Here is a 57,362-nt window from a genome sequence, read left to right on the forward strand (position 1 = left end):
GGGCGGCGAACTCCTTGCCGTCCTCCGAGGAGCCCGCCTGCACCAGCAGCGGATATCCCTGGGGTGTGCGGGGCACGTTGAGGGGGCCCTGCACGCCGAAGTACTCCCCGCGGTGGTTGATCGCCCGCACCTTGTCGGTGTCGGCGTAGATGCCGCGCTCCCGGTCGAGCAGGATCGCCCCGTCCTCCCAGCTGTCCCACAGCTTGGTGGCGACCTCGACGAACTCCCGCGCCCGCTCGTAGCGCAGCCGGTGTTCCAGATGCTCGTCCTGCCCGAAGTTGCGGGCCTCGTCCACCGTTCCGGAGGTGACGATGTTCCAGCCTGCCCGGCCACCGCTGATGTGGTCCAGGGAGGCGAACTTGCGGGCGGTGTGGAAGGGCTCGTTGAAGGTCGTGGAGACGGTGGCGATCAGGCCGACGTGCTCCGTGACGGCCGCCAGGGCGGACAGCAGGGTCAGCGGTTCGAAGCCGCCGAGCGCGTTGTGCCGGACCTTGCCCCACAGCGCGAGGCCGTCGGCGAGGAAGACCGAGTCGAGCAGACCGCGCTCGGCGGTCTGCGCGAGCTGCTGGAAGTAGCGCAGATCGGTGGCGCGTTCCGGCTGGGTGCGGGGGTGCCGCCAGGCGGCGTCGTGGTGGCCGGCGTTCATCAGGAAGGCGTTGAGGTGCAGTTGACGGGGTGCGGTCGCGGGCATGGGGTACCTCGGTCGGTGGGAGTGGGCCGATGGGTGCACAGCGGACGTCGGGCGCGTGAGCCGTCGCGGTCCCTGAGCCGGATCGCTCGTACGACGGGACCGGGAGGCGGCGGGACGGGCCGACGGCCGGGTCAGCCGCCCGCGGGCACCCGCCAGGACGTGAGCCGTCGCTCGACGGCGACCAGGACCTGGTTGAAGGCCACGCCTATGGCGGCGATCGTGAGGATCCCGGCGTACATCTGCGGGATCGCGAAGTTGTACTGCGAGGCGTTGATCAGATAGCCGAGGCCCGCCTTGGCGCCCACCATCTCGGCGGCGACCAGGACCAGGATGGACGCCGCTCCGGCCAGCCGGATGCCGGTGAAGACCACCGGTACCGAGGAGGGCAGGATGACCTTCTGGAACAGGCGTGGTGCGGACAGGTCCATCGACTTCGCCAGCTTCAGCAGGGTCGGGTCGACGGTGCGCACCGCGCTGATCGTGTTGAGCAGGATCGGCCAGGTGCACGCGTACACCACGATGGAGATCTTCGAGGTTTCGCCGATGCCCAGCAACAGCACGAACACCGGCAGCAGGGCGAGAGCCGCGGTGTTGCGGAAGACCTCCAGCAGCGGCCCGAGAAGGTCGGCGACGGGCCGGTACCAGCCGATCAGCAGGCCGAGCGGAACCGCGACGGCCACGGCGATGCCGAATCCGCTGAAGGAGCGGACCAGGCTGGCGCGTGCGTTGTCGGCGAGCCGGCCGTCGGCTGCCAGCCCCCACCAGGCGCGGGCGACCTCGCTGAACGGCGGCAGGAAGGTCCGGTCGACCAGGCCGAGCCGGGGCGCGGTCTCCCACAGGACCAGCAGGGCCACGATCGCCACGGACTTGGTCGCCCCCCTCACCAGCAGGGACGGCAGTCGCGACGCCGCCCGGCGCACCCGGGAGGGGCCGCGGTGCACGTCCGGTGCCTCGGGTGCCCGTGAGGGGGTGGGCGCAGCAGGGGAAGGGGCCGGGACGGGCGCGGTGGTGCTCGCGGTGTCCGGCACTGTGGTGGTGCCGGTGGTCGTGCCGGTCGTGGGGCTCATACGGCAGCCTCCTCCTTCTCCAACTGCTGGGCCCTGGCCACCTCGTCGTGCAGCAGCGACCAGATCTCGTGCCGGTAGCGGGCGAACTCGGGACTGGAGCGGAGGTCGTCCGTCGCCGTGCGGGCGCCGAAGGCGACCGGCACGATCTGCTTGATACGGCCGGGCCTCGATGTCATGACGGCGACGCGCTGTCCCAGGTAGACGGCCTCGTCGATGCCGTGCGTGATGAAGACGACGGTCTTGCCGGTGCGCTGCCAGATGCGCAGCAGTTCGTCCTGGAGCGACTCCCGGGTCTGTGCGTCCAGCGCGGCGAACGGCTCGTCCATCAGGAGCACATCGGGGTCGTAGGCGAGACTGCGGGCGATCGCCACCCGCTGCCGCATCCCGCCCGACAGCTCGTGCGGATGGCGGCTCTCGAACCCGGTCAGGCCCACCAGATCGAGGAACTCCCGGGCTCGGGAGGCGCGTTGGCGCCGCGGGACACCGGTGGCCTCCAGACCGAACTCGACGTTGCCCAGCGCCGTTCGCCACGGCAGCAGCGCGTACTGCTGGAAGACGATGCCGCGGTCCAGGCCCGGCCCGGTGACCGGTTTCCCGTCCAGCAGGATCTGTCCGCCGGTGGGCTGGGCGAGGCCGCCGAGGAGGTCGAGCAGGGTCGACTTCCCGCAGCCGCTGGGGCCGACCAGGACGATGAACTCGCCGGCCGCCACCTCCAGGTCGATGCCGTCGAGGGCGGTGAACCGGGAGCCCCGCCCGGCCGGATGCGGCCCCCGGTCCCTGACGGCGAACTCCTTGCGCACCTGCCGCAGCTCAATCTTCGGCGCGATGGTTTCCGGCATGGGTCAGCTCCCGCTCGTCGAGGAGGAAGAAGCCGTGCTGTACTCGTTGGTGTAGAGATCGGCCGCCTTGACCTGCCCCTTCTTGATGTCTCCGCGCTGGGCCAGCCAGTCGATCCACAGCTGGAACTCCTTGTCGGTGATCCGGCCCGCCGTCTCGGCGACGCCGAAGGAGCGCCAGTACTTCAGCGGCGCGGTGTCCTCCTCACGGCCGCGCTTCTTCACGATGTCGGTCATCCGGGCGACGACTTCGCCGCGCGGAGTGGTGCGGGCCCACTCGATGGCCTTTCCGACCCCGGTGACGAAGGCCCGGGCCGTGTCGGGGTTCTGCTTCAGGAAGCGGTCGGTCATCACATAGGTGCCGGCGCTGAACGCGCCGAGCAGCTGGTAGTCGGTGAACAGCGGCCGGATGCCGCCGGCTGCCAGGGCCTTGTCGCGCAGGATGCCGCCGAGCACGGCCACGTCTATCTGCTTCTGGCGCAGTGTCTGCTCGGTGTTGACCGGAGGCACCACCAGAGGCTCGACCTTGTCGATCTCCGCCCGGGACAGACCGCCGCGCTGGAGATAGATGTCGAGCATCGCCTCGGCATGGGCGCCGAGGGTGTTCATGCCGACCTTCTTGCCGATCAGGTCCCTGGCCGACCGGATCGGGCTGTCCTCGGACACGTAGAAGCCGTTGTAGGCGTACTTGTCGGAGCCGTAGTAGCTGATGACCGCCTTCACGGGGGCCCCGTTCGCCGCGAGTTTCACGACCGCGCCGTTGAAGGCCCCGCCGAAGTCGACCTGGCCCGTGGCAGCGGACTGGATGTCCTGCGGCCCGCTGATCGTGTTGCCGATCCACTTCAGCTTCACCTCGCCCAGGTAGCCGAGGTCCTCGGCCAGCTCCGGCAGGATGACCTGGCCCGCCCAGCCCTGGTAGCGCAGCGTCGTGGTTCCTCCCTTGCCGGAGGAGGCTCCGCTCGCGTTCGTGCCACAGCTCACGGCCACCGCAGAAAGGCCGAGCAGAGAGAGAAACTGGCGTCGAGTCGATGCCGTCGTGCCCATGGATGGGTCCTGTTCGAGTTCGATGGAGCGACTGGAGTGCGTACGGCGATTGCCGAATACGGTGAACAGAGCGCACAAGCCCAGCAGAAATGGCTGTGGGGGGCCCGGGAATTGCGCGGACACGGCCTGACGGAGAGGCCGATTCGTGAAAGGAAGCGCGGGTGAGCTGCGTCTGTCAGCGGGTACAGGGACCGGCAGGACAGAGGGCGGAGAGGTTCTCGAACGTGCTCACAGCCAAGAGACTTGCAGTGGAATTCGGCCAAGTCAACGGCGCCTGCGCGTCGGTCTCACATTCTCAACGTTCGACATGTGGGTGAAGTACTGCGTTCACAATCTCCGGCTTTCCGTCCGGTATTCGGGCCGTGGTTGACGAGACGCGAGACGTCCTGCTCAAGTAATTGCAACCCCTGGGAGGCAGCCGATGAGTGAGGTCATGGTGGACGTCCACGGCGTCCACAAGAGCTTCGGCCCGCTGGACGTGCTCCGCGGCGTCGACCTGAAGGTCCGCACCGGCGAGGTCACCGTGATCCTCGGCCCGTCCGGCTCCGGAAAGTCCACCCTGCTGCGCACCATCAACCACCTGGAGAAGGTCGACCGCGGCTGGATCAGCATCGACGGCGAACTCATCGGCTACCGCCGCGCGGGTGACAAGCTGCACGAGCTGAGGGAGAGGGACGTACTGAAACAGCGCACCCACATCGGGTTCGTGTTCCAGAACTTCAACCTCTTCCCGCATCTGACCGTGCTGGAGAACCTCGTCGAGGCCCCCGTCTCCGTGCTGCGCCGGCCCCGCGGAGAGGCGGCGGACACGGCCCGTCGGCTGCTGGCGCGGGTCGGCCTCGCCGACAAGGCCGACGCCTACCCGCGGCAGCTCTCCGGCGGCCAGCAGCAGCGCGTGGCCATCGCCCGCGCGCTCGCCCTCGAACCGAAGGTGCTGCTCTTCGACGAGCCCACCTCGGCGCTCGACCCGGAACTGGTCGGCGAGGTCCTCGACGTCGTCAAGGACCTCGCCCGTACCGGAACCACGATGATCGTCGTCACCCACGAGATCGGCTTCGCCCGCGAGGTCGCCGACACCGTGGTGTTCATGGACGGCGGAGTCGTCGTGGAGCAGGGGCCGCCCGCGGCCGTCCTGGACGCCCCGCGCCAGGACCGCACCCGCGCCTTCCTCTCCAAGGTCCTCTGACCGCCCCTCACTCCGTCGTCCGACGGCGGCACCACCGAACCGGCGGCCGCGTCGGCACCAGGACGACCGTCGTCACAGTGCCCGCGCCGCATAGGCCCTGACGTCCGCGTCCGAGTCCGCCGTCGCCGTGGCCAGGGCCGCTCGGGCCTCCTCGGCGGCGCGGTGCCGGGTCAGGGCCAGTACGGCGGCCTTGCGGACGTCGGCGTTGGGGTCGGCCACGGCCTTGGCGAGCGCGGGGACGGCCACGCCGGGGTCCGCGGCGGACAGCGCGGTGGCGGCGCCGGCCCGCACCTGCCAGGCGGGGTCGGACAGCGCGGACTCGGCCTGTACGGCGAGCGGCGCCGGGCAGCCGGCCGTGCCCAGGGCCTCGTAGGCCGCGCCGCGCACCAGGGCGTCGGGATCTCCGGCCAGCCCGGCGAGGGCCGCGTGGACCACGTCCGGGTCCCGGCCCGGAGCCACGCCGGCCAGGGCCTTGGCGATCGTGACGCGGACCTCGCGGGACGGCTCGGTGGCCGCCTCGCGGGCGACCTCCGCGACGGCGTCGACCGACACCAGCGCCCGTACGGCCGCGGTACGGACGGCGATGTCGGAGTCGGACAGGAAGGCCGCGAACAGGTCCGCGTCCCCGGCGCGCAGGCCGCGCAGGATGTCGAGGGCGGCCGCACGGACGACAGGATCGGCCTCGGAGAGGGCCGCGACGAGACCGTCCCGCAGCACCGGTTCCGGGGTCAGCGTCTCGGCCAGTTCCCGCAGTGAGGCGGCCGCGGCGGCGCGGACGCCGGCGTCGGGGTCGGCGAGCGCCGCGGCCAGTGCCGCTCCGGTGCCCGGCGGTGTGGTCTCCGTCAGGACGGCGATGGCCGTTCGGCGGACGGCGGGCTCGGGGTCGGCCAAGTAAGGCCTGAGGACGGCGAGTTCCGGTTGGTCCTCGGTGAGGGCGAGGAGTTCCAGGAGACGCGGCGTGGCCGGTGCCTCCGCCTCCGTACCGGGGCGGGCAGCCGTGGCCGCGGGGGCGGGGGCCGGCCGCGTGGTCGTCGGGGCCGCCTGCGGGGGTCCCGCCGTCGCCACCTGCTCCGGGTGGACTTCGCCGAGGTGCCGTGAGGGGCCGCCGACCGGGGTGAAGCCGGGTACCGGCACCGGATACGGCGCCACGGGGCGTGCCGTGAACTCCATCGCGCCCGACGGTGACTTGCGCAGGTCGAGGTGGTGGAACCAGGACGCGTCGTCACGGTGGGGGTGGTCGAGACGGTCGTGGTAGAGGCCCCAGCGGGATTCCGTGCGGGCCAGGGAAGCGCGGGCGGCCATTTCCGCGCAGTCCCGGATGAACGTCACCTCCGCGCACCGCATCAGCTCGTGCGGGGTGCGCGCCCCCATCGCGGCGATGTCGGCGCGCATCCGCTCGAACGCCTCCAGGGCGAGGGACAGCCGGGCGCCGGACTTGGGCGGCGCCACGTAGTCGTTCACGAAACGGCGCAGCTTGTACTCGACCTGGGGCTGCGGCGGGCCGTCGGGGTTGCGCAGCGGGCGGTAGATCAGCTCGTGCGCGTCGCGCAGTTGCCCGGCGGGGAGTTCCCCTTCATAGGGCGTGTACTGGGCGGCGTCCGCGCCCGCCAGGTCGCCGAAGACGAACGCGCCGATCATGTAGTTGTGCGGTACGCACGCCAGGTCGCCGGCGGCGTACAGGCGGGGAACGGTCGTACGGGCGTGGTCGTCGACGCGGACGCCGGAGGCGGAGTGGCCGCCGCACAGGCCGATCTCGGAGATGTGCATCTCGACGTCGTGGGTGCGGTAGTCGTGGCCGCGGCCGGCGTGGAAGCTGCCGCGGGTGGGCCGCTCGGTGGAGTGCAGGATCGACTCCAGGGCCGTGATCGACTCCTCGGGGAGGTGGCTCAGCTTCAGGTACACCGGGCCGCGGTCCGACGCCACCTCCGCGGCGAACTCCGCCATCATCTGGCCCGACCAGTAGTCGGAGTCGACGAAGCGTTCCCCGTGCCGGTTGACCTGGTAGCCGCCGAACGGGTTGGCGACGTAGGCGCAGGCCGGGCCGTTGTAGTCCTTGATCAGCGGGTTGATCTGGAAGCACTCGATGCCGGTCAGTTCCGCGCCCGCGTGGTACGCCATCGCATAGCCGTCACCCGCGTTGGTCGGGTTCTCGTACGTGCCGTACAGGTAGCCGGACGCGGGCAGGCCGAGCCGGCCGCACGCGCCGGTCGCCAGGATCACGGCGCCCGCGCGCACCACCACGAACGCGCCCGTGCGGGTGTGGAAGCCGGCCGCCCCCACCGCCCGGCCCTCGGCGGTGAGCACGCGCACCGGCATCACCCGGTTCTCGATCCGGATCCGTTCGCGCATCTCCCGCCGCCGCAGCTGCCGGTACAGGACCTTCTTGACGTCCTTGCCCTCCGGCATCGGCAGCACGTACGAGCCGGAGCGGTGGACCTGGCGCACCGCGTACTCGCCGTGCTCGTCCTTCTCGAACTTGACGCCGTACGACTCCAGCCGCTGCACCATGGCGAAGCCGCGGGTGGCGGTCTGGCGGACGGTGGTCTGGTCGACGATGCCGTCGTTGGCGCGGGTGATCTCGGCGACGTAGTCGTCGGGTTCGGCGCGGCCCGGGACGACCGCGTTGTTGACGCCGTCCATGCCCATCGCGAGTGCGCCGGAGTGACGTACGTGCGCCTTCTCCAGCAGCAGGACGTCCGCACCGTGCTCGGCGGCGGTCAGCGCCGCCATGGTGCCGGCCGTGCCGCCCCCGATGACGAGGACGTCGCAGGTCAGCTCCTCGGCGTCGGTGAGTGCCGGGATCTCCAGAGGGGTGTCCACCAGGGTGCCTTTCAAGAACCGAGTGACGTGAGGATGTCGCGCCGCAGCGCGGTGCGCGCCGGATCGTCGTGCGCGCCGCGCTCGCGCGGACGCGGTACGTCCCGTACGGCGACGAGGCGGCCCGCCCCGAGCACGGCCACGCGGTCGCCGAGGAACAGGGCCTCGTCGACGTCGTGGGTGACGAAGACGACCGTCGCGCCCGTCCCGCGCAACACCTCCACCAGCAGGTCCTGCATGCCGGCGCGGGTCTGGGCGTCGAGGCCGCCGAAGGGCTCGTCCATCAGGAGGGCGCGCGGGCGTCCGGCGAGGGCGCGAGCCAGCTGGGTGCGCTGGCGCTGACCGCCAGAGACGCGGTGCGGCAGCTGCCGGGCCCGGTCGGCGAGTCCCACCCGTGCCAGCCAGATCTCGGCCTGTTCCCTGCGTCGCGTCCGGGGCAGGCCCTGGATGGCGAGGGGCAGTTCGACGTTGGCGCGCAGGGTGCGCCAGGGCAGGAGGGCGTCCTCCTGGAAGATCAGCGCCCGGTCCGCGCCCGGGGCGGTCACCGGCCGGCCGTCCTGTTCCACCGCCCCGTCCAGCGGGGGCAACAGCCCGGCCCAGGTGCGCAGCAGCGTCGACTTCCCGCAGCCGGAGGGGCCGACGACGGTGAGGATCTCGCCCGCGGCGACGTCCAGGTCGACGTCGGCCACGGCGGGGGCGTCCGGCCGGCCGAGCACGGCGCCGCGCAGGGTGAGGCGGGCACCGCGCGGGGCCGCCGGACCGCCCCTCGCCCCGGCCGGTCGGGTCTCAGACGAGGTGCTCATCGCGTGCCTCCTCGGCCGGCGCGGGTTCGGTGGGGGACGTGGCGGTCAGGGCCCGGGCCGGCCGGGGCCGGGGCCGGGTGCCGGGGACGTACGACGTGCGCGGCAGCCAGCGGGTGAGGCGGCGGCCGAGCAGTTCGACGGCGGTGGAGGTGAGCCAGCCCAGCAGGCCGATGGTGACCATGCCGACGAACACGCCCGGGTAGTTGACGATCGTGTAGTCCTGCCAGGTGCGGTACCCCACGCCGTACTGGCCGGAGATCATCTCGGCGGAGATCACACAGATCCAGGACACGCCGATGCCTACGGAGAGGCCGCCGAAGATGCCGGGCAGTGCGCCGGGCAGGACGACGGAGCGGAGGATCCGCCACCGGCTGCCGCCCATGGTGCGTACCGCCTCCTCCCATACCGGGGTCAGGGCGCGCACCGCGTGCCGGGTGGAGACCAGCACCGGGAAGTAGGCGGCGGTGAAGGTGATGAAGACGATGCCCTGCTCGTTGGAGGGGAAGGCGAGGATGGCGACCGGGACCAGGGCGATGGCGGGGATGGGCCGCACCACCTCCAGGACCGGGCCGAGCAGGTCCTCGGCGAGCCGCGAGCGTGCCACGAGCACGCCGGTGGCCACGCCCAGGACGGCGGCGAGGAGGAAGCCGGTCAGGATCCGGGTGAGGCTGTGGGTGAGGTCGGTCCAGTAGTCGGCGCCGGACAGCCGGTCGGCGAAGGTCCGGGCGACATCGGTCACCGTCGGGAACTGCGAGAAGCGCACCCACACGTCCACATGGAGCGCGGTCAGCAGCTGCCACAGGCCGAGAGCGGCGGCCAGCGAGCCGGCCCGCAGCACGAGCCGGCCCGTCCGCCGGGGGTACCCGCTCATGAGGCCCGCCCCAGGGCGTCCGCGTAGGTGATCACCCGGGCCCCGCTGTGACCGGCCACATAGGCCTGTGCGGTGGCCGGGGCCACGAAGGGCAGCAGCTGCGCGCCGTCCGCCACCCAGCCGGCCTTGTCGGCGAACCAGAGGGTGCCGGTCGTGGCGTCGGGGACATAGGCCGCGCGGATGCCGTCCCTGTGCCGGGCGACATAGGCGAGCAGCCGGGCGGGGGACGTGAAACTCCGGGTCTTCGTGGCCCCCTTGGGCCAGACCTCGCTCCCGGCGGCGGGCGGGGCCGCGGCGAGCCGCCCCGCGTAACCGGCGCCGAGGGCCTTCCTGACGTACCGGTCGTCGACGAAGGCCTTCACGTCGATGTCGCCGGTCAGCTTGGCCGCCTTCAGCACCGACACGTCCTGCTCGAGCGCGGAGACGAGCTGCGGCTTGACGGCGGGGTCGAACGTGGCGATGCCGTGGGCGCCGTTGTAGAGGTAGACGACCTCGGCGGGCAGGCCGGTGGCCTTCGCGACCTTCTCGGCGGCGTCCACCGGACGGGCGTCGAGGTAGTCGGTCGCTTCGGCCTGGGCCTTCAGGAACGCCTCCAGCACGGCGGGGTGCTGCCGGGCGAAGTCCTCGCGGGCGGTGACGCCGTGGAAGGTGGGCAGGTCCAGCTGGGCGCCGTCGTACAGGGCCTTCGCCTTGCCCTGGTAGGCGAGCAGGCCGGGCCAGGCCACGAACTGCGACAGCGCGTCCACGCTGCCCGCAGAGAGGGCCGACGCGCCCACCGCGGGCTGCTGGTTCAGCTTCTCGATCCCCGTGTCCGGGGCGATGCCGGCCCGTTGCAGGGCCCGCACCAGGGTGCCGTCGGCGGCCGAGCCGACGCTCGTGGAAACCTTCCTGCCCTTCAGGTCCTTCAGGGAGGTGAGGGTGGAATTCGGTGCGACGACGACCGTGTTCAGGCCGCCCTTGAGGTTGTAGCCGGTGACCGAGACCAGGTGGGTGGGCCGGCCCAGCTGCTTGCCGCGGGCCGCGTTGATGAGCAGCGGAAAGTCCCCCATCGAGCCGATGTCGATCTTCCCGGCGGTCATCTGGGCCGTGATGGGCGCGCCGGTGGCGTAGTCCTGCCAGTCGACCTTGTACGTCCTTCCGTCATGAAGGGCGTTGAGCTGCTTCTCGAAGTAGCCGAGGGAGCGCAGGAGGGTGCCGGCGGTGACGGTGTTGATGGTCTTGGACTGGTATCCGACGGTGACGGTGACCGTGGAGCCGCCACCCGCCTCGGCACTGCCGCCGCAGCCGGACAGGGGGAGCAGCAGAGCGGATGCGGCGAGTGCGACTGCCGTGCGTTTCATGGGAGTTGGGGCCTCTCAACGGAGCAGGTAGGGCATGTTGACCGTGACGGCTCCGGTGGGACAGCGGGCCGCGCACGGGCCGCAGTACCAGCACTCGTCGACGTGCATGTACGCCTTGCCGCTGCTGACGTCGATGGCGAGGGAGTCCAGCGGGCACATGTCCACGCAGAGCGTGCAGCCGTCGATGCACTTCGACTCGTCGATGGTCACGGGCACGTCGGCCCGCTGGGGCGCCAAGGGCATGGCTGTCTCCAGTGGATGTCGAGCTGTTCGGGGATGACGTCAGACGGAGCGGTGCAGCAGGCCGCTCATCGTGATGCGGTCGCCGCGGAAGCGGATGAACTCGAGGTCGACGGGCCGGCCGTCGGCGAGATGCGTGAGGCGTTCCAGCATCAGGACGGCCGAGCCGTGCGGGGCCTCGAGCACGGCGGCGGAGTGGGCGTCGGCGTTGACGGCCTCCAGGGTGATCTCGGCATGGCCGAGCGGCAGCCCGCAGACCGCCTCCAGCAGGCGGAAGACGTCGGTGTTCTCCAGGTCCGCGGTCAGCAGCGCGGTGCCGATGTCCAGCGGGATGTAGGTGAGGTCGAGGGAGAGCGGGAGGCCGTTGAGGCGGCGCAGGCGCTCGATGTAGAGGACGTCGGTGCCCGCGGGCAGGCGGAGTCGGTCGGCGACGGGGGCGGGGGCCGGGACGGGGCCCATGGTGCGGACCTCGTTGGTGACCCGGCCGTGTTCGCGGAGGGTCTCCGCGAGGCCCATCAGGCGGTCGAGACCATGCGGGTATTTGCGGGCCACGACCAGGGTGCCGACACCGGGCTGGCGCTCGACGAGGCCCTCGGTGCGCAGCAGGTCGAGGGCCTGGCGGACGGTGTTGCGCGAGGCGCCGTACTCGGTGGCGAGGGTCGACTCGTGGGGGAGCGCACCGTCCGGAAAGGCGTCGCTGAGGAGCTGGCGCCGGAGCAGGTCGGCGAGTTGCCTGGCCCGGTCGGCGCGCAGCCTGCGCCGGCTGCGGTGGGCGGCGACCGTGGTCGCGGCGCCTTGGCCGGCGTGGTCTCGGATGCGGTCGGTGGGCGGCATGGCCCGAACCATAGCCATCCGCTGGGAATGGTGGTGTTGCTGGATTGTTGCGCCACCTGACGGACTGCGGGAACCGTCGCTGGCCTGGGCTTTCAGCGGGACGGTGGGAGCATCCGCCGTCCGGCCTCCCATCATGTGAGACATCGGGCGGGCGGGATGTTCGCCGAACCGGCCGCGCCCGCCTGGCACGGCATCCGAATCGCTCCGTATGCCGGACTGTGTGCTACGGCAACATGACGACTTTATGGCGTCGCCAGGCAAAACCTGGTGCCGCGCCACACCGCGGACCAAGCTGACGTGTACATCTCCACGTCCTCTTCACAGCCCCAGAAAGCCTCACCGCGCATGTATTCGACCTGTCTCCTCGGTGCTCCGGAAGCACACATCTCGTGTGGGGCGAGGAGGTGCCGCGCGTGGCCCGCTATGTGATGCGCAAGGCGGTCGGCTGGCTCCTGATGATCGTGGTCGCGACGAACGCCACCTACTTCCTGGCCAGTTGGTTCCTCGACCCGCGGTCGAACTTCAAGGAACTGCGGCCCGTCCGCAGCGAGGCACAGATCGACCGCGCCCTCGCGCCGTACAACCTGGACCCCAGGGTCCCGCTGGCGCACCGCTGGTGGGACTGGCTGACCTCGGTCGTCCTGCGCTTCGACTGGGGAAAGTCCCCCACCGGCGTCTCCGTCAACGGCGAAGTGGGCTACCGGGCGCTCATCAGCGCGGAGTTGGTCGTCATCGCGACCGTGCTGTCCGTCGTGCTCGGCGTCGCGCTCGGTGTCTACACCGCCGCACGGCAGTACGGCTGGGCCGACCGGATCTCGCAGGCCGTGTCCATCGTGGTGTTCAACGTCCCCACCTCCGTCGCCGCCCTCGTCGTGGTCTTCGTCGCCATCTGGCTGAACCAGCACGCCGGGCTGCACTTCCTCTATGTCGCGGGGGAGAACTCGCCGGGCGTCGAAGGACTGCTCCCCACGATCGGTGACCGCCTGCTGCACCTGATCCTGCCGACGCTGACGCTCACGCTGATCGGCTACGTCGGCTATCACCTGACGCAGCGTTCGCTCCTGCTCGACACCCTCCACGCCGACTTCGTGCGGACCGCCCAGGCCACCGGCCTCACCCGCGCCCAGGCCATCCGCAGGCACGCGTTGCGGGCCGCGCTCATCCCGACGGCCGCGTCCGTGGCGTTCAGTGTCCCGGCCATCTTCACCGGTGCCGTCATCACGGAGACGGTCTTCGGCTGGAACGGCATGGGCCGCTACTTCATCCAGACCATCAGCAAGAACGACGTACACGGCGCGGTCGCGACGGCCGCCTTCGCCGCGGCTCTGACCGCGATCGGCGCGATCCTCGCGGACATCGCCACGGTCTTCCTCGACCCGAGAGTGCGGGTGAGCTGACGTGAGCACCGATGCCCCTTCCCGTCCGGTCGCGGAGCACATCGCCACCACCGCGCGGAAGCGTTCGAACCTCGGCCTCGGCCGGCTCTATCTGCGCCGCTTCCTGCGCAACCGCCTCGCCGTCGTCGGAGTGGCGATCTTCGCGCTGCTGGTGCTGTTCGCAGCCTTCGGCGGCCGGTTCACCTCCTACGCCTACACCGACACCGACTTCGCCGCCCTCACCCAGCCTCCGAGCAGCCTCCACTGGTTCGGCACCAACCAGGGAGGCAACGACATCTACGCCTGTGCCGTGCACGGGCTCCAGCGCTCCCTGACGATCGCCGTGACCGTGTCGGTCCTGACCATTGTCCTTGCCGCGATCATCGGCTCCGGCGCCGCGTACTTCGGGGGCCGGGTCGAGCGAGTGACCCTCGCCGTCATCCACTTCCTGCTGATCGTGCCCTCGTTCCTCATCCTCGCACTGGTCTCCCACCGGCTGGCCGGCGACTGGCGGGTCCTCATCGTCGTGCTGACCGTGTTCGGCTGGATGTCCACGGCCCGGGTGATCTGGTCCGTCTCGACCTCACTGCGCGAACGGGACTATGTGAAGGCGGCCGAGTTCATGGGGGTCGGTCCGCTGCGGATCATCTTCCGGCACATCATCCCCAACCTCGGCTCCCTGCTGATCGTCAACCTGACGCTCGGGGTCGTGGCGACCGTGCTCAGCGAAACCGCCCTCTCCTTCCTCGGGTTCGGCGTCCAGACCCCGGACGTCTCCCTCGGCACGATGCTCGCGGACGGCGCGACCACCGTCACGAGCGCCCCCTGGCTCTTCGCCTTCCCCGCCGGTCTGGTCGTCCTGCTCACCGTGTCGATGACCTTCATCGGCGACGGCTTGCGCGACGCCCTCGACCCCACCTCGGTGACCGGCTCGGCAGGAGGCCGACGATGACCCTCGCCACCCCGCTGCCCGCCCCGGCAGCACCGGCCGACGCGACTCCCGTCCTCTCCGTGCGGGATCTGCGGATCTCCTTCCCCTCCGAGGCGGGCACCGTCGAGGCGGTGCGCGGCGTGAGCTTCGACCTGCTGCCCGGCCGGACCCTCTGTATCGTCGGCGAATCCGGCTCGGGCAAGTCGGCCACCGCGATGGGCGTCATGGGCCTGCTGCCGCCCACCGCCGACCTGCGCGGCCAGGTGCTGCTCGGCGGACAGAACCTCATCGGCCTCGACGACCGGGCACTGTCCAAGATCCGCGGCAACTCCATCGGCATGGTCTTCCAGGACCCCTTGTCCGCCCTCACGCCGATCTTCTCGGTGGGCAGGCTGCTCTCCGACGCCCTGCGCGTCCATCAGGACCTGACCAGGCGGGCGGCCTGGGAACAGGCCGTGCAGCTGCTCGATCTCGTCGGCATCCCCGACCCGCGCAACCGGGCCGCCGCCTTCCCGCACGAGTTCTCCGGAGGCATGCGCCAACGCGTGGTCATCGCCATGGCCATCGCCAACCGGCCGTCCGTGCTCGTCGCCGACGAACCCACCACCGCACTCGACGTCACCGTGCAGGCCCAGATCCTCGACGTGCTGCGGCTGGCACAGCGGGAGACGGGCGCCGGTCTCGTCCTGATCACGCACGACCTCGGGGTCGTCGCAGGCCACGCGGACGACGTCGCCGTCATGTACGCCGGCCGGTTCGTGGAACACGCGGGCGTCGAGGAACTCTTCCGCCGGCCGGCCATGCCGTACACCGCCCGGCTGCTGGCCGCCGTGCCGACCGTCGACGGCGGCTCCCGCCGCCCCCTGGTGCCCATCGGCGGAGAGCCCCCCGCCCTGGTCGACCTCCCGGCCGGCTGCCCCTTCGCCCCCCGCTGTGCCGTCGCCCTCGACGCCTGCCGCTCCGACGAACCGGAGCTGCGCCATGTCACCAGGCACGGAGACGTGGCCTGCCTCCGCGCCACCGAGATCGCCGACGGATCCCTGGACCCGGCGGGCGATGTCGCGCCCGTCGACCCGCCCGCACCCCCGCGTGGTGCCGGGGCCGGCGAGGTGGTGCTACGTGTCGAGGACCTCGTCAAGACCTTCCCCGTCACCAAGGGCGCCCTCCTCAAGCGCCGGGTCGGCACGCTGCACGCCGTCAATAAGGTCAGCTTCGAACTGCGCGCCGGGGAGACGCTCGGCCTGGTCGGGGAGTCCGGCAGCGGCAAGACCACCACCCTGATGGAGATCCTCCGGCTCAGACGGCCCGAAGGCGGCCGGATCGAGGTCGCCGGCATCGACGTCGGCACCGACGCAACCGGGACGCGCCGACGGGAGCTGCGGCAGGACGTACAGATCGTCATGCAGGACCCCCTGGGGGCCCTGGACCCCCGGATGCCCGTCTTCCACTCGCTGGCCGAACCCCTGCGAGCGATCGGGCGCGACCGCGAGGCGATACGCGCACGGGTCCACGAACTGCTGGCCCTGGTGGGGCTGGACGACTCGGTGGGCGACCGCTTCCCGGCCGCACTCTCCGGAGGCCAACGCCAACGCGTCGGCATCGCCCGCGCCCTCGCGACGGAGCCGAAGCTGCTCGCGCTCGACGAGCCGCTCTCCGCCCTGGACGTCTCCGTGCAGGCCGGAGTGATCAACCTGCTGGCGCGGCTCAAGCGCGAACTCGGCCTCGCCTACCTCGTGGTCGCCCACGATCTGGCCGTGATCCGGTACATCTCCGATCGCATCTCGGTGATGTACCTGGGGCACATCGTCGAGAGCGGAGACACCGAGACGATCTTCTCCGATCCGAAGCACCCGTACACCCGGGCGCTGCTGTCGGCGATCCCGATCCCCGACCCCGGGCGCGAACGCACCCGCGAACGCGTCGTGCTGACGGGAGAGCAGCCGAACGCCGCGCGCATGCCCGCGGGCTGTGTCTTCGTCGACCGCTGCCCGCTGTACCGGCTGGCCGGCGAGGAACTGCAGAACCGCTGCCGCACCCAGCCCCCCGTGCCGACCTCCGCGGCCGGGTCCCCCGGCCATCAGTACGCCTGCCACGGCGTCTGAACACCGGCCCGCGACCTTGTCCCTCACCGACCTCTAAGGAACCTTCCACCATGCGCACGAGACTGGCCCTGCCCGTCGCCCTGATCGCCGCCGTCTCCGTCACCGCCACCGCGTGCCAGTCCTCGTCGGGGAACTCCGCGCAGTCGGACGCGAAGAACGCCCCCTCGGCCGCGTCGTCCGTCGCCGACTACAACCCCACGCCGTACGACCGGATCAAGGACGGCGGCACGTACACCACGGTCGGGACCTTCGACGACCAGGGCAACCCGTTCAACGTCAACTCCACGCTGACCGCGTCCCGCGTATGGTCCTGGTACAACGCCGACGCGATCACCTACTCGCCGACCGGCGAGGTGCAGTACAACCCGGACTACTTCAGCGATGTGAAGGTCTCCGTGGAGGGCGGCAACCAGAAGGTCACGCTCACCATCAACCCCAAGGCCGTCTTCAACGACGGCACTCCCGTCGACTGGACCGCGATCAAAGCCACCTGGCAGGCCAACAACGGTTCCAACCCGGCGTACGCCGCCTCCTCCACGGACGGCTACGACCAGATCACCTCGGTCGAGAAGGGCCGGAACGCCAAGCAGGCCGTGATCACCTTCAAGGGAGTGAACCCCGCCTGGTCGAGCCTGTTCACCACCTTTCTGCATCCCAAGGCCGCAACGGTCCGGAACTTCAACAACGCCTACGTCAAGAAGGCCCACCCGGAGTGGGGTGTGGGGCCGTACACCGTCGGCACGTGGGACACCCACTCGGGCGACATCACGTTCGTCCGCAATCCGAAGTGGTGGGGCAGGAAGGGCAAGCTCGACCGGCGCGTCTACGTCAACCTGGAATCGACCGCGGCGGTCAACGCCTTCAAGAACGGGCAGCTCGACTACGTCTCCGCGGTCGACGCGGAAAGCCTCAAGCAGATCAAGGGGCTCAAGGGCACGGAGATCCGCAGCGGCGGAAGCCCCTTCGAGTACTCGCTGTACTTCAACACCAAGTCCCCGGTGCTCGCCGACCCGGCCGTACGCAAGGCCATCGAGGAGAGCATCGACCGCACACAGATCGCCAGGATCCGGTTCCAGGGCCTGGACTACAAGGAGCCGCTGCCCGGCTCCGCCATCCTGTACAGCTTCCAGAAGGGCTACCAGGACAACGTCTCGGCCGTGCTGAAGTACGCGCCGGACGCGGCACGCAAGGCACTCGACGCAGCGGGCTGGAAGCCCGCTGGCGACGGTGTACGCGTGAAGAACGGCAGGAAGCTCGAAGTCGGCTACACGCTCCTGGGTGACGACCCGCTGGACAAGGCGACCGCCGGCGCCTTCGCGGCGATGCTGAAGCCGGTGGGCGTCCGCCTCGACATCAGGAAGGCCGACGAGGCGGACTTCTCCAAGATCCTCAGCGACCGCAGGTTCGATCTGTTCCTGTCGGGCAACCGCTCGATGGACCCGTTCGGCGCCCGCTACCTGTGCGACTTCTACTGCTCCGACCGCGACTCCAACATCACCGGTGCGGGTTCGCCCGCGCTGGACAAGGAGATCCGGGCCACCGGCCGGATCGCCGACCTCGGCAAGCAGGCCGCGGCGGCCAACCAGGTCGAGCGCAAGGCACTCCGGCAGTACGCCTTCCTCCCGCTGTTCAGCGGCCCCTCGACCTACGGCGTGAAGAAGGGCCTCGCCAACGTCGGCGCGACCATCTTCTACAACCCGCTCCCGGAGACGGTCGGCTGGGAGAAGTGACCACCCGCAGGACGGCCGCGCCCACGGTGGCCGGCCGCGCTCCCCGAAAGGACGTACCGGCCGCTACGGCGAGGTCGGAAGCTGCGGGGAGCGGAGCACGAGCAGGGTGATCTCGCTGGGGGCGAAGACGCGGAAGGGCGGGCCCCAGAAGCCGGTGCCCCTGCTGGTGTAGAGCAGGGTCCGGGTGCCGTGGCGGCTGAGGCCGGCGAGGACGGGCTGGTCGATGCCGACCAGGTGGTGGAAGGGCCAGATCTGGCCGCCGTGGGTGTGGCCGGAGAGCTGGAGGTCGACGCCGGCGGCTGCCGCCCGGTCGACGAACTTCGGCTGGTGTGCCAGGAGCAGGACGGGCAGGCCGGGATCGGCGCCGTCCAGGGCTCCGGCGAGATGGGCACGGTGGCCTGCCAGGCCGGAGGACTCGGCGGTGACGTCGTCCACCCCGGCGACCACGAGGGTGTCGCCCCCGCGTTCGAGCAGCAGATGGCGGTTGCGCAGCGGCTCCCAGCCCAGCTCGTCCATCAGGTCGACCCAGCCCTGGGCCTCGCTGTAGTACTCGTGGTTGCCGGTGACGTACACCCGGGCACGAGTGGCCCGCACGGTCCCGAGGGGGGCCGCCTGGGCGCGGCGGCGGTCGGCCGTGCCGTCCGCGATGTCGCCGGTGTGGCAGACCAGGTCGGCCTCCAGGGTGTTCACCGTCTCGCACACCCGCGCCGACCAGCGGGCACGGTCGAGCGGGCCGTAGTGGGTGTCGGTGATCAGGACGACACGGAGGCCGTCCAGCCCGGCACCCAGCCGCGGGAGCTGCACGTCGAGCCGGCGCACCCGCGGCACGCGGCGGGCCTCGGCGTACCCCCAGGCGAGCAGGACGGCGGTCACACCGAGGACGGCCCACGTCACGATCCGGGCCCGGCCCTGACCGTCCCCGACGCCGGCCACGCTCAGGGCGAGCCGCAGGAAGAGGCCGAGCAGAACGGACCAGGTGAACAGCACCCAGCCGGCGCCCAGCAGGGTGTCACCGACGATCGCCGCCCGGTCCTGCTGGCGCGGGCCGTGGCCGCGCACCATCGCGAGCGGCATCCCGATGAGGCCGAGGACGAACAGCGCGGTGCCGGCCAGTGTGACGGGCAGCGGCCAGTGCTGGCCGCCGTACAGCAGCACCCAGCAGGGCACGGCCCACAGCAGGACGGGGGCGATCACGGGGAGGTAGCGCATCAGGCGGTGCAGCCGGCTCGGCCGCAGGTCTCGTGTCTCACCCTCGGCGGGCCGGGTGCTGCTGGTGTCGGTCACGCTTCCCCTCCTGACCAGGCTGCCGTGCGACAGCTGTCATGAGCGTAGTCCGTGTCCGTCGCACAGGGTCCTCGCGTCGTGATGACGGACGTGCGGTCGGGTAATTCAGCGAAGGCGCGTCATCGCAGCGAGGCACCCCACCGCACCTGTTCCCGGATACGGCTCTTGAGGAGTTTGCCCCCCGGCCCGCTCGCGTTTCCCCGCGCGTACGGCCGGCTGCGGGACGTGCGGGTGCGGGAGGTGGGCGACGACGCGGTGATCGAGGCCGACGGCCACCACTGCCTCGATCGCGTTGCGAGCGGCGGTCGCGAAGTCCTCGATCGTCTGGTGGATCTCGCCATCAGCTCGGTCGGCTCCGCACTGGGTCCGTACGCGCGGCTGCGTGTCACCGGGACGCGCAGCGCGCCGGCGCCGGGCTGATCATCACGGAGGGGATCTGCGGCAGGCGGGGTTCCACGGCGTAGCGGAGTACCGCTTTGTGGCCCTCCGTCCGGTAGCGGCCGCGTCGCCTGAAGCGGGCGGCCGGCTCCACGGCGATCACCGGCCGGTGTGGTGCCCGACCAGGTGGAACCGGCCGGCCCGAGCACCTCCAAACAGATCTCCCGCCGCGTCCGTGAATCCGTACGGGCCGGTCCACGTGGTGCAATCGGCCGAAGCGGACCCACTGGCTCAGGCGTCGATGATGACGGGGATGATGAGGGGCTTGCGGCGGTAGGTGCGGAACGCCCAGTTCGCCACGGCGCGGGCGATGAGTTGTTCGAGTTGGCGGGCGTCTCCGACGCCTTCCTCGGCCGCGGCGGCCAGGGTCTTCTCGATGACGGGGATGACCGGCTCGAAGGTGGCGTCGTCGTGGACGAAGCCGCGGGCCAGGAAGTCGGGAGCCTCGGCGAGGGCGCCGGTGTCCGCGTCGACGATCGCCACCACCGTGACCACGCCTTCGGCGGCGAGGGTGAGGCGGTCCTTGAGCGATGCTTCAGTGGCGCCGCCGACTTCCATGCCGTCCACGTAGACGTTGCCGGCGGGGACCTTGCCGGTGATGGATGCGCGTCCGTCGATCAGGTCGACGACGACGCCGTCCTCGGCGATGACGACCCGGTCGGGGTCGACACCGGTGCGGATGGCGAGGTCGGCGTTGGCCCGCAGGTGTCGCCATTCGCCGTGCACGGGCATGACGTTGCGGGGTTTGACGATGTTGTAGCAGTAGACGAGTTCGCCGGCGCTGGCGTGCCCGGAGACGTGCACCTTGGCATTGCCCTTGTGGACCACGTGGGCGCCCCACCGGGTGAGTCCGTTGATCACCCGGTAGATGGCGTTCTCGTTGCCGGGGATGAGGGAGCTGGCGAGCAGGACGGTGTCGCCCTTGCCGATGCGGATCAGGTGGTCGCGGTTGGCCATCCGTGACAGCGCGGCCATCGGTTCGCCCTGGGAGCCGGTGCACACCAGAGTGATCTTGTGGTCCGGGAGCTTCTCCAGCTCCTTCGTGCTCACGACCAGACCGGAGGGGACCTTCAGATACCCCAGGTCCCGGGCGATGCCCATGTTGCGCACCATCGACCGGCCGACGAAGGCGACCTTGCGGCCGTGCTGGTGGGCGGCGTCCAGGACCTGCTGGATGCGGTGCACGTGGCTGGCGAAGCTGGAGACGATGACCCGGCGCGGCGCGGTCCGCATCACCTGCTCGATCGCTGGGTTCAGCTCTCGCTCGGAGGTGGTGAAGCCGGGTACTTCGGCGTTGGTGGAGTCAGTGAGGAACAGGTCCACGCCCTCCTCGCCGAGGCGGGCGAAGGCGCGCAGATCGGTGATGCGGTCGTCGAGGGGGAACTGGTCCATCTTGAAGTCGCCGGTGTGCAGCACCATCCCGGCCCGGGTGCGGATCGCGACCGCGAGGCTGTCGGGGATGGAGTGGTTGACCGCCACGAACTCGCAGTCGAAGGGCCCGAAGCCACGGCGGTCGCCCTCCCGCACCCGCACCGTGCGCGGCCGGATGCCGTGTTCCTTGAGCTTGGCCTCCAGGAACGCCAGCGTCAGCTTGGAGCCGACGACGGGGATGTCGGACCGCTCGCGCAGCAGGTACGGCACGCCGCCGATGTGGTCCTCGTGGCCGTGGGTGAGGACCACGGCCACGATGTCGTCCAGCCGGTCCCGGATCGAGGTGAAGTCCGGCAGGATCACGTCCACGCCGGGCTGGGTCTCCTCGGGGAACAGCACGCCGCAGTCGACGATGAGCAGCTTGCCCGCGTGCTCGAAGACGGTCATGTTGCGGCCGATCTCACCCAGGCCGCCCAGGGCGATGACCCGCAGCCCTCCTTCGGGAAGGGGCGGGGCGGCTTTCAGTTCGGGGTGCGGATGACTCATACCCTGACGGTACCCGGAAAGCGGGACGGGATGATCCATTGCGTGTGTGATGCAACGAGCGCTCGACACGCACCCGCCCCTCCGGGGCCTGGTCCCGGCGCAGCAGGGCGCTCAGCTCGTGCTGGACCTTGTGCGCCCCGCCCCCGCCCTCTCCAGCGGGCAACACGAGGCTGATCGGGTGACGATGGAATGGAACAGATGGATGCGACGACGCTGCTCCGAGAAGGAGGCAGGTGCGATGACAGCTCCTTCACAATCCTCCGGCCCCGATTCCCCACACGGCACCGAGCCGCAGGAGGGCGCCCTGACCGAAGGCATGACAGCACTGGCGAACCTGGGCTGGCAGCTCTTGCTCACCATGGGCCTCGCCACCATCGCCCTGGGCGTCGTCGCGCTGGTCTGGCCCGGTGCGACGCTTCGTGTCGTCGGCGTGCTCTTCGGCGTCTACCTGCTTGCCACTGGTGTCTTCCAACTCGCCGCCGCCTTCGGCACCCACGTCCCCCGGCATCTTCGCGTACTGCACTTCGTCACCGGTGCTGCCTCCATCCTGTTGGGACTGATCTGCTTCAAGGGCACCCTCGAGTCGATCTTTCTGCTCGCCCTGTGGATCGGCTTCAGCTGGCTCATGCGGGGCATGCTGGAGACGGTTGCCGCAGCCTCTGACCGGACCATGCCGGGGCGCGGCTGGCACGTGGCCTTCGGCATCATCGGCACCATGGCCGGCATCGTGATGATCGTCATGCCGTTCGCATCCATCGCGACACTCACGCTGGTGGTGGGCGTCATGGCCATAGTTGTGGGCCTGACCGAGGTGGTCCGCGCCATCAGGACACGCGTCGAGATCGGCCATCTCGCTTCCGGCCCGACCACCCAGAGGCGCCCTCTGTTCCACCCACGTGCGCACCCACAGCACTGAGACCCTTCACCGGCGGACGGCGGAGGCCTCGCCGGTGCGGCAGGCGGGTGACGGTGCTGAACCTTGCTGCACGGCGGCGCAAGTGCCGGTGGCCGGGAGCGGGTGCGGGGCGATCCCGTGGACCCGTGGTCCGGTAGAAGATCCGCTTGCCGAGCTCTACGAGGAGCAGGTAGACGGCGACCATGGCGGCCACGGTGGCGAGGAAGACGGTCGGCAGTGGTTGGAAGCCCAGGACGTGGGCCAGGGGAGTGGCCGGCAGGGCGGCGCCGAGCGCGACGACTCCCAGCGCGGTCAGCGTCAGAGGCAGACTGGGGCGACTGCGCCAGAACGGAATGCGGCGGGTGCGGATGGCGAAGATCACCAGGGTCTGCGTGGCGAGTGACTCCACGAACCAGCCGGTGTGGAACTGGGCGGCGTCCGCGTGGAAGACGCCCAGCATCACGGCGAACGTGACGAAGTCGAACAGTGAACTGATCGGTCCGAAACAGATCATGAACCGCCGGATGAAGGCAATGTCCCAGTGAGCGGGCCGCCGCACCTGCTCCTCGTCGACCTCGTCGGTGGGGATGGCGAGCTGACTGGTGTCGTACAACAGGTTGTTGAGCAGGATCTGGGACGGCAGCATCGGCAGGAAGGGCAGGAACAGCGAGGCTCCGGCCGCACTGAACATGTTGCCGAAATTGCTGGACGTGCCCATCAGGACGTACTTGATCGTGTTGGCGAAGATGCGTCGTCCCTCGGCGACCCCGTCCGCCAGAACCCCGAGGTCCTTGTCCAGCAGGATCACGTCGGCCGCGTCCTTGGCCACGTCGGTGGCCGAGTCCACCGAGATGCCCACGTCGGCGGCGTGCAGCGCGAGGGCGTCGTTGACGCCGTCGCCGAGGAAGGCGACGTCGCCGCCGGTCTTCCGCTGGATCCGCACGATGCGGGCCTTGTGCTCGGGGCTGACCCGGGCGAAGACGGTGGTGTCGCGGATGGCGGCGGTGAGCCGCTCGTCGTCCATGGCGTCCAGGTCGTTCCCGGTCAGCACGGTGGCGTCGGTCAGCCCCAGGTCGTGGCAGACCTTGGCGGCGACCGTGGGGTTGTCCCCGGTGACGATCTTCGTCTTGATGCCGAGCCTGTCCAGCTGCCTCAGAGCCTCGGCCGCGTCGGGTTTGGGCGGGTCGCGGAAGACCAGCAGGCCGGCCAGGCGGAGGCCCCGCTCGTCGGCGGCACTGAGTGCGGTGGCGGGGTGGGCGGGCCGGGTCGCCACCGCGACCACCCGGTTCCCGGCGGCGAACTCCGCGTCCAGCGCCTCGCGGACCGGCTGGGGAACCTCCGTGCAGCGTTCCAGTACCGTCTCCGGAGCGCCCTTGGTGATGAGCAAGGTGTCACCGGCGGGATCGGTGACGGTGACGGAGACCATCCGCCGCTCATGGTCGAAGGGCAGGACGCCGGCCCGTCTCCAGCCGCTGGGGACAGGGTGCTGGGCGGCGGCCGGTGAGTCCCACAGGGCGTCGTCGAGCGGGTTTCCGCCCACCGGCCGGCCTTGGCCGTCCACGTCCGATCCGGTGCACAGCAGTCCCCGGTGCAGCACTTCCTCCGCCAGGGTGCCGGGGACCGGTACGGCCCGCATGAAGTCGATGCGTCCCTGGGTGAGGGTTCCGGTCTTGTCGGTGAACAGCACATCGACGTCGCCGAGGTCTTCGATGCACACCAGCCGTTTGACCAGCACCTTGCGCCGGCTCATGCGCCGGGAGCCGGCGGCGAGGCTGGTGGAGACCACCGCGGGCAGCAGTTGCGGGGTGATGCCGACCGCGATGGCGAGGGAGAACAGCAGGGCGTCGATCAGCGGCTTGTGCAGTGCGACGTTGATGATGAAGACCGACGTGGTCAGTGCCCCGGCGACGTAGACCAGAAGCATGGAGAAGCGGCGCAGGCCGCCCTGGAACTCGGTCTCCAGCTGGTGTCCGCTCAGGCCGGCGGCGATCTTCCCGAACTCGGCTTCGGCACCGGTGGCGACCACGACACCGCGGCCGCTTCCCGCGTGCACCACCGTGCCCATCAGGGCGCAGCCGGACAGGTCCGCCAGAGCCGTGCCGGCCGGAACCGGGGCGGTGTCCTTCGCGACCGGCAACGACTCGCCGGTCAGCACCGACTCGCTGCACTCGAGCCCGGCTGTCTGAAGCAGCCGTAGATCCGCGGGCACGATGTCGCCGAGCCGCAGTTCGACCACATCACCCGGCGCCAGGGCGGTGACCTCGACCTCCTGTGCTCGCCCGTCGCGCAGTACGACCGTGCGGTGCCGGATCTTCGCGTGCAGCGACTGGGCGGTCTTCTCCGCCCGGAACTCGTTGACGAAACCCAGGCCGACGGAGAGCGCGACGATCACCGCGATGATCATGGCGTCGCTGCGTTCTCCGACGAAGTACGACACGACGGCCGCGGCCAGCAGCAGGCCGAGCAGCGGGGACCGCAGCTGATGCCACAGCACCAGCCACGCCCGAGCTCGGTGGGAGTGGACGGCGTTCGGGCCCCAGCGCTTCAGCCGTGTTGCCGCCTCCTCCGACGTCAGGCCGCCCTCGGGCACCTGGAGATCACGGAGCACCTGCGCGGTGGGCAGGGAGGCCGCCGAGACGGCACGCCCCGCGGCCACCGGCCTCGCCCCGACCGTGGTCGCCATCAGCGCCCACCGCCCGGGCGTGTGCCCTCCAGCACAGGGAAACACACATGGCTCGACGAACGTTTGACAGTGCTGAGCGGGCGGCAGAACGGGTCCGCGCCCGCATCATCTGGCAGTCGCCTCACCATCCCACCCTCCACCCTTCACCGGTCACACCCCCATGGGCCGTCGGGCCCTGTCGCCGGGACCTGCTGCTCACCACGCAGCGCGCTCCGGTCAGTCGCCGTGACGGCCATGAGACCGTCCGACGAGTGAGGCCGCCCGCTGGACGACGGCCCATCCCGGCGGTCGCCATCCGGTGGGCGCGACGCCCGGCCGATGGCGGGGCACCCACACCCGCAGCGTCCCGGGGCTGATCCGGCACCGCACGGGGGTCCGCAGGGTGACGGCTTCGCCGTCGAGCCCGACGGGGACGACCGGGGCGTCGGCGTGGATGACGACGTCATCGGGTGTGGCCAGCCGGGTCAGTCCGTGCGTCTGCCCGCTGCGCAGCCTGGCGGCGGTTTCGGTGGGCGTCTCCGCCCTGGCGGTCAGTACTCCCAGGAGCCCGGAGTCGAGCCGCGCCCGCCTGTCGAGCCCGGCCGGGTCGTCGAGTTGGTAGGGATTGTTGCTCACCAGCACGGCATCAGGCCGGTCCACAGTGAGCAGCCCTGCGCGTACCCGCAGCTCCGGACCCTCGTGGCGGGCCAGGAATTCCGGGAGGATCCGTACCATCGTGCCGATCTTGTCCTCCCGGTAGGCCGGGTCCTGCACCAGGGCGGCATACGCGCCGAACGACACGTTGTTGACGAATGCCCGCTCGCCTGCGTACCCGAGATCCACGCGCAGCTCGACGCCGTCCCTGAGGGCCTCCAGCGCGGCTGAAGGGTCGTCACGGTCCAGGCCGAGATCCATCGCGAAGTGGTTGCGGGTACCCGCCGGAACGACCATGAACGGCAGGCCGCTTGCTGCGGCCACCTCGGCCACACGTGCCTGTGTGCCGTCTCCGCCGGCCACCCCGAGCAGATCCGCACCGTCGTGCACGGCGCGTCGCGCGACAGTCGCCAGGTCCTGGGGCAGGGAATGATCGATCAGGAAAACCTGAGCTCCGCACGCACGGGCGCGCTCCGCGATCCGGAACCGGCTCGCTTTCCCTCCCCCTGAGCGCGGGTTCACGATCAGATAGGGCCGTCGCACGCCGGCCGCAGGTCGCGACGCGCTCTCGGTCACGGCACGTACCGATAAGCCGCATGCACCGGCCCGGCGCACTTCAGGAGCGACAACAGGACTGCCGCGATCACACCCGCAGCCGGCGGCGCCGGCCCCGTCCGGGCCGACGCTCCGGCGATCGCATGTGCGGCCACCGCCACCATGACACTCCTTCGACAGGTGCGGCCTACGGCACCAGCTTGCAGCGGGGCCCGAGCATCCGCACCTGGGACGTACCTGGTCCACCCGCCACCGCGCCGGACGGTCGAGGCGCTGCAGCGACGGGTGCCGCAGGGCTACGACCCTGCCGCCCGACCGACGAACCCGCCCGGGTGCTCCTGGGCGGTAACGCTCCTCCTGACGCCCTCTCGGTCGCCGTCCGCTGCGCCGAGCCGGATGAGCGGGGCTTCGGCGAGGTCGTCGGGGGTGAGGCCGGTCCCCGGAGTCAAGCCAAAGGGGTTCGTTGCGCCGGACATGCCGTTGTCCATGGCGCTCGGGGTCAACGTCGGCTCACAAACCGGGATCGTCGAACTGGTCGAGGTCGAACTGGTCGAGAAGGAAGTCGACCGGTGCGAGGCCCGAGGCATCGGATTCGCCGTCGTGAAGAAGCTGCTCCGTCCAGATGACCTTGCCGCGGGTCGTGTACCGCGTTCCCCATCGCTGCGCGAACTGCGCCACCAGAAAGAGCCCCCGCCCGCCTTCGTCCGTGGCCGCCGCCCGCCGCAGGCGCGGCGAGGTACCGCTGCCGTCCGAGACCTCGCAGATCAGACAGCGTCCGTGCAACAGCCGCACGCCGATCGGCGGCGAGCCGTACCGGATCGCGTTCGTGACCAACTCGCTGACGATCAGCTCCGTGGCGAATCCGGTCTCTTCCAGCCCCCACTCCGACAACGTCTCCCTGCAGCGCGCCCGCACCGAGGGAACCACCGCCGGATCGGGCGGCACGTCCCACTCGGCCACGCGCGAGGGCGGGAACATCCGGGTACGTGCCGTCAGCAGCGCGATGTCGTCGGAGGGGCGTGACGGCTTGAGCGCGTCGATCACCGCCTGACACGTCTCCTCCGGAGTGCGTTTCCCGGACCCGTCCAAAGCCCGGCGCAGCCTCTCCATCCCGACGTCGAAGTCGTGGGCGCGGTTCTCCACCAGGCCGTCGGTGTACAGCACCAGTTGTGAACCCTCCGGCAGGGACACCTCTGCGCTCTCGAAGGGGTAGCCGCCCAGACCGAGGGGTGCCGAGACCGGCACACCGAGGCAGGTGACCGTCCCGTCGGGGCGCACCACCACCGGTTCCGGGTGTCCCGCACGGGCCATGGTGCAGGTCCCCGCCACCGGGTCGTACACCGCGTACAGACAGGTCGCTCCGGTCACCGCCTCCCCTTCGTGGCCATCCGCATCACCCCTGTTCCTCTCGTTGTCCATGCGCACGACCAGGTCGTCCAGGTTCCCGAGCACCTCGTCCACGGGCAGGTCCAGGGTGGAGAAGTTGTGCACAGCGGTGCGCAGCCGACCCATCGTCGCCGTCGCGTGCAGCCCGTGACCGACGACGTCCCCCATCACCAGGGCCACACGCGCGCCCGGAAGCGGGATGACGTCGAACCAGTCCCCGCCCACCCCCTCCTCCGACGGCAGATACCGCCAGGCCACCTCCAGCGCGTCCTGCTCCGGCTGTCCACGCGGCAGCAGACTGCGTTGCAGCGCCACCGCCATCGCGTGCTCCCGGGTGAACCTCCGGGCGTTGTCGAGGGCTACCGCCGCCCGTACGGCCAGTTCCTCCGCGAAGGTGAGATCCTCCGGCTCGAACGCAGGGGAATCCGCCGTCCGGTAGAAGTTCGCCACGCCCAGCGGTACGTTCCGCGCCCGCAGCGGCACGGCCACCAGCGACCGCAGCCCGCCCTCCAGGGCCTTCCGGGAGCGCTCCGGGTCCTGTTCCCGCCAGCCGTGTGACCGGCGCAGGTCCGTCTCCAGCATCCCCCGCCCCTCCTGCAGCGTCCGCATCTGCGGGGTGTCGGGCGAGAACGCGATCACTTCGTCCAGCGGATACACCGGCATCATCCGCTGTTCGCCCCCGATCGCCGCCCGGCGCAGATGCCGCCAGCCCTCCGCCGTCGGCTCCCACCCCCGCAGCACCGCGTCGAGCAGATCCACGGTCACGAGGTCGGCGAACTGCGGCGCCGCCACGTCGGCCAGCTCCTGGGCCGTACGTCTCACATCCAGCGTCGTCCCGATCCGCACCCCGGCCTCGTACAGCAGCCTCAGCCGCTCCCGCGCGACCTCGGCCCGACCCGAGATCTCCGCCAGCTCCGTGGTGTCCCGGAGGGTCACCACGCTGCCGCCCCGGTCGCCCTGCGGGTACGTCGGCCGCTTGTTCACCGCCAGCAGTCGGTCCCCCGCGCGCCGCACCTCGTCGGTGACCTCGTCCCGCGACGACAGCAGGCTCGTGACCGACTCCGAAAGTCCCAGCTCCCGCACCGAGCGCCCCCGCACGTCAGCCGGCAGTCCGAGAAGCCGCGTCGCCTCGTCGTTCGCCAACAGCAGCCGTCCGTCGGCGCCCGTGATCAGCACCCCTTCCCGTACCGCGTGCAGGACCGCGTCGTGGTGCTCGTACAAATGTGCCAGCTCCACCGGAGTCAGGCCGTAGGTCTGCCGCCGCAGCCGCCGGGACACCAGCGTCGTTCCCGTCATGGCCAGCGCCAGCGCGACCACGCCGCTGGCCAAGATGATCGACAGCTGCGGCAGCCACAGCCCCGCCACGTTCTTGACCGTGATTCCGGCGGAGACCAGGCCGACCACCGTGCCGCGCGAGTCGGTCACCGGGACCACCGCCTGCACGTCCGTCCCCTGGCCGGCGGGCAGAGGCGGCCCACCGGCCTGCTCGACGACGGTACGGCCCTTCAGCGCCGGTGCGATGTCGCCGACGAACTTCTTCCCGATCTCCCGCGGATAGGGGTACGTGTAACGAATCCCCTTCGTGCTCATGACGACGACGAAATCCATGCCTGTGCGCTTGCGCGCCGCCTCGGCCCGCGGTTGGAGCACCGCTGAGGGGTTCCGGCTCTGCAGTGCCGCGGCCACGCCGGGGGCACTCGCGAACGACTGGGCCGCGATGACCGACTCCCGTCGTCCTTGCTGCAGAGCGTCACGCGCCGCCTGGAGCACCATGCCCACCACCGCGGCCACCACCAGCAGGACCACGATGACGACCTGGAGGAGGAACACCTGACCGGCCGCACTGCGCAGGTCCATCCGGGAAGCGCGGCCCTTGCGCGAGCGTCCGACGGGCGGATGACGTTCCGGGCTCAGAGAGCGTCCGGAGAATGCCTCCATACACCCTTGATAACACCACTGTGGGCAAGCCGACGCTGATCGAATCCCTCGCGCGGCTGCCGGTCGCAGCGGCAGAGGGCGTCGGTGCAGGGAGGAACGAGCTGAGCGGGAGCAGGGCGTCGAGAGCAGATGCCCGCCTGCTCACCGGGAGCGGACGCAGCCGTGACACGGCTTCCAGCCACCTACGCGGTGCGCTCTGGGGTCCCGGGACGCCTACAGCGGACGGCGACGGCCGCGATGTCGTCATCGAGCCTTCCGCCGCTGTAATGGAGTAGGTCCCGGTGAAGCCGGTCCAGCAGCTCACGGGGCGTCGCCGGGCCGAGTTGCCGCATCCACTCCGGTAGCGGGAAGAACGCGCCGGCCCGGTCCCGGGTCTCCGTCACGCCGTCGGTGTAGAGCAGCATCTGGTCGCCGGAGGCGAAGGCGACGGTGTCGACGTTGTAGTCGCCCCCCAGGAGGGCCGCGAGGTTGAGGGGCGGTGAGGGAACGGTCGGCTCAAGGACGCGGATCTCGCCGCTGTGCATCACCAATGGTGGAGGATGTCCGCAATTGAGGATTTTGACGTGTCCGCCGCCCCTGGGGATCTCGGCGATCAGAGCAGTGGCGAAGTGCTCAGGCTGATCCGGGTCGAGGATGGCCACGCTGTAGCGCCTCATGCTCGTCTCCAGCCGATGGATGACGCCCTTCAGGTCGGGCTGGTCGTACGCGTTCTCCCTGAAGCAGTTGATGACCGCCGAGGCGGCTCCCACGGCCGACAGCCCTTTGCCGCGCACGTCACCGATGAGCAGCCGAACCCCGTACGGCGTGTCGGCCACCTCGTAGAAGTCGCCTCCGATCCGGGCCTGCTCCTGAGCCGCCAGATACAGCGACTCGACATCGAGGCCTTGGACACGGCGCGGCAGCGGGCGCAGCAACACCTGCTGCGCTGCGTCGGCGACGAGCCGGACCTGGAAGAGCGTTTCCTCCCGTTGGAGTCGAAGATGACTCGTATATGCGGCCGTCAAAGTGACCGCGACGATCGCAGCCGCCGTGTAGGGCGTTCCGAGATCGGAGTACACGAGGCTCAGCCCGATCATGGTCATCAGGCAGAAGGCCCCCAGTGCGATCGTCGGGAGCACGGGCCACATCGCAGCGGCCAGGGCGGGTGCGGCAGGCAGGAGACGGCTGAAGGCGATCTCCCTGGGAGTGGCGAAGGCCAGGCCGGTGATGAGGGCGGTGAGTATCACGGGGGACAGCAGGACGATCTCGCGTCGGGCATCGGATGAAGGGCGGTGGCGCCGGGGTCGTCCTATCCTCATCACAAAAATCATTTTAATGGGGCATAACGGGCTTCGTTCGTGAGAGCATCGGCGCCCATGCGCGCCGACCGGCCGCTGGACCGCGCCGTGCAGCCCTCCCGGCTGTGAGCGGCCCTTCCGCGATGGGCAGCCCGGGGCCGCACAGTCGGCGTCAGCGGCGTGCCAGCGAGTGCTGCGGCGGAGCCCCGTCGAGAACCATCCCGACGGGGCGGTTCGTCGTGGCCGCCGGCGGCCTGTCGGCCTGGGTTCTGTCTCTTTGGTCAGTTCCGGGTTCAGATGAGGATGGCCGCGAGGCGGAGTGCGGCCTGGCAGGTGAGGGCGAGCTTGACTCTCGGAAGCTCACCCGCTAGTCACCGCGGTCGTCCTGCAGCGCGCTGCGACGCTCCTGTTCACGCTTGGAGTAGGCGGCTGCCCGGATCGCCTCATCGCTCTCCAGGCCGGATCCCAGCGCACCGCCCACCGTGGCGACGGACGCGACGAACCAGGACAGCGTCCAGTACTGCGTGGGGTGCAGCGGCGTTCGTGTCGTGGAAGCGAACAGCCGGTCGTTGAGGATGAACAGCGCCCACACCAGGTTGATGACCACCAAACCCGCGTAGCAGACGATCACCCCGATACCCACGGTCACGACCGTCGAGGCGTTGTAGAGAGCCGCCCTCTTCCTGGCCTCCGGCGAGACCTCATCCGTTCGATGCCACAGGTTCGCGTCCACGATCAGCCAGCCGATCATGAGCGCGACAGACCCGACCATGGCGATCACCAGGCGTGGCGTGCTCAGGGAGGTGGCCAGGTTCCAGATGGTGGAGTTCACGGTGGCGACTGCTCCCGTGGCGAGTGCGGCCGCCAGGGCTTTCGACAAGCCCGGAACCAAGCGCCACGGCCGGTTGGCGCGGACCATACCGCCGAGCACCCTCAGGTATCCGCGCGGCCCACTGACGACGTACCGCTGATCGGCGATCTCCTCCTCACCGATCCGGCCTGGATGGACGGGCGCGAGACGACCGATGAAGGGCCCCCGCAGCTGACTTCCCGGAGGCCCTTCAGGCCCAGTGGCCTGCGGGCCCGCCAAGCTGAGGACGGCTTCTTCCACGGCCTGCCGGGCCCTGGTCTGCAGCCGGAAGCCCCCCAGCGCGGGAAGAGACAGCAGCGCCAAGCCGTGTTCGTGACTCAGATCCACCACAAGCTTGCGCCCATGTGAGTGCACGGGAAGGTCGGTGAGGGCCACGACGATGTCCCAGTTCCCCTCACTTCCGCGGTCCATGATGCGGCGCGTCAATGTGGACAGGTCCTCGGTCCCTGCGGTGAAGGGCTCACTGACCACCACGACGTCGAACCGTCGTCCCTGGCCTGACCTGTCGGCGAGCCGAGCAGGCAGCATCTGGGCCATGCGCTGCGCGATCTCCGTCGGCGTGTCCGGATCCGCCAGAAGAGCCACGACCGTAACGTCCTGCGATGACTCCCGCATGACCGGCCCTTTCCAGTCGGCTGACCCGGCGCTCACCAGTGCCCAGAATGTCCCCGATATAACGCCGACACCGCCTGACACGCTGGCCCCTGCCCATACCATCGGGCCTTGCCGACCAGCAACGCCGGGACGATGATGCGCCGCCGGCCGAGCCACGACACCGTGCTCCGCTGGAGCATGCATCTCGGCACGTCGACGACCCGGCCGCCCGGCTCGGCTCTGCGAGCGATGATCGAGCTGGTCGACCTCCACGTCATCGCCTTGTGACGCCGGGCCGGGGCTCGGACGTCACCCGTCGGTGGTGTCCGGCCCCTGCGTTCGCCTCGCTCAGGCCGCGATATCCGCTGCGCATCCGCCGATGCTCGCGCAAGAGTTCCAGTGAGGCATCAGCCGGGTCCGCCCAGCACGATCTTCCACACTCGGGTCGCCACCTGGAGGTTCAGCCGGTCCTCGACGTTCGCGAGGTCGTGGCCGCTGATGTCGCGGATGCGCTGGAGCCGATAGCGCAGCGTGCTGCGGTGGATCGCGAGGGAGTCGGCGGTCTCGTCGTAGTTGCCGCCGCAGTCGAAGTACCGGGACAGGGTCTCCACCATGGTCGCGTGGTGCCGGGAGTCGTAGTCGATGAGCTGCCCGAGCCACTCCTGGACGAACGTCTCCAGTTCCCGGTGACCGCTGCCGGGTCCCAGGATGCGGTAGAGACCCAGCTCCTCGAAGAACGACGTGCCGTAGCGCTCGCGGGAGTGGCGGCGCACGTCCAGCGCGCGCTGCGCCTCCTGGTAGTGATGGGGGATGTCGTCCACGGAGTCGCAAGGGGCGCTCACCCCGATCGTCCCGGACCGTGTCCCGTGCTCTCGGGCGAGCACCTCGTACAACGCGCGGGCGTGCGGTCTGTCGCCGGTGATGAGGACGACGTGGTCGGAGCGGTGGGTCAGCAGGGAGCGCATGCCCACCGCAGCGGCGGCCCGACCCACGGTCTGCGCGAAGGCATCGTCGGCGGTCCGGTTCGACCACTGCACCACGACGATGTAGTGGCTGCCGTGCAGGTCGTGTCCGACGGCCTCGGACCGGGCGTAGGCGCTCGGCTCGTCCGTCCCTGCCAGGAGGTCGTCGGCCAGCTCACGGTGCAGCCTCAGCTCCACTTCGGCCAGATCGCGCAGGTGCGTCAGCTCCAGGGTGAGCGAGGTGGCGGCGTGTCCGAGCGCGAGGATGGTGTGCTCGTCGGCCTCGTCCCGGGTGTCGACCAGGGCCAGCACACCCAGGATCTCGCCGTGCGGGCGGATCAGGGTGATCAGCCGGTCCCTTACCCGCACCGGTCCGGCCTGACGGGCGACTGCGTGCAGCATTTCGTCCTGGCGCACGGGGTCCGGTTCGGGATAGGGGACGGGGCGGCCGGGGCCGGTCCAGGACCTCAGCCGGCCGAAGCGGTCCTCGACCAGCGCGGGAAGTCCTGTGAGCCCGTGCAGTGCGCGGGTGACGGCTTCCTCGCCGCCACCCGAGGCAGCGGCGTCGGCCAGGAGAGCGTGAACGGCTCGCTCGTAGCCCAGCTCAGCCGCCACAGAGATCAGCTGCCGCTGGAGGGCTGTGCGTTCCTCCCTCAGCCGGTGCAGCTCCAGCGCGTCCTCGCGTCGGCGGCGGTGTGCGACGGCGACCGACAGTGCAGCAGCGGTGTGCCGGACGAGCAAGGCGAGCAGGGACTGCTCGGCCTTGGTGGGCCGGGAGCGGGACGTGACCACGAGGTAGCCGTGCAGGACCCCGGGTCCGCGTAGCCCCAGGGCGCGGCCCCAGGGCCTGCCGGCTACGGTCACGTTGCCGTCCTGCCCGGCCAGCTCCCGCACCCTCCGGTCCAGGGTCAAGGCATGCGCTCGCCCGTTCCACGGGCTGGGGACCAGGTCGTCGCCCACCTTGAGATATCCGGCCTCGGCGCCGTACGGCCCCGCGGCGACTATGTGATCCATGGCCAGGCGAAGGATCTCGCCTTCGTCCGGAGCGTCGAACTGGGCGCGGGAGAGCGCGACCAGTTCGAGGAGGGAACGGGCGGCTGGGGTACGAGCGGGCAGGCGGGGCCGCCCGGGCGCGGCCGTGGGGCGCCGCCCGGCGCTGCCCCGCGGAAGGCCGCCCTGCCGGTCGGAGCAGCGGTGGTACGGGCTGTACGCCCGACTGCCGGTCATGGGAGATCGCTCCCGTCCTTCGAGGTGAGCGGCATTCGCGTACCCGGTCCCGGGCCGGCTACCCCGACACGTGTGGGTTCTTTCTCTCGTACTCGTGGGGTGACCGGACCCGTGCATTCCTGACTCGCCAGGCGCAGGCGTGGAGCCACCCGGTTCGTCACCCTGGGGAGTGCTCGAGACGCTCCGCGCGCACCGGTGGGAAACCGGCGGAGTCCCGCCTCTGTCTGAACGAACGTGATCCGGAGAGTCGACGCAGGCGCTGCACCGGGAGGAGTTCCTCATGGCCAAGGCAGTGGGCATCGACCTGGGCACCACCAACTCGGTGATCGCCGTGTGGGAGGGCGGCGAGCCGTCCGTCGTGCCCAACAGCGAGGGCAACCGCACGACACCGTCCGTGGTGGCCTTCACCGACACCGGGGAACGTCTGGTGGGCCAGTTGGCCCGGCGCCAGGCGATCCTCAACCCCAAGGGCACCATCTACTCGGCCAAGCGGTTCATCGGCCGGCACTACGACGAGATCTCCGACGAGGCCAGGGCGGTGGCGTACGACGTCGTCGAGGGCGACGGCGGGGCGGCCCGCTTCAAGGTGCGCGACAAGCTGTACGCGCCTGAGGAGATCAGCGCACAGGTGCTGCGCAAACTCGCCGACGACGCGTCCAAGCAGCTGGGGGAGCGGGTCACGGAGGCGGTCATCACGGTGCCCGCCTACTTCAACGACGCCCAGCGGACCGCCACCAAGGACGCCGGACGGATCGCCGGACTGGAGGTGCTGCGGATCATCAACGAGCCGACGGCGGCCGCCCTCGCGTACGGCATGGACAAGAAGGAGCACGAGACCGTGCTCGTCTTCGACCTGGGCGGCGGCACCTTCGACGTGAGCATCCTCGACGTCGGCGACGGCGTGGTGGAGGTGCGCTCCACCGCCGGGGACAGCCACCTGGGCGGCGACGACTTCGACCGGCGTCTGGTGGACTACCTCGCGGACGGCTTCCAGAAGGAGAACGGCATCGACCTGCGCAAGGACCCGCAGGCGCTGCAACGACTGTTCGAGGCGGCGGAGAAGGCCAAGACCGAGCTCAGTTCGGTGACGCAGACGCAGGTCAGCCTGCCGTTCATCACCGCCGACGCCGCGGGCCCCAAGCACCTCACCGACTCGATCATGCGGTCCACTTTCGAGCAGATCACCGGCGACCTGGTGGAGCGTTGCCTGGGACCGGTGCAGCAGGCGATGGCCGACGCGAAGGTCGGCGAGAGCGACATCGACGAGGTCATCCTCGTCGGCGGTTCCACCCGCATTCCCGCCGTCCAGACCCTGGTCCGCCGGCTGACCGGCGGCAAGGAACCCAACATGAGCGTCAACCCCGACGAGGTCGTGGCCCTGGGCGCCGCGATCCAGGCCGGGGTGCTCAAGGGCGAGGTCAAGGACGTCCTGCTGCTCGACGTCACCCCCTTGTCGCTGGGCGTGGAGACACGCGGCGGAGTGATGACGAAGATCATCGAGCGGAACACCACCATCCCGGTGCGCCGCAGCGAGACGTTCTCCACCGCCGAGGACAACCAGCCGGCCGTCGATGTGGTGGTCCTCCAGGGCGAGCGCGAGCGGGCCGCCGACAACCGGGTGCTGGGCCGGTTCCAGCTCACCGACATCCGGCCTGCGCCGCGGGGCGAACCGCAGATCGAGGTCACCTTCGACATCGACGCCAACGGCATCCTCAACGTCAAGGCCCGCGACCGGGACACCGGCAAGGAACAGGGCATCACCATCAGCGAGAGCTCCAACCTGGACCGCAGTGAGGTCGAGCGCATGGTCCAGGAGGCCGAGCGCAACCAGGGCCAGGACCAGGCACTCCGGGAGGCCGTCGACGCCCGCAACGAACTCGACGCCGTCGCGTACCAGGTCGAGAAGCGCCTCGCCGAACTGGGCGACGCAGCGCCCGCGCACGAGAAGGCACGTGCCGAGATGCTCGTGTCCGATGCCCGGGCGGCGGTCAAGGAAGAGGCGGGCGTGGAGCGCGTGCGGCCTCTGACCTCCGAACTCCAGCAGGTGTTCGCCGGGCTGGCGGCCCATCAGGGCGCCGCCGCCACGGACGGCGGTCCCGGCCAGGACGGCGCCACCGGCGGTCCCACGGGTGGCGGTGGCGGTGACGATGATGTCATCGACGCCGAGTTCGACAAGGGCTGAGGCGCGCCATGCCCACCCACCCCCAGGAACCCGACCGGGCCGCATCGGATCCGGGCGCGCAGGTCCCGGCAGGCGCCGGGCCTGGTCCTCGCGGGGATCTGCCCCAACCGGGGCCGCCCCGGTCCGACGCGACGAACGGCGAACCGGGGCCCGATGCCGCCGGTCCCGCGCCTGCCGAGGACGAGTACACGACCGCGATCCAGGAACTGGAGGACCGCTGGCGGCGTGCCCTCGCCGACCTCGACAACCTTCGCAAGCGTCACGCCAGGGAGCTGGATCGCGAACGGGCGGCAGAGCGGTCCCGCACGGCGGCCGCCTTCCTGCCCGTCCTCGACAACCTCGAACTCGCCCTGACCCACGCCGGCGCCGATCCGGGCGCGATCGTGGAGGGCGTCCGGGCCGTACGCGACCAGGCGGTGAACGTCCTCGAACTGCTCGGCTACCCGCGGCACGCGGAGAGCGGTGTCGCCTTCGACCCGGCGCGGCACGAGGTGGTCGGCGTCGTCCAGGACCCCGACGCCCCACCGGGCACCGTCGTCGAGGTGCTGCGCCCCGGCTACGGGGACGGTGAGCGGCAGCTCAGGCCCGCCGCCGTGACGGTCGCGAAGCGGGAGTGACCGGCGATGGCACGGGACCACTACGAGGTGCTGGGCGTGTCGCGGACCGCGAGCCAGGACGAGATCCAGCAGGCATATCGCAAGCTCGCCCGCAAGTACCACCCCGACGTCAACAAGGACCCTGGCGCGGAGGAACGCTTCAAGGACCTCAACGAGGCGTACGGCGTCCTGTCCGACCCCAAGACCCGGGCCCGCTACGACCGCTTCGGCGAGGACTTCCGCAGGATCCCCGAGGACTTCGACGAACGGGTCGCTGCCGGAGCGGGCGGCGGCTTCCGCGCTCGCAGGACCACAGGCGCGGGCGGCCCTCGCGTCCGCTACACCACCGGCCTCGGTGGCGACTTCGGCGCGGAGGGCATCGACATCGAGGACCTGCTCGGCTCCATGTTCGGAGCCGGCGCCGCCCGAGGCGGCGTCCCCGGAGCGGACCAGGAGGCCGAACTGCCGCTCACCGTCGAGGAGGCGTACCGAGGCGGCCGTCGCACCGTCACACTGGCCGGCCCCACCGGGCAGCCGCGGCGGTACGAGGTCGACGTGCCGCCGGGCGTCACCGACGGGCAGCGCATCCGGCTGGCGGGTGAGGGAGGCCAGGGCAGTGGTGCCGCGGCCGCGGGCGACCTGTACCTGCGGGTGCGCATCCAGCCCCACCCCCGGTTCCGGCTGGACGGCCGTGACGTGCACGTCCAGGTCCCGGTCGCCCCCTGGGAGGCGGCCCTGGGCGCGACCGTGCCGGTGCCCACGCCCGGCGGCGGCACGGCGAAGGTCACGGTGCCCGCGGGCTCGTCCAGCGGCCGGCGGCTGCGGCTGCGCGGCGAGGGCATGCCGAATCCGCGGGGCGCGAGCGGCGACCTGTACGCCGAACTTCGCGTCATGGTGCCTCCCGCCCTCGGCGACCGGGAGCGCGAGCTGTTCGAGGAGCTCGCCGCCACTTCCTCGTTCGACCCCAGGAGGACGCGATGAACGACCGACCCGCGGGAGCGGGAGGCATCGGCCGGGCCGACGTGGGAGCCCGTCAGGTACGAAGGGGCGCCGACATCACGGCCTCGACGGCTGTCCGGTACGCGCTCGTGCCCGTCCCCAGGCTCTCCCTGGCCGCCGTGGCCCTTCGCTCGGGCCTCCACCCCGAGCTGATCCGCCGGTTCGTCGCCCTCGGCCTGGTCGACGCCGAGCGCGACTCCGCGGGGCGACTGGTGTTCGATCCCACGGCCCCGGCGGTGCTCGCCCGTATCCAGCGGCTGCGCACCGGACTCTGCCTCAACTACGCATCCATCGGCCTGGTGCTCGACCTGCTCGACCGCATCAGCCTGCTCGAAGCCGCCCTGCGCGGCCGCGGCACGAGGAGTGAAACACCCCCATGGACATGAACCGTCTCACCCAGAAGTCGCAGGAAGCCCTCCAGGAGGCCCAGAGCGCGGCCGTCGGCATGGGGCACACCGAGGTCGACGGGGAACACCTGCTGCTCGCGCTTCTCGATCAGGAGGACGGTCTGATCCCACGGTTGCTGCAACAGGCCGGCACCGGGCCGAAGGAGCTGCGCGCGGCCCTGCGCGAGGAACTCTCCCGCCGCCCGAAGGTCACCGGTCCCGGCGCGGCACCCGGCCAGGTCTTCGTCACCCAGCGCCTGTCCCGCCTGCTCGACGCCGCCGAGCGGGAGGCCAAACGCCTCAAGGACGAGTACGTGTCCGTGGAGCACCTCCTGCTCGCCCTGGCCGAGGAGGGCTCGGCGACCGCCGCCGGACGCCTGCTCAAGGAGCACGGCGTGACCCGGGACTCGTTCCTGAGCGCGCTCACCCAGGTGCGCGGCAACCAGCGCGTCACCTCCGCCAACCCCGAAGTGGCCTACGAGGCTCTGGAGAAGTACGGCCGCGATCTCGTCCTCGAGGCCCGGTCCGGGCGGCTGGACCCGGTCATCGGCCGTGATGCGGAGATCCGCCGCGTCACCCAGATCCTCAGCCGCAAGACCAAGAACAACCCCGTCCTGATCGGAGATCCCGGTGTCGGCAAGACCGCCATCGTCGAGGGCCTGGCCCAGCGCATCGTGCGCGGCGACGTCCCCGAGGGCCTGCGCGACAAGACGGTGTTCGCTCTCGACATGGGCTCCCTGGTCGCCGGCGCCAAGTACCGCGGCGAGTTCGAGGAACGCCTCAAGGCCGTGCTGTCCGAGGTGAAGGCCGCCCAGGGACGCATCCTGCTCTTCGTCGACGAACTCCACACCGTCGTCGGCGCGGGCGCCGCCGAAGGGGCCATGGACGCGGGCAACATGCTCAAGCCGATGCTCGCCCGCGGTGAACTCCACATGATCGGCGCCACCACCCTCGACGAGTACCGCAAGCACATCGAGAAGGACGCCGCCCTCGAACGCCGCTTCCAGCAGGTCCTGGTCGACGAGCCGAGCGTGGAGGACACCATCTCCATCCTGCGCGGACTGCGCGAACGCCTCGAGGTCTTCCACGGCGTGAAGATCCAGGACACCGCACTGGTCTCCGCGGCCACCCTCAGCCACCGCTACATCACCGACCGGTTCCTGCCCGACAAGGCCATCGACCTCGTCGACGAGGCGTGCGCCCGGCTGCGTACCGAGATCGACTCGATGCCCGCCGAACTCGACGAGATCACCCGCCGCGTCACCCGCCTGGAGATCGAGGAGGCGGCCCTGTCCAAGGAGACCGACGCCGCCAGCAGAACTCGTCTGGAGGAACTGCGCAAGGAACTGGCCGACCTGCGCGGCGAGGCAGACGCCAAACACGCCCAGTGGGAGGCCGAACGGCAGGCCATCCGCCGCGTGCAGGAACTACGCCAGGAACTGGAGCAGGTCCGCCACGAGGCGGAGGAGGCCGAACGCGCCTACGACCTCAACCGCGCCGCCGAACTCCGCTACGGCCGCCTCCAGGACCTGGAGCGCCGGCTGAAGGCCGAGGAGGAGCAACTGGCCACCAAACAAGGGAAGAACCGGCTGCTGCGCGAGGTCGTCACCGAGGAGGAGATCGCCGAGATCGTCGCCGCCTGGACCGGCATCCCCGTCGCCCGTCTCCAGGAGGGCGAACGCGCGAAGCTGCTGCGCCTCGACGAGATCCTGCGCGAGCGCGTCATCGGCCAGGACGAGGCCGTCGAACTCGTCGCCGACGCCATCATCCGCGCCCGCTCCGGCATCCGCGACCCGCGCCGCCCCATCGGCTCGTTCATCTTCCTCGGCCCCACCGGCGTCGGGAAGACCGAGCTGGCCAAGACCCTCGCGGCGGCCCTGTTCGACTCCGAGGAGAACATGGTCCGCCTCGACATGAGTGAGTACCAGGAGCGGCACACCGTCAGCCGGCTCATGGGCGCACCCCCCGGATACGTCGGCTACGAGGAAGGCGGCCAGCTCACCGAGGCCGTACGCCGCAAGCCGTACTCGGTCGTGCTGTTCGACGAGATCGAGAAGGCGCACACCGATGTCTTCAACACCCTGTTGCAGGTCCTCGACGACGGCCGCATCACCGACTCCCAGGGCCGTACCGTCGACTTCCGCAACACCGTGATCATCATGACGTCGAACATCGGCTCCGAGCACCTCCTCGACGGCGCCACCGCCGAGGGCGAGATCAAGCCGGACGCCCGCGCCCTGGTGATGGGCGAGCTGCGCGGGCACTTCCGCCCGGAGTTCCTCAACCGCGTCGACGACATCGTGCTGTTCAAGCCGCTCGGCGAGCGGCAGATCGAGCGGATCGTGGAGCTGCAGTTCGACGAGCTGCGCCGCCGACTCGCCGAACGCCGCATCACCGTCGAACTCACCGAAGCTGCCCGGGAGTTGATCGCCCACCAGGGCTACGACCCGGTGTACGGCGCCCGGCCGCTGCGCCGCTACATCTCCCACGAGGTCGAGACGATGGTCGGGCGCGCCCTGCTGCGCGGTGACGTCCAGGACGGCGCGACGGTCCGCGTCGACGCCGAACACGGAGAGCTGGTGGTCACCTACGACCAGCCCGAGGACGTGAAGGGAGCGCGGGCGGCATGAGCACGATGCAGGCGACGACCGTCAGTTGTCCCCACTGCGGGCGCACCAACCGGGTGCCCGTGGCCGCGGTGGGCCGCCCCAGGTGCGGCCACTGCAAGCAGCCTCTGCCGTGGATGGTGGACGCGGGCGACAACGACTTCACCGAGGTCGCCGAGCGGGCCGACGTCCCCGTCGTGGTCGACCTGTGGGCCACCTGGTGCGGCCCCTGCCGCATGGTCAGCCCCGCACTGGAGAAGGTCGCCACCGATCTCGCCGGCCGCATCAAACTCGTCAAGGTCGACGTCGACAAGAACCCGCGACTGTCGCGGCGTTTCGAGGTCCAGGCCGTACCGACACTGCTGATCCTCGACCGGGGCGAGACGGTCGCCCGGCAGGCGGGGGCGGCGCCCGCCCCCGCTCTGCGCCAGTGGGTGGAGCAGTCGATCACCGCCCGGAAAGGGTGATCCGGATGACCCTGCACGCAGACCCCCACCTCGCGCTCGTCCGGCCGGTCCAGCCGCTGACCCCGGAAGGGTGTCAGGAGTGTCTGGCGCTCGGCTCCCCGTGGGTCCACCTGAGGCTCTGCCTGACCTGCGGGCACGTCGGCTGCTGCGACTCCTCGCCGAACAAGCACGCGCGCAGGCACGCAGCTGCCGACGCCCATCCGATCGTGCAGTCCTTCCAGCCCGGCGAGGAATGGCGCTGGTGCTACGTTCACGAGGCGTTCGTCTGATGTCCGGCGACCAGCCGCTGCCGGGCGAAGAGCCGGTGCCGGAGAAGGCGTACGCGGCCGCCTTCTGGGAGACCCCGGACATCTACGGCGCGTACCCGCGCCTCACGGAGGACCAGACAGCACGTCTGGCGGAGCACGGGCAACGCCGGACCATGGCTCCGAACGACGTGCTGATCCGGGAGGGCGAGCGCTGCGAGACGTTCTTCGTCGTCCTCAGCGGTACCGTCGCCGTCGTCGAGGACCACGGCACTCCCGAGGAGCACGTGCTGCGCGTGCACGGCCCCGGTCGCTTCATCGGCGAACTCGGCCTGCTGTACGGACAAGTGGCCTTCTACACCGCTGTCGCCAGGGAGCCCGGCGAGGTCCTCGTCGTCTCCTTGGACCGGTTGCGCCACCTGGTGTCCCAGGACTCCACCATCGGGGACGTCGTGCTGCGCGCCTGTCTGTGCCGTCGTGCGCTGCTCGTCGGACAGGGCGCCGGCTTCCGCATCATCGGCTCGCGCTACTCGCCCGACACCAGACGGCTGCGCGAGTTCGCCGTACGCAACCGGCTGCCGCACCGCTGGATCGACCTGGAGACCGACGAGGAGGCCGAGGAGCTGCTGCGCCGCTTCGGCGTCGGCCCGGCGGAGACACCACTCGTCATCTGGCGGGACACCACCCTGTTGCGCAACCCCAGCAACGCGGAACTGGCCCGGCTCATCGGGCTGCCGTCACTCCACGCCGGAAACCGTCACGGCGACGTCCTCATCGTGGGCTCCGGACCCGCCGGCCTCGCTGCCGCCGTGTACGCCGCCTCCGAGGGGCTGCGCACCACGGTGGTGGAGGCGATGGCCGCCGGCGGCCAGGCCGGCACCTCCTCCCGCATCGAGAATCTGCTCGGCTTCCCCTCCGGCATCTCCGGCGCCGAACTCACCGAACGCGCGGTGCTCCAGGCCGAGAAATTCGGCGCCGGGATCAGCCTTCCACTGGAGGCGAGCGGTCTCCATCCCAAGGACGACGACCACTATGTCGTGGCGTTCGCCGACGGCAGCGAGATCGCCGCCCGCGCCGTGGTCCTGGCCATGGGTGCCCGCTACCGCCGGCTCCAGGTGCCCGGCATCGAACGCCTGGAGGGAACGAGCGTGCACTACTCGGCGACCGTCTACGAGGCCCAGCAGTGCCGCACCGACCCGGTGGCCGTCGTCGGCGGAGGCAACTCGGCGGGCCAGGCGGTGCTGTTCCTCGCCGGGTACGCGCCGAAGGTGCACCTGCTGGTCCGAGGAGCCGGCCTGGAGGCCAACATGTCCCGGTACCTGGTCGACCAGGTCGAGCGCCATCCGCGGGTGGAGGTCATGCTGCACACCGAGGTCACCGAGGTCACCGAGGTCATCGGCCAGGACGTGCTGGAGGAGATCGACGCGGTCGACAACCGCACGGGCGGGCACCGCCGGCTCGCGGCGCGGAGCCTGTTCGTCTTCACCGGCGCCGAACCTCACACCGAGTGGCTCGCCGGCATCATCGCCCTCGACTCCCGCGGTTTCGTCCTCACCGGGCCGGAGGCCCAGGAAGCCTGCGCCTCCCCCGAGGTGTGGCACGGCCGCGGGCGCTCGTGCATGACCCTGGAGGCCAGCCTGCCCGGGGTCTTCGCGGTAGGGGACGTCCGTAGCGGCTCGGTGAAGCGGGTGGCCTCCGCGGCCGGTGAGGGCGCGATGGCCATCCACTTCGTGCACCGGCACCTGGGGCACTCGGCCGTACCCGGCACCACGGGCACGCCGGCTGTCGCGGGCCACTCGGACGTCTCCCCACGCCTACGTCACAAGGAGTCCGCATGGCTCGCATGACGAACGGCGGACGATGGGATGACGAGAAGCAATAAGGAGGCATGGCCCTCTGGGCGCCCACCCCCTCGCAATCCTCTGGCCGAGTTCGACGAACTGCTCAACCAGGTGAGCGGCCTGCTGGAGTCGACGGTGGGCGCGGCACCGGCGGTCGCGTGGACGCCTCACGCGGACGTGTCGGAGTCCGAGGACGGTGACGCGCTCCAGCCCCAACTCTTCGCCCGCTTCTCTGAAGTCCAAGATCTGGCATGTGGGCGTCTGTGGTGATGCGCAGGAGTCGGCTGCCGTCGGGGGCGAGCGGGAGGTCGCCGCCGGTGCGGTGGAGGTCGACGGCGGCGATCCGCAGCGGAGCGACCACTGCTGAGGGCCGGTCCGGTGCCGGGCGCAGGGTGCGGGTGCGCAGTGCGGCGCACGCGACAAGGACCCGCCTGGCGATGTCCCGACCGGGCCCGCAGTGACAATGCCTGCAGATCCTGGGCGAACCCGGACCGGGCCGCCACGATCGTCGAGGGGTGCCGCTGGAGGTGCTGGTCGGCAAGGTCGCGGCCGGGTGCGGGACCTGTGGGAAGTCCGCTCGGCCGGCGCCGTACTGTGTCCATCGCGCTGTCGGGTTCTGGGCCCGCCGCGCTGAACGCGTCTGTGCGCCGACGGCGGGTCTCCGCCGCGCGGTCAACGGGCCGGTCGATCCATGGTGCTGTCTGCGGCGGGGTTGTGGGGGACGAGGTGGTGGGCGACGCTGCGGAGTTTCTCGCAGGTCTCCTCGTGTTCGCGTTCGGGGCGGGACTGGTCGACGATGCCCGCGCCGGCCTGGAGCCAGCAGCGGCCGTCCTGTTGGAAGACGGTGCGCAGGACGAGGGCGGCGTCGAGGGTGCCGTCGGCGTCGTGGGTGAGGACCGCGCCGGCGTACAGGCCGCGGGGGTGGCCTTCGAGGGCGCGGATCAGGGGGTAGGCGGAGGCTTTGGGGATGCCGGTGGCGGTGACGGCGGGGAAGAGCGCTGCGAAGGCGTCCCAGGGGCCGTGGCCGGGGCGCAGTCGGCCGGTGGCGGTGGAGGCGAGGTGTTGGACCGTGCCGCGGGGCAGGACCGTCATGAAGTCGTCGACCTGGGTCTTGTCGCAGACGGTGGAGAGGTCGTCGAGGGCGAGTCTGACGGAGATCGCGTGTTCGTGGATCTCCTTGGGATCGGCGAGGAGTTCGGCGCGCAGCCGGGCGTCGTCGGGGCCGGTGCCGGTCCTGGCCCGGGTGCCGGCCAGGGGGCGGGTGGTGACGCGGCCGTCGGGGGTGACCTCGGCGACCGTCTCGGGGCTGAAGCCGGCGGCGCGGATGCCGCCGAGGTCGAGCAGGAAGGAGCGTGCCGGGGTGTTGGCCCGGCGTCCGGCGACGTAGGTGGCGAAGAGGTCGACGGGGGCGGGCACGGGGAGGCGGCGGGAGAGGATGACTTTCTTCAACGGGCCCTGGCCGTGCAGTTCCGTCAGGGCGGCGGCCACGGCGGCCCGGTAGTTGCCGGTGTCCTCCACCGGGAGGTCGAGGCGTGCGGACGGTTCGGGCGGGGCCGCAGCACCGTGGGCATCGACCAGGCCGATCAATTCGTCCAGCCCGGCCCGGTCGGTGCTGCGGAGCAGGATCTCCCGGCCGTCGGTCCGTGCCTCGGTGCGGGGCACGATCAGGTGCAGCAGGGGTTCGGGACCCGCCGGGGCGGTTCCGGCCAGGACCGCGCCGAGTTCGAATGCCGCCCATCCGTAGGCCCGCCAGTCGGCCACGGGCGCGCGGTCCAGGAGTTCCCCGACCCGTTTCAGCTGCCGGGCCTGACGTCCCGTCAGCCGGACGGTGGCCAGGGCGCCGCCGGCGAAGGACCAGTGGCACTGGTTCTCGTACACCACGTACGGGTGAAACAGGCGGCTGCGGGCCAGCCGCGTCATCAGCAGGAGCGGGTCCTCGGCCAGGGGGAGGCGGGCTTCCAGGTAGCGGTGGCGGGTCATCGTGGGAGGTCCTCGTCGTTCGGACCCGGGCGGCGGCCGCGTGCGCTGATCAGAGGGTAGGAGTTCACGACGAACGCCGGGTCGCTCAGCAGGCCGTGGAACGCGGCCAGTTCGCCCGGGGCGATCCCGCGGGCGGCCAGGCGGTCGGCGACCTGCGCGGTGTTGTGGCGGTGCAGCGAGATGCCCTCGCTGCCGCCGGGCCAGGCCTGCGCGTAGGTGGTGGCCGCAAGTTCCCGCAGGCCGGCCCGGGCCATGGCCCCCAGGACGCGGCTGCCCCACCGGGGGTCGGCGCCCGCTTCGGCGAGGAGGTCCATCAGGGCGGTGTGGACCTTCTCGAACAGGGCCACGGACGTCTCGTCGGGCGCGTCCAGCACGGGCGTCCAGCTGCAGTCGAACTCCTCCAGCACCAGCCAGCCGCCCGGGCGCAGGGCCGCGGCCAGCCGGTCCAGCACGTCGAGCCGCTGCGGGAGGTGCAGGAGCACCAGGCGCGCGTGCACGAGGTCGTAGTCCTCGCCGGGCAGGGGGTCGGAGACGATGTCGTGTCGCAGCAGGCGCACCTGCGCGGGGCGTGGCCGGGTGGCGGCCCAGCGCGGTTCGAGTTCGGTGACCGTCACCTCGCCGTGCGGTCCGACCTGCTCGCCCAGCCAGTCACCCAGCGAGGAGCTGCCGCCGCCGACTTCCAGGCATCTCCAGCCCGGGGCGATCCCGGTCAGTTCCAACTGGCGCCGGGAGGCCGCGTCGAAACAGGATTCGAGGGCCGCGAACCGGCCGGCGGTCTGCGCATCCGCGCTGTCGAAGAGATAGCGGCCCATGGCCGGCCTCCGATGATGACCAAGGAAATTGGTTGTGCAGGAATTCCCGGTGCGCGGCGTCAGCACGGGGAATCATCGGGGCAGCGGAATCCGATCGGAACAGGCCGGACCGGACCGCATTCCCGGTACGGATGTCGGTGGCATCCGCTGCTCCCGCGCTCAGGCTCCAGCACATGTGACAGTCTGTCAATGAATTTCCGCCCTTTCCCTGACTCGCTGGCGTCCGGTCGAACTGGCAGCCGAACAAAAGGGAATCGCGTTTACTTTTGCTACCGCCGCGCCCCGGAGGAACGCCGCACCGCCCGGCCCCGGGGCCCTGGACGGGTTCCGGTCCGGGCCCTGGTCCTGTTCAGCGGTGTCGGCGGGTGGCGAGGTCGTCCAGGGCGAGGTCGCCGGGGTGGCTGCGGGTGGGGTGGCGCGGCGCGGTCCGTCGCCAGTCGACACCGCGGCTGAAGCCCGCCGGCTCCCAGTCGGGCGCCGCCGCCTCTGACCGCTCTCCGGGCCGCCCGAGTGACGGCCGTCACGGATGCCCTTGAGGGGGTGCTGCGTAGGCTTGGGTCGTCGTCGCCGGGGGACGGGAGAGCGGGCGAAGTCTTCCTCCCATCACCTGGCGGGACGTCGCAAAAGTCGGCAACTGGTCAGCATGAGTCCTGGAAAGCCTGGGGAGAGCTGCCCGAAAGTACGACTCGTTGTAGGGTGTGAAAACAGCCCTTGACCTGCAAAAACGCAGGCAGGGAGCCTATTTGTGGGAGTGCCCCGATGTTGCGTACCATGTTCAAGTCCAAGATCCACCGTGCCACCGTCACCCAGGCCGACCTGCACTACGTGGGATCCGTGACCATCGACGCCGACCTCCTCGACGCTGCCGACCTGCTGCCCGGGGAACTCGTGCACATCGTCGACATCACCAACGGCGCCCGGCTGGAGACGTACGTCATCGAGGGCGAGCGCGGGTCCGGTGTCATCGGGATCAACGGGGCCGCGGCCCATCTCGTGCATCCGGGAGACCTGGTGATCATCATCAGCTACGCTCAGGTCACCGACGCCGAGGCGCGGGAGCTGAAGCCGCGGGTCGTGCACGTGGACGGCGGCAACCGGATCGTGTCCCTCGGCGCCGACCCGTCCGAGCCGGTGCCCGGCACCGAGCAGCAGCGCAGCCCGCAGGCCGTACGCGGCTGACGCGGAGCCCCAGGACCAGGAGCGTGCGTGCCGATGAGCGAGATCGAGATCCGCGACGACCGGGCGGCGGGCCGCCTGGAGGCCGTCGGCGACGGTGACGTCGTCGGCCGTGTCGAGTACTTCGTCCTGGAGTCGCCCGCGCGCGCCCTGGTCCCGGTGCACACGATCGTCGAGCCCGCACACGAGGGGCAGGGCATCGCCGGTTCGCTCGCCCGCGAGCTGTACGCCCTCGCCGAGCGTGAGGGCGTCCCGGTGGTGCCGCTGTGCCCGTACGTCGCCAAGTGGGCCGAACGCCACCCCGAGACCGCCCCGCCGGCCGACCCTGCCCTCCGCGAAGCCGCGAAGGACTGGCTGCGGGCCCACCCCGACCGATTCTGACCGCCAACCGGGGGAAGCCCCCCAAGCCGACCCGGGCTCCCCTCCCCCTGGCCGTTGGCTCGCCGCTCCGGCCTCCGACTCGTGTACGACCCTGGCCCCGGCTCTTGGCTCACCGCCCTCGGCCTCCGGCCCAGGCTCCTCGGCCCGTGCCCCTGGCTCCGGCTGGCGATCCCTGCCCTCGGGCCACCCTCCCCGGGTCCCGGCTCCTTGACCCCCGGCCCGCGGCCCCGGACCACTAGCCCTGGTCGCTGGCCCGAGGTTCTCGGCCGCTCCTTGCCCCGGCCCCCGGGTCTCTGGCCCTGGCTCCGATCATTGGCCTCGGCCCGTGGCCCTCGGCCCAGCCCCTGGGTCGCGCGTTGTGCACGTGCTCCTCGGTCCACCGGGCCCCTGGTCTCCGGCCCGTGGCCCTGGCCCCGGCCCCGGCCTCTGGCCTCTGCCCGGTGTTCCCGCCCCGTCGTCCTTGGCCTCCCGGCCTGTGCTCGCGGAGTCTTGGCCTCGGCCTGCCTGTGGCCCTGGGCCCGCCCCCGGCCTCTGGCCTCTGCCCGGTGTTCCCGCCCGTGGTCCTTGGCCTCTCGGCCTGTGCTCGCGGCCCTTGGCCTCGGCCTGCCTGTGGTCGACGGCTCGGCCCCCGGCTCCTGGCCTCTGCCCGGTGTTCCCGCCCGTGGTCCTTGGCCTCTCGGCCTGTGCTCGCGGAGTCTTGGCCTCGGCCTGCCTGTGGTCCACGGCTCGGCCCCCGGCTCCTGGCCTCTGCCCGGTGTTCCCGCCCGTGGTCCTTGGCCTCTCGGCCTGTGCTCGCGGAGTCTTGGCCTCGGCCTGCCTGTGGTCCACGGCTCGGCCCCCGGCTCCTGATCTCCGACCGGGGCCCCCGCCCCTGATCTCCGACCGGGCCGCCGGCCATGTGTTCGCCACCGCCCTGGATCCCCGGTCGCTGGTCCCGGCCCTGTCTCCGGCCCCGTGTTTCCCCGGCCACCGGCCCCATGCCCCGGCCACCGCCCCCACCCACCCGGCCCCCTTCGATGCTGCCTCGGGATGAGTGGGGGAGCGGGGCTCGGGTAGGCGGGGGAGTAGTCCAGAGGCGATGTCCAGCGATTGCCCGGAGGACCCGATGACCACGCCGTACCCCGACCCCGCCACACCGGGACCCGCCCCGGGACCGGATCCGACCCCGCCGGACCCGTACCCCACCCCGGTCCCGCCGCCGGAGCCGGGCCCGCAGCCCACCCCGCCGGGACCCGGCCCGGAACCCACACCTCCTGCACCGGGACCCGGCCCGGAACCCACGCCCCCCGCACCGGGTCCCGGTCCGACGCCCCCCGAACCGGGTCCGGTGCCGACTCCGCCTCCGGTGCCCCCGGGACCCTCGCCGTCCCCCATTCCGCCGGGGCCCGAGCCCGTACCGAACCCCGAGCCCGGACCGCCCCTCGGCTGAGACCTTCGCCGACGGACGAGGGGCCCTACGCCGACACCTCGGACCGGTCGTCGCCCCACAGCGTGTGGAACGCGCCCTCGCGGTCCACACGCCGGTAGGTGTGCGCGCCGAAGAAGTCCCGCTGGCCCTGCGTCAGCGCCGCAGGCAGCCGCTCGGCCCGCAGCGCGTCGTAGTAGGCGAGGGCCGCGGCGAAGCCGGGCGTGGGGACGCCCTGGCGGACCGCCGCGATCAACACCTCGCGCCAGTCGTCCTGCGCCTCGGCGATCTCGCGGGCGAACGTCTCGTCCGACAGCAGGCTCGGCAGGTCGGCACGGGCGTCGTACGCGGCGCGGATGCGGTCCAGGAAGGCCGCCCGGATGATGCAGCCGCCGCGCCAGATCGAGGACACCGCACCGAGGTCGATGTCCCAGCCGTACTCCGCGCTGCCCGCCGCGATCTCGTGGAAGCCCTGCGTGTACGACACGATCTTGGACGCGTACAGCGCCTGCTCCACCCGGTCCGCGAAGGCCGCCGCCTCCGCCTCGCTCAGCGCGCTCGCCTTCGGGCCGGCGAGACCGCGCGAGGCCGCCCGCAGGTCCGCGTGGCCGGACAGGGAGCGGGCGAAGACCGCCTCCGCGATACCGGAGACCGGCACCCCGAGGTCGAGTGCGATCTGCACCGTCCAGCGGCCGGTGCCCTTCTGCTCCGCCTGGTCCACCACCACGTCCACGAACGGCTTGCCGCTCGCCGCGTCCACATGGGACAGCACCTCGGCGGTGATCTCGATCAGGTAGGAGTCCAGCCGGCCGGTGTTCCAGGTGCGGAAGATGTCCGCGATCTGCGCCGGGGTGTAGCCGGCGACGTCCCGCAGCAGCTGGTACGCCTCGCCGATCAGCTGCATGTCGGCGTACTCGATGCCGTTGTGGACCATCTTCACGAAGTGCCCGGCGCCGTCCGGACCGACGTGCGTCACGCACGGCGCGCCGTCCGCGGCCTTCGCGGAGATCTTCTCCAGCATCGGGCCCAGCGAGTCGTACGACTCCTTCGAACCGCCCGGCATGATGCTCGGCCCGTGCAGTGCGCCCTCCTCGCCGCCGGAGATGCCGGTGCCCACGAAGTGGATGCCGTGCTCGCGCAGCTCCCGCTCCCGGCGCCGGGTGTCCGCGAAGTGCGCGTTGCCCCCGTCGATGATCATGTCGCCGGGCTCCAGCAGCGGCGCGAACTCCTGGATCACCGCGTCCGTCGGCTCACCCGCCTTGACCATGATCACCAGACGCCGGGGCCGCTCCAGCGCCGCCACGAACTCCTTGGCGGTCTCGGCGGCGACGAACTCGCCCTCGTGCCCGAACTCCTCCACCAGCGCCCGCGTCCGCGCCGCCGTACGGTTGTGCACGGCGACCGTGTAGCCGTTGCGCGCGAAGTTCCGGGCCAGATTCCGGCCCATGACCGCGAGGCCGGTGACGCCGATCTGCGCTGAAGTGCTCATACCGCCTGCTCCCTGGCTGCTTGGTGACTACGGCTCCGTCAGTACGGGCCCTCGCCCATCCTGGCGTGCCGTCCCGGCGAGCGCACATCCGACCCGCCCCACACACATACGGGAAGCACCGCTTCTGGCCTCAGTCTTCGGGGCAGCCGGTCAAAGAGGATGCGTTCCCGGCCACTTGGACCGCGCACGAGGCCGGATTGTTCTCTTGTCATGGCCTGTTCGCGGTGGTTGGCTGTGGCCCCTCCTGACGCATGCCGAGGGGATAATCGGACATGGCCGTACGCGGCCGGCATCGCCGGTTCCAGCCGAACAGGATCAACCGCGCCTCACTGACCGTCACCGCGGGCGGCGCCGGCCTCGCCCTCCCGCTGGTCGCCGCGGGCAGCGCCGACGCCGCCGACGCGGCCACCTGGAACAAGGTCGCCGCGTGCGAGTCCAGCGGCGACTGGGGCATCAACACGGGCAACGGCTATTACGGGGGCCTTCAGTTCACCCAGTCCACCTGGGAGGCGTACGGCGGAACCCGGTACGCGCCGCGCGCCGACCTCGCCGGCCGGGGCGAGCAGATCGCCGTCGCCGAGAAGGTCCTCGACGGACAGGGACCCGGCGCCTGGCCGGTGTGCTCGGTGCGCGCGGGACTGACCAGGGACGGCGGCGGCGCGCACACCGAGACCGTCGCGGCCCACCCGGCCGGCAGCAGCTCAGTGAAGGACGTACAGCCGCACACCACCCCCCAGTCGCGCGCGGGACGGGCCGAGATGTACACGGTCGTGCCCGGCGACACCCTCTCCGGGATCGCCGACGGCCACCACGTCCGGGGCGGCTGGCGCGGCCTCTACGCGGGCAACCGCGCGACCATCGGCGCCGATCCCGACCTGATCCTGCCGGGGCAGCGGCTCAGCCTGCGCGGCACCCCGACGGCCGGCCCCACGTCACCCGGGAAGAAGGAGCACGCGGGGCACAGGACCACCCCGCACCGGCCCCGGACCCCCGGCCACACCGTCGTCGCCCCGGTCGACGCGCCCATCGGCACCGGCTACCGGGTGGCCGGCTCGCACTGGTCGAAGGGGTACCACACCGGCGTCGACTTCCTCGTGCCGACCGGCACCACGGTGCGGGCGGCGGAGGCCGGGCAGGTGGTGGCGGCGGGCTGGGGCGGCTCCTACGGCTACCAGGTGGAGATCCGGCACGCCGACGGCCGCTACACCCAGTACGCCCATCTGTCGGCCATCTCCGTGCGGGTCGGCCAGCGGGTCACCGGCGGCCAGCGCATCGGCCGCTCCGGCTCCACCGGCAATGTCACGGGCCCGCACCTGCACTTCGAGGTGCGCACCGGACCCGCGTTCGGCTCGGACATCGACCCGCTCGCCTACCTCCGGGCCCACGGCGTCAGGATCTGACCCGCGCCCGGTGCCGGGGCGGCGTCGGCTCGGGGACGTACGGCACGCCCGATACGCGGCCGGCCGGCTTCTCGCCGTCGGCCGCGTCCACTCCGTACCCGTACCCGTCCTCGCCTTCGTCCCCGTTCCCGTCCTCGCCTCCGTCCCCGTTCCCGTTCGCGTCCCAGTCTCCGTTCTCGCCCGGGGGCGGGACGCGCAACTCCTCCCGTACGGCGGGCCCGTGCGGCTCGTCCGCCGCCCTGCCGCGCCCGGCCGACGCCCCTGTCGTCCCCGGCGCCGTCCGCTGCCCCGGCACCTCCACGGACACCGGCACCGCCGCCGAGGGCTCGGCGGTGGCCTCGATCCGCTCCGTCGTCAGCATGATCAGACCCCCCGCCGCCAGCACCCCGCAGCCCAGTGCCAGCAGGGTGCCGGTGGCGCCGTACCGGAACGACTCACCGAACATCAGAATGCCCACCGCGGCGGCCAGCACCGGGTTGGCCACGGTCAGCGTGGCCAGCGGGGCGGCCAGCCCACCACCCCGGTACGACGCCTGCGACAGCAGCACACCGGCGATGGCGAACAGGGCGATGACCGCGCAGCAGAACAGCTCGCGGCCGCCTAAGCCGCTCGCCCAGTCGACGGCGGCGGTCTTGGTGAACACCGACGAGCTGCCGAACGCCGTACCGGCGGCGGTCGCCAGCAGCACGCTGCGGACCGCCGGATGCCGGTGCGCGGCCAGCCCCGCGCACAGCAGCGCCGCCACCGCCCCGCCGGTGAGCAGCGCGACGGCCAACCGCTGCGGAGCGCCGAGGGAGTGCTCGCCGGAGGAACCGACCAGGGACAGCAGTCCGGCGAGGCCGACCGTGGCCATGACCGCCCCCCGCCAGGCCGTCGCCCCGGCCCGGCGCCCGACGCACACCGCCGACAGCGGCAGCGCCAGCACGATGGTCAGCGCGCCGAGCGGCTGCACGATGCTCAGCGGGCCGTAGGCCAGCGCGACGACATGCAGCACGCCACCGGCGCCGTTGAGCGCCAGCGCCCCCCACCAGCCCGGCCGGCGCAGCGGCAGACAGGCGCCGCCGGGAGAGGACACCGCGACCCGCTCCTGCACGATCGCGCCGCCCGCGTAGGCGAGCGCGGACACGAACGACAGCAGCACGGACAACGCGAGGGCGCTCATCGGCGTCTCTCCTGCGGGGGGCGTGGGCCCAGAGCCCGGCACGGCGTACGGTCGGCTTCCATGGCGCACACTCTGCCCGCCCGCGCCCCCTCCCGTCGTCGTACCTGAGCACACAATGCCTCCTACTGCCGATGGAGTACACCGGCCCGGTGATCATCCTTTGGGTGCGGATCCGCGCCGCTCACCCGCCCGCACCGATGCGGCGGCCGCAAGGGTGAGCGCGGACCCGGCGCCCGCGGCCACCGCCCGGCCTGGTACCTGTACCTGTCGTGGACCTCGACCTCGATCCCGAACTCGCCGCACTCCGCCCGCTGGGCGGCTTCTTCGTGCTGCGCACCACCGCCCCCGCGGGGGAGCACCCCGGTGCGCTGCCGACCCTCGCCGAGGCCTACGCGGGCGTGCCGGTGCCGGGGTACGGCGACCCGCTGACGCTGCGCGTCACCACCGTCGCCGGCCGGCTGCGCACCACCGAGCCGCGGGTCGCCGCGTCCATCGGGCAGCAGGGGCTGGCCGCCCGGCTGTGGTCGGCGGCCCTCGGCTGCGCCGTCCGGTACGGCCGGCTGCCCGACCTCGACCCGCGGCTGCTGCGCTGGGACCCGCTCGCCTCCGCCCCCGACGACCTGTGGCTCACCGAGGTGCGCCCGCTCCCCGGGGACGCGGCCGGCCTCGCCGACGCCGTGCTGCACGGCCATCTGGAGCCGTTGGCCGAGGCCCTGACCGGCCGTCACGGCGTCGCGGCGGGCCTGCTGTGGGGCAACGCGGGCTCCGCGCTCGCCGCGACCGCCCGGGAACTGGACCGCTGGGCCCGCGCCCACGGCCGTACCGACCTCGCCGCCAGGACCCAGGGCCTCACCGCGGAACTCTTCGCCCATCCGCTGCTGCGCGCCACCGGCACCCGCACCGGGACGGCGTTCCGCCGCCGCAGCTGCTGCCTGTACTACCGGGTGCCCGGCGGCGGGGTCTGCGGCGACTGCTGCTTCACCCGGCCCCCGCGCTCTTCCCCGGGCGCCGCATCTGGGTGACCATGAGAGGAACCTGCCGCCGAGACCAGGGGGTTGTCGGGTGCGAGTGGGACTGCTGACCCGGGAGTACCCCCCGGACGTGTACGGCGGCGCCGGTGTCCATGTGGAGTTCCTCGCCCGGGAACTGGCCGCCCTGGTCGACCTGGAGGTGCACTGCTGGGGCGAGGGCCGCGGCGTGGGCGTCGTACGCCATCGCCCCTGGGCCGCCCTCGACGGCTCGAACGACGCACTGCGCACCTTCTCGGTCGACCTCGCCATGGCCGCCGCGCTGGAGGGCCGCGAACTCGTCCACTCCCACACCTGGTACGCCAACCTCGCCGGCCATGTCGCCAAGCTGCTGTACGGCGTCCCGCACGTGGCGACCGCCCACTCGCTGGAGCCGCTGCGCCCCTGGAAGACCGAGCAGCTCGGCGGCGGCTACGCGCTGTCCGGCTGGGCCGAGCGGACCGCGCTGGAGGCGGCCGACGCGGTCATCGCGGTCTCCGGCGCCATGCGCGCGGACATCCTGGAGTGCTACCCCGCCCTGGACCCGGCCCGCGTCCACGTCGTCCACAACGGCATCGACACCCGCCTCTACCGGCCCCATCCCGGCACCGACGCCCTGCTCCGGCACGGCATCGACCCCACCCGCCCGTACGTCCTGTTCGTCGGCCGGATCACCCGGCAGAAGGGCGTGCCCCACCTGCTGCGCGCGGTACGGGACATCGACCCGGGAGTCCAGATCGTGCTGTGCGCCGGCGCGCCCGACACACCGGAGCTGGACCGGGAGTTCCGGGAGCTGTTCGCCGAACTGGGCCGGGTGCGCGCGGGGGTGTTCTGGATCCCGCAGATGCTGCCGCGCACCGAGGTGGTCCAACTCCTCACGCACGCCGCCGTGTTCGTCTGTCCCTCGGTGTACGAGCCGCTCGGCATCGTCAACCTTGAGGCGATGGCCTGTGGCACCCCGGTCGTCGCCTCCCGGGTCGGAGGGATACCCGAGGTGGTGGACGACGGCCGTACGGGCGTGCTGGTCGACATGGACGACGCCTTCCCCGCGCGTCTCGCCGGGGCGCTCGACGCCGTGCTCGGCGATCCGGCCGCGGCCCGGCGGATGGGCGAGGCCGGACGGGAGCGCGCGGCCGGGGAGTTCGGATGGGACGCGGTGGCCCGCCGTACCGCGGCGCTCTACGAGGACGTCCTCAAGCAGGCGTAGCGCCGTCTGCGCGGGGCAGCCATGGTTCAAGCAGGGTGAGGGGAGCGGCCATGCGTCGTGGAAAGCCTTCGGTGCTCGGGATCGTGCTGGCGGGCGGGGAGGGCAAGCGCCTGATGCCGTTGACCGCCGACCGTGCCAAACCCGCGGTCACCTTCGGCGGCACCTACCGGCTCGTCGACTTCGTGCTGTCCAACCTCGTCAACGCCGACATCCTGCGCATCTGTGTGCTGACCCAGTACAAGTCGCACTCGCTGGACCGGCACATCACCACCACCTGGCGGATGTCCAGCCTGCTCGGCAACTACGTCACCCCCGTCCCGGCCCAGCAGCGGCTCGGCCCGCGCTGGTACCTGGGCAGCGCCGACGCGATCCTTCAGTCCCTCAACCTCGTCCACGACGAACAGCCCGAGTTCGTGGCCGTGTTCGGCGCCGACCACGTCTACCGCATGGACCCGCGGCAGATGATCGCCCAGCACGCCGAGAGCGGCGCGGGGGTGACCGTCGCCGGCATCCGGGTGCCGCGCGCGGAGTCCTCCGCGTTCGGGGTGATCACACCGGGCTCGGACGGCCGTACCGTGGAGCGCTTCCTGGAGAAGCCCGCCGACCCGCCCGGGCTGCCCGACGACCCCGAAACCGTGTTCGCCTCGATGGGCAACTACGTCTTCACCACCAAGGCGCTGATCGACGCGCTGCACAGGGATGCCGAGGACGAGAGCTCCGTGCACGACATGGGCGGCTCGATCCTGCCCCGGCTCACCGCCCGCGGCGAGGCCGGGCTGTACGACTTCGAGGACAACCACGTGCCCGGCGAGACCACCCGCGACCAGGGCTACTGGCGGGACGTGGGCACGCTGGACGCCTACTACGAGGCGCACATGGACCTCATCGCCGAGCGGCCCGCGTTCAACCTCTACAACCGCCAGTGGCCCATCTACACCCACTCGGGCCAGCTGTCCCCGGCCCGCTTCAACGCGGGCGGCATCGCCGGCGAGTCCATCATCAGCGCGGGCTGCCTGATCCGCGGCCAGGTCACCCGTTCGGTGCTCTCGCCCGGGGTGCGCGTCGACCCCGGCGCGGTCGTCCAGGGCTCGGTGCTCCACGACAACGTGCACATCGGCCGCGGCGCCGTGGTCCGGGGCGCCGTCCTGGACAAGAACGTGGAGGTTCCGCCGGGCGCGACGATCGGCGTCAACCCGGAGCGGGACGCCGAGCTGTACACGGTCTCCAAGGGCGGGGTGATCGCCCTGGGGAAGGGCCAGCGGGTCCCCTGAGCCCCGGCCGGCCGCCGTCCACCCCGCGGTCCGCCGGTTCGGCCAGGCAGGCGAGCACGGTCGTGGGGCCGTCGCGCCCGTGTGCCGCGTCCGGACCGGGGAGTTCCGCACGGTCCTCCCGGGCCCAACTGGGCGGCGGCTGCGGCATGTTCGGGTGGTTCCTCGCGGGGCTCAGGTCCCGTGCGTACGGAGGTTGTCTCGCCATGGGCGCGCCCGGTGCGG

General features: G+C 71.3%; 45 protein-coding genes (1 of these 45 running past the window's edge). 23 read left to right on the forward strand and 22 right to left on the reverse strand.

Translation table 11 applies throughout. From position 1 onward, the window contains the following. The 4 genes from ACZ5CZ_RS08005 to ACZ5CZ_RS08020 all read right to left on the reverse strand — a co-directional run. On the reverse strand, positions 1-691 hold the 5' portion of the coding sequence (locus ACZ5CZ_RS08005; protein ID WP_468940276.1) for an LLM class flavin-dependent oxidoreductase. The gene continues 665 nt to the left of window position 1, outside the view; the window shows 691 of its 1,356 coding nt (coding positions 1-691); it begins with the start codon at positions 689-691; its stop codon lies beyond the left edge, outside the window. Between the two features lie 131 nt (positions 692-822). Then, positions 823-1,758 (reverse strand): ABC transporter permease, encoded by a 936-nt coding sequence (locus tag ACZ5CZ_RS08010; RefSeq protein WP_468940279.1) that lies wholly within the window; start codon positions 1,756-1,758, stop codon positions 823-825. Beyond that, positions 1,755-2,597 carry an ABC transporter ATP-binding protein gene (locus ACZ5CZ_RS08015; RefSeq protein ID WP_468940282.1) on the reverse strand — a complete coding sequence of 281 codons (843 nt, stop codon included), beginning with the start codon at positions 2,595-2,597 and terminating at the stop codon, positions 1,755-1,757. Before ACZ5CZ_RS08015 ends, ACZ5CZ_RS08010 begins: the two co-directional genes overlap by 4 nt. A 3-nt stretch (positions 2,598-2,600) precedes the next feature. Beyond that, positions 2,601-3,638, reverse strand: coding sequence for an ABC transporter substrate-binding protein (locus ACZ5CZ_RS08020; RefSeq protein WP_467544549.1), 1,038 nt, complete (start codon positions 3,636-3,638; stop codon positions 2,601-2,603). A 421-nt stretch (positions 3,639-4,059) separates the two neighbouring features. On the opposite strand from ACZ5CZ_RS08020, the gene ACZ5CZ_RS08025 reads away from it, so the two are divergent. Next, positions 4,060-4,824 carry an amino acid ABC transporter ATP-binding protein gene (locus ACZ5CZ_RS08025; RefSeq protein ID WP_468940285.1) on the forward strand — a complete coding sequence of 255 codons (765 nt, stop codon included), beginning with the start codon at positions 4,060-4,062 and terminating at the stop codon, positions 4,822-4,824. Between the two features lie 72 nt (positions 4,825-4,896). Here the strand turns inward: ACZ5CZ_RS08025 and ACZ5CZ_RS08030 are convergent, their stop codons facing one another. The 6 genes from ACZ5CZ_RS08030 to ACZ5CZ_RS08055 are packed head-to-tail and all read right to left on the reverse strand — an operon-like array spanning position 4,897 to position 11,729. Next, complete coding sequence (locus tag ACZ5CZ_RS08030; protein WP_468940287.1) at positions 4,897-7,644, reverse strand: fumarate reductase/succinate dehydrogenase flavoprotein subunit; 2,748 nt, start codon at positions 7,642-7,644, stop codon at positions 4,897-4,899. 11 nt (positions 7,645-7,655) lie between these two features. Beyond that, entirely contained in the window at positions 7,656-8,444 is a 789-nt protein-coding gene (locus ACZ5CZ_RS08035) for an ABC transporter ATP-binding protein (protein ID WP_468940289.1), read from the reverse strand. Further along, the gene (locus ACZ5CZ_RS08040; protein ID WP_468940291.1) at positions 8,428-9,315 is read right to left on the reverse strand and encodes an ABC transporter permease; all 888 of its coding nucleotides are present in this window, start codon (positions 9,313-9,315) and stop codon (positions 8,428-8,430) included. The genes ACZ5CZ_RS08035 and ACZ5CZ_RS08040 overlap by 17 nt, the downstream gene beginning before the upstream one ends. Continuing rightward, positions 9,312-10,655, reverse strand: a complete 1,344-nt coding sequence (locus ACZ5CZ_RS08045) for an ABC transporter substrate-binding protein (protein WP_468940293.1) — start codon at positions 10,653-10,655, stop codon at positions 9,312-9,314. Before ACZ5CZ_RS08045 ends, ACZ5CZ_RS08040 begins: the two co-directional genes overlap by 4 nt. Before the next feature lie 15 nt (positions 10,656-10,670). Continuing rightward, positions 10,671-10,898 carry a 4Fe-4S dicluster domain-containing protein gene (locus ACZ5CZ_RS08050; protein ID WP_055491243.1) on the reverse strand — a complete coding sequence of 76 codons (228 nt, stop codon included), beginning with the start codon at positions 10,896-10,898 and terminating at the stop codon, positions 10,671-10,673. A gap of 39 nt (positions 10,899-10,937) precedes the next feature. After that, entirely contained in the window at positions 10,938-11,729 is a 792-nt protein-coding gene (locus ACZ5CZ_RS08055) for a GntR family transcriptional regulator (RefSeq protein WP_468940296.1), read from the reverse strand. Between the two features lie 413 nt (positions 11,730-12,142). On the opposite strand from ACZ5CZ_RS08055, the gene ACZ5CZ_RS08060 reads away from it, so the two are divergent. The 4 genes from ACZ5CZ_RS08060 to ACZ5CZ_RS08075 are packed head-to-tail and all read left to right on the forward strand — an operon-like array spanning position 12,143 to position 17,868. Further along, positions 12,143-13,126, forward strand: a complete 984-nt coding sequence (locus ACZ5CZ_RS08060; protein ID WP_385846312.1) for an ABC transporter permease — start codon at positions 12,143-12,145, stop codon at positions 13,124-13,126. Between the two features lie 40 nt (positions 13,127-13,166). Next, positions 13,167-14,057: an ABC transporter permease gene (locus ACZ5CZ_RS08065; protein ID WP_468940738.1), complete on the forward strand. Its 891-nt coding sequence runs from the start codon at positions 13,167-13,169 to the stop codon at positions 14,055-14,057. After that, complete coding sequence (locus ACZ5CZ_RS08070) at positions 14,054-16,138, forward strand: dipeptide ABC transporter ATP-binding protein (protein ID WP_468940298.1); 2,085 nt, start codon at positions 14,054-14,056, stop codon at positions 16,136-16,138. Before ACZ5CZ_RS08065 ends, ACZ5CZ_RS08070 begins: the two co-directional genes overlap by 4 nt. A gap of 50 nt (positions 16,139-16,188) precedes the next feature. Next, positions 16,189-17,868: an ABC transporter family substrate-binding protein gene (locus tag ACZ5CZ_RS08075; RefSeq protein ID WP_468940300.1), complete on the forward strand. Its 1,680-nt coding sequence runs from the start codon at positions 16,189-16,191 to the stop codon at positions 17,866-17,868. Between the two features lie 63 nt (positions 17,869-17,931). On the opposite strand, the gene ACZ5CZ_RS08080 is transcribed toward ACZ5CZ_RS08075, so the two are convergent. Continuing rightward, positions 17,932-19,152, reverse strand: coding sequence for a metallophosphoesterase (locus ACZ5CZ_RS08080; protein WP_468940303.1), 1,221 nt, complete (start codon positions 19,150-19,152; stop codon positions 17,932-17,934). Positions 19,153-19,392: 240 nt separating this feature from the next. Here ACZ5CZ_RS08080 and ACZ5CZ_RS08085 point away from each other — a divergent pair, with 240 nt between their 5' ends. Next, entirely contained in the window at positions 19,393-19,572 is a 180-nt protein-coding gene (locus ACZ5CZ_RS08085) for a hypothetical protein (RefSeq protein ID WP_468940306.1), read from the forward strand. 249 nt (positions 19,573-19,821) lie between these two features. Here the strand turns inward: ACZ5CZ_RS08085 and ACZ5CZ_RS08090 are convergent, their stop codons facing one another. After that, positions 19,822-21,507 carry a ribonuclease J gene (locus tag ACZ5CZ_RS08090; RefSeq protein WP_468940309.1) on the reverse strand — a complete coding sequence of 562 codons (1,686 nt, stop codon included), beginning with the start codon at positions 21,505-21,507 and terminating at the stop codon, positions 19,822-19,824. A 238-nt stretch (positions 21,508-21,745) separates the two neighbouring features. Between ACZ5CZ_RS08090 and ACZ5CZ_RS08095 the strand changes: the two genes are divergently transcribed. Beyond that, positions 21,746-22,423 (forward strand): HdeD family acid-resistance protein, encoded by a 678-nt coding sequence (locus tag ACZ5CZ_RS08095; RefSeq protein ID WP_468940311.1) that lies wholly within the window; start codon positions 21,746-21,748, stop codon positions 22,421-22,423. Here the strand turns inward: ACZ5CZ_RS08095 and mgtA are convergent. From mgtA to ACZ5CZ_RS08120, 5 genes are all read right to left on the reverse strand, one after another. Next, the gene (gene mgtA, locus ACZ5CZ_RS08100) at positions 22,332-25,085 is read right to left on the reverse strand and encodes a magnesium-translocating P-type ATPase (RefSeq protein WP_468940314.1); all 2,754 of its coding nucleotides are present in this window, start codon (positions 25,083-25,085) and stop codon (positions 22,332-22,334) included. The two genes, ACZ5CZ_RS08095 and mgtA, sit on opposite strands and share 92 nt — an antisense overlap. 216 nt (positions 25,086-25,301) lie before the next feature. Beyond that, positions 25,302-26,294: a diacylglycerol/lipid kinase family protein gene (locus tag ACZ5CZ_RS08105; RefSeq protein WP_468940317.1), complete on the reverse strand. Its 993-nt coding sequence runs from the start codon at positions 26,292-26,294 to the stop codon at positions 25,302-25,304. Between the two features lie 489 nt (positions 26,295-26,783). Then, positions 26,784-29,516, reverse strand: a complete 2,733-nt coding sequence (locus ACZ5CZ_RS08110; protein WP_468940319.1) for a SpoIIE family protein phosphatase — start codon at positions 29,514-29,516, stop codon at positions 26,784-26,786. Positions 29,517-29,779: 263 nt separating this feature from the next. Then, a complete protein-coding gene (locus tag ACZ5CZ_RS08115) occupies positions 29,780-30,823 on the reverse strand; it encodes a PP2C family protein-serine/threonine phosphatase (RefSeq protein WP_468940322.1) in 1,044 nt (347 codons plus the stop codon). Between the two features lie 418 nt (positions 30,824-31,241). After that, positions 31,242-32,360: a hypothetical protein gene (locus ACZ5CZ_RS08120; protein WP_468940741.1), complete on the reverse strand. Its 1,119-nt coding sequence runs from the start codon at positions 32,358-32,360 to the stop codon at positions 31,242-31,244. Between the two features lie 108 nt (positions 32,361-32,468). On the opposite strand from ACZ5CZ_RS08120, the gene ACZ5CZ_RS08125 reads away from it, so the two are divergent. Further along, positions 32,469-32,627 carry a hypothetical protein gene (locus ACZ5CZ_RS08125; protein ID WP_468940324.1) on the forward strand — a complete coding sequence of 53 codons (159 nt, stop codon included), beginning with the start codon at positions 32,469-32,471 and terminating at the stop codon, positions 32,625-32,627. A 119-nt stretch (positions 32,628-32,746) separates the two neighbouring features. Here the strand turns inward: ACZ5CZ_RS08125 and ACZ5CZ_RS08130 are convergent, their stop codons facing one another. Then, a complete protein-coding gene (locus ACZ5CZ_RS08130; RefSeq protein ID WP_468940327.1) occupies positions 32,747-34,528 on the reverse strand; it encodes a PucR family transcriptional regulator in 1,782 nt (593 codons plus the stop codon). Between the two features lie 280 nt (positions 34,529-34,808). Here ACZ5CZ_RS08130 and dnaK point away from each other — a divergent pair, with 280 nt between their 5' ends. From dnaK to ACZ5CZ_RS08175, 9 genes are all read left to right on the forward strand, one after another. Beyond that, a complete protein-coding gene (dnaK, locus tag ACZ5CZ_RS08135; RefSeq protein ID WP_468940329.1) occupies positions 34,809-36,710 on the forward strand; it encodes a molecular chaperone DnaK in 1,902 nt (633 codons plus the stop codon). Positions 36,711-36,718: 8 nt separating this feature from the next. After that, positions 36,719-37,327, forward strand: coding sequence for a nucleotide exchange factor GrpE (locus ACZ5CZ_RS08140; protein ID WP_468940332.1), 609 nt, complete (start codon positions 36,719-36,721; stop codon positions 37,325-37,327). A gap of 6 nt (positions 37,328-37,333) precedes the next feature. Continuing rightward, complete coding sequence (locus tag ACZ5CZ_RS08145; protein ID WP_468940335.1) at positions 37,334-38,287, forward strand: DnaJ C-terminal domain-containing protein; 954 nt, start codon at positions 37,334-37,336, stop codon at positions 38,285-38,287. Continuing rightward, on the forward strand, positions 38,284-38,691 hold the full coding sequence (locus tag ACZ5CZ_RS08150; RefSeq protein WP_385846331.1) for a chaperone modulator CbpM: 408 nt from the start codon (positions 38,284-38,286) through the stop codon (positions 38,689-38,691). Before ACZ5CZ_RS08145 ends, ACZ5CZ_RS08150 begins: the two co-directional genes overlap by 4 nt. Continuing rightward, positions 38,682-41,321, forward strand: a complete 2,640-nt coding sequence (gene clpB, locus ACZ5CZ_RS08155; RefSeq protein ID WP_468940338.1) for an ATP-dependent chaperone ClpB — start codon at positions 38,682-38,684, stop codon at positions 41,319-41,321. The genes ACZ5CZ_RS08150 and clpB overlap by 10 nt, the downstream gene beginning before the upstream one ends. Then, positions 41,318-41,764: a thioredoxin gene (gene trxA / locus ACZ5CZ_RS08160; protein ID WP_468940340.1), complete on the forward strand. Its 447-nt coding sequence runs from the start codon at positions 41,318-41,320 to the stop codon at positions 41,762-41,764. Before clpB ends, trxA begins: the two co-directional genes overlap by 4 nt. Positions 41,765-41,769: 5 nt before the next feature. Further along, on the forward strand, positions 41,770-42,033 hold the full coding sequence (locus ACZ5CZ_RS08165; protein WP_385846335.1) for a UBP-type zinc finger domain-containing protein: 264 nt from the start codon (positions 41,770-41,772) through the stop codon (positions 42,031-42,033). Further along, positions 42,033-43,856 (forward strand): FAD-dependent oxidoreductase, encoded by a 1,824-nt coding sequence (locus ACZ5CZ_RS08170; RefSeq protein WP_468940342.1) that lies wholly within the window; start codon positions 42,033-42,035, stop codon positions 43,854-43,856. Before ACZ5CZ_RS08165 ends, ACZ5CZ_RS08170 begins: the two co-directional genes overlap by 1 nt. A 190-nt stretch (positions 43,857-44,046) precedes the next feature. After that, on the forward strand, positions 44,047-44,217 hold the full coding sequence (locus ACZ5CZ_RS08175) for a hypothetical protein (RefSeq protein WP_468940344.1): 171 nt from the start codon (positions 44,047-44,049) through the stop codon (positions 44,215-44,217). A 305-nt stretch (positions 44,218-44,522) separates the two neighbouring features. Here the strand turns inward: ACZ5CZ_RS08175 and ACZ5CZ_RS08180 are convergent, their stop codons facing one another. Next, positions 44,523-45,830, reverse strand: a complete 1,308-nt coding sequence (locus ACZ5CZ_RS08180) for a salicylate synthase (RefSeq protein ID WP_468940347.1) — start codon at positions 45,828-45,830, stop codon at positions 44,523-44,525. Beyond that, a complete protein-coding gene (locus tag ACZ5CZ_RS08185; protein WP_385846340.1) occupies positions 45,827-46,642 on the reverse strand; it encodes a class I SAM-dependent methyltransferase in 816 nt (271 codons plus the stop codon). The genes ACZ5CZ_RS08180 and ACZ5CZ_RS08185 overlap by 4 nt, the downstream gene beginning before the upstream one ends. Before the next feature lie 759 nt (positions 46,643-47,401). Here ACZ5CZ_RS08185 and panD point away from each other — a divergent pair. Then, positions 47,402-47,821 (forward strand): aspartate 1-decarboxylase, encoded by a 420-nt coding sequence (gene panD / locus ACZ5CZ_RS08190; RefSeq protein WP_468940349.1) that lies wholly within the window; start codon positions 47,402-47,404, stop codon positions 47,819-47,821. A 33-nt stretch (positions 47,822-47,854) separates the two neighbouring features. Beyond that, a complete protein-coding gene (locus ACZ5CZ_RS08195) occupies positions 47,855-48,199 on the forward strand; it encodes a GNAT family N-acetyltransferase (RefSeq protein WP_385846342.1) in 345 nt (114 codons plus the stop codon). A 1,454-nt stretch (positions 48,200-49,653) separates the two neighbouring features. On the opposite strand, the gene gndA is transcribed toward ACZ5CZ_RS08195, so the two are convergent. Continuing rightward, positions 49,654-51,093 (reverse strand): NADP-dependent phosphogluconate dehydrogenase, encoded by a 1,440-nt coding sequence (gene gndA / locus ACZ5CZ_RS08200; RefSeq protein WP_385846133.1) that lies wholly within the window; start codon positions 51,091-51,093, stop codon positions 49,654-49,656. Positions 51,094-51,365: 272 nt separating this feature from the next. On the opposite strand from gndA, the gene ACZ5CZ_RS08205 reads away from it, so the two are divergent. Further along, the gene (locus ACZ5CZ_RS08205) at positions 51,366-52,493 is read left to right on the forward strand and encodes a transglycosylase family protein (RefSeq protein WP_468940354.1); all 1,128 of its coding nucleotides are present in this window, start codon (positions 51,366-51,368) and stop codon (positions 52,491-52,493) included. On the opposite strand, the gene ACZ5CZ_RS08210 is transcribed toward ACZ5CZ_RS08205, so the two are convergent. Then, positions 52,483-53,655 (reverse strand): DMT family transporter, encoded by a 1,173-nt coding sequence (locus ACZ5CZ_RS08210; protein ID WP_468940357.1) that lies wholly within the window; start codon positions 53,653-53,655, stop codon positions 52,483-52,485. The genes ACZ5CZ_RS08205 and ACZ5CZ_RS08210 overlap by 11 nt on opposite strands. Positions 53,656-53,924: 269 nt before the next feature. Here ACZ5CZ_RS08210 and ACZ5CZ_RS08215 point away from each other — a divergent pair, with 269 nt between their 5' ends. Genes ACZ5CZ_RS08215 through glgC form a run of 3 tightly spaced genes read left to right on the forward strand, consistent with a single transcriptional unit; the run spans position 53,925 to position 57,140 of the window. After that, the gene (locus ACZ5CZ_RS08215; protein WP_468940360.1) at positions 53,925-54,677 is read left to right on the forward strand and encodes a (2Fe-2S)-binding protein; all 753 of its coding nucleotides are present in this window, start codon (positions 53,925-53,927) and stop codon (positions 54,675-54,677) included. 40 nt (positions 54,678-54,717) lie between these two features. After that, positions 54,718-55,869, forward strand: coding sequence for a glycogen synthase (gene glgA / locus ACZ5CZ_RS08220; RefSeq protein WP_468940363.1), 1,152 nt, complete (start codon positions 54,718-54,720; stop codon positions 55,867-55,869). A gap of 50 nt (positions 55,870-55,919) precedes the next feature. After that, complete coding sequence (gene glgC, locus ACZ5CZ_RS08225) at positions 55,920-57,140, forward strand: glucose-1-phosphate adenylyltransferase (RefSeq protein ID WP_385846126.1); 1,221 nt, start codon at positions 55,920-55,922, stop codon at positions 57,138-57,140. Positions 57,141-57,362 lie beyond the last annotated feature (222 nt).

Source organism: Streptomyces sp. NPDC031418, assembly GCF_055581605.1.

Excerpts from the sequence above, each read along its gene's own strand:
- ACZ5CZ_RS08010 (WP_468940279.1), bottom strand. The coding sequence starts at position 1,758 with ATGAGCCCCACGACCGGCACGACCACCGGCACCACCACAGTGCCGGAC.
- ACZ5CZ_RS08015 (WP_468940282.1), bottom strand. The coding sequence starts at position 2,597 with ATGCCGGAAACCATCGCGCCGAAGATTGAGCTGCGGCAGGTGCGCAAG.
- ACZ5CZ_RS08020 (WP_467544549.1), bottom strand. The coding sequence starts at position 3,638 with ATGGGCACGACGGCATCGACTCGACGCCAGTTTCTCTCTCTGCTCGGC.
- ACZ5CZ_RS08025 (WP_468940285.1), top strand. The coding sequence starts at position 4,060 with ATGAGTGAGGTCATGGTGGACGTCCACGGCGTCCACAAGAGCTTCGGC.
- ACZ5CZ_RS08035 (WP_468940289.1), bottom strand. The coding sequence starts at position 8,444 with ATGAGCACCTCGTCTGAGACCCGACCGGCCGGGGCGAGGGGCGGTCCG.
- ACZ5CZ_RS08040 (WP_468940291.1), bottom strand. The coding sequence starts at position 9,315 with ATGAGCGGGTACCCCCGGCGGACGGGCCGGCTCGTGCTGCGGGCCGGC.
- ACZ5CZ_RS08045 (WP_468940293.1), bottom strand. The coding sequence starts at position 10,655 with ATGAAACGCACGGCAGTCGCACTCGCCGCATCCGCTCTGCTGCTCCCC.
- ACZ5CZ_RS08050 (WP_055491243.1), bottom strand. The coding sequence starts at position 10,898 with ATGCCCTTGGCGCCCCAGCGGGCCGACGTGCCCGTGACCATCGACGAG.
- ACZ5CZ_RS08055 (WP_468940296.1), bottom strand. The coding sequence starts at position 11,729 with ATGCCGCCCACCGACCGCATCCGAGACCACGCCGGCCAAGGCGCCGCG.
- ACZ5CZ_RS08070 (WP_468940298.1), top strand. The coding sequence starts at position 14,054 with ATGACCCTCGCCACCCCGCTGCCCGCCCCGGCAGCACCGGCCGACGCG.
- ACZ5CZ_RS08075 (WP_468940300.1), top strand. The coding sequence starts at position 16,189 with ATGCGCACGAGACTGGCCCTGCCCGTCGCCCTGATCGCCGCCGTCTCC.
- ACZ5CZ_RS08090 (WP_468940309.1), bottom strand. The coding sequence starts at position 21,507 with ATGAGTCATCCGCACCCCGAACTGAAAGCCGCCCCGCCCCTTCCCGAA.
- ACZ5CZ_RS08095 (WP_468940311.1), top strand. The coding sequence starts at position 21,746 with ATGACAGCTCCTTCACAATCCTCCGGCCCCGATTCCCCACACGGCACC.
- mgtA (WP_468940314.1), bottom strand. The coding sequence starts at position 25,085 with ATGGCGACCACGGTCGGGGCGAGGCCGGTGGCCGCGGGGCGTGCCGTC.
- ACZ5CZ_RS08110 (WP_468940319.1), bottom strand. The coding sequence starts at position 29,516 with ATGGACCTGCGCAGTGCGGCCGGTCAGGTGTTCCTCCTCCAGGTCGTC.
- ACZ5CZ_RS08120 (WP_468940741.1), bottom strand. The coding sequence starts at position 32,360 with ATGCGGGAGTCATCGCAGGACGTTACGGTCGTGGCTCTTCTGGCGGAT.
- ACZ5CZ_RS08130 (WP_468940327.1), bottom strand. The coding sequence starts at position 34,528 with ATGACCGGCAGTCGGGCGTACAGCCCGTACCACCGCTGCTCCGACCGG.
- dnaK (WP_468940329.1), top strand. The coding sequence starts at position 34,809 with ATGGCCAAGGCAGTGGGCATCGACCTGGGCACCACCAACTCGGTGATC.
- ACZ5CZ_RS08140 (WP_468940332.1), top strand. The coding sequence starts at position 36,719 with ATGCCCACCCACCCCCAGGAACCCGACCGGGCCGCATCGGATCCGGGC.
- ACZ5CZ_RS08145 (WP_468940335.1), top strand. The coding sequence starts at position 37,334 with ATGGCACGGGACCACTACGAGGTGCTGGGCGTGTCGCGGACCGCGAGC.
- ACZ5CZ_RS08150 (WP_385846331.1), top strand. The coding sequence starts at position 38,284 with ATGAACGACCGACCCGCGGGAGCGGGAGGCATCGGCCGGGCCGACGTG.
- clpB (WP_468940338.1), top strand. The coding sequence starts at position 38,682 with ATGGACATGAACCGTCTCACCCAGAAGTCGCAGGAAGCCCTCCAGGAG.
- trxA (WP_468940340.1), top strand. The coding sequence starts at position 41,318 with ATGAGCACGATGCAGGCGACGACCGTCAGTTGTCCCCACTGCGGGCGC.
- ACZ5CZ_RS08165 (WP_385846335.1), top strand. The coding sequence starts at position 41,770 with ATGACCCTGCACGCAGACCCCCACCTCGCGCTCGTCCGGCCGGTCCAG.
- ACZ5CZ_RS08170 (WP_468940342.1), top strand. The coding sequence starts at position 42,033 with ATGTCCGGCGACCAGCCGCTGCCGGGCGAAGAGCCGGTGCCGGAGAAG.
- ACZ5CZ_RS08180 (WP_468940347.1), bottom strand. The coding sequence starts at position 45,830 with ATGACCCGCCACCGCTACCTGGAAGCCCGCCTCCCCCTGGCCGAGGAC.
- ACZ5CZ_RS08185 (WP_385846340.1), bottom strand. The coding sequence starts at position 46,642 with ATGGGCCGCTATCTCTTCGACAGCGCGGATGCGCAGACCGCCGGCCGG.
- panD (WP_468940349.1), top strand. The coding sequence starts at position 47,402 with ATGTTGCGTACCATGTTCAAGTCCAAGATCCACCGTGCCACCGTCACC.
- ACZ5CZ_RS08195 (WP_385846342.1), top strand. The coding sequence starts at position 47,855 with ATGAGCGAGATCGAGATCCGCGACGACCGGGCGGCGGGCCGCCTGGAG.
- gndA (WP_385846133.1), bottom strand. The coding sequence starts at position 51,093 with ATGAGCACTTCAGCGCAGATCGGCGTCACCGGCCTCGCGGTCATGGGC.
- ACZ5CZ_RS08205 (WP_468940354.1), top strand. The coding sequence starts at position 51,366 with ATGGCCGTACGCGGCCGGCATCGCCGGTTCCAGCCGAACAGGATCAAC.
- ACZ5CZ_RS08210 (WP_468940357.1), bottom strand. The coding sequence starts at position 53,655 with ATGAGCGCCCTCGCGTTGTCCGTGCTGCTGTCGTTCGTGTCCGCGCTC.
- glgC (WP_385846126.1), top strand. The coding sequence starts at position 55,920 with ATGCGTCGTGGAAAGCCTTCGGTGCTCGGGATCGTGCTGGCGGGCGGG.